The following is a 56,635-nucleotide window of genomic DNA, read 5'->3' as shown; positions in this document are numbered from 1 at the left end:
GACAATATCCTTGTGCCAGCAAGCCTGGACGAAAGCGATCCGTTCGTGGGTGTGGCTTTTGCTGTCAATTGCAGTGGGTTGCATCGGTTCACTCCTGTTCAAGAAAAAAACAGGGCATGTGGATCGAAGGGGATCTATGGGTACATGCGCATGGCACGGCCCTGCGTTGGCCTTTTGAAGGTGTCGCAATCCCGTTCTCTCTTCATCCGGACTATGACCGTCGGCCCCGGGATCACACCGGGTCTGCTGACCTTGCACGCCGTTGCCGGCTTGCAAGCGCTCGCGGGCTCGGCGCATTGCGCGCCATTACCGCCGGTGGGGAGTTGCACCCCGCCCTGAGAACGTTTGCCACCCCAGTGGGTGGCGCAACTTTTGTAACATATTTACGGGCGAGCTGAACAGCGCGTGAGCAAATGTTTCGACAAGGCTTGATTCATGGCCCTGCAATCCGCAGTAATAGAAGCTGACACGAACCCGAGGCCATCATGTCCATCATCGACCTGCGCAGCGATACCGTTACCCAGCCTACTCCCGCCATGCTGGCGGCCATGCACGCGGCGCCCACCGGCGATGATGTCTATGGCGAAGACCCGACCGTCAACCGACTCGAAGCCGAACTGGCAAAACGCCTGGGGTTCGCTGCCGGGCTGTTCGTGCCCAGTGGCACCATGAGCAACCTGCTCGGCCTGATGGCGCACTGCGAGCGTGGCGAGGAATACATCGTCGGCCAGCAGGCCCATACCTACAAGTACGAGGGCGGCGGTGCCGCTGTGCTGGGCTCGATCCAGCCACAACCGCTGGAGTTCCAGGCCGACGGCACGCTGGACCTGGATCAGGTCAGGGCGGCGATCAAGCCCGATGATTTCCACTTTGCCCGCACCCGACTGCTGGCGTTGGAAAACACCATGCAAGGCAAGGTGCTGCCGTTGAGTTACCTGGCCCAGGCCCGCGACTTCACTCGCGAGCATGGGCTGCAACTGCACCTCGATGGCGCCCGGCTATACAACGCGGCGGTCAAGCTTGGAGTCGAGGCCGAGCAGATCACCCGCTATTTCGATTCGGTCTCGGTCTGCCTGTCCAAGGGGCTCGGCGCCCCGGTCGGTTCGGTGCTGTGCGGCAGCCTGGACTTCATCGCCAAGGCACGACGATTGCGCAAGATGGTCGGCGGCGGCATGCGCCAGGCCGGAATCCTCGCCGCCGCCGGCCTGTACGCGCTGGATCATCAGGTGCAGCGCCTGGCCGAGGATCACGCCCACGCCGCGCGTCTGGCCGAGGGTCTGCTGGCGCTGGGTTACACCGTCGAGGCAGTGCAGACCAACATGGTCTATGTACACCTGGATGGCCGCGCCGGCGCGTTCAAGGACTTCGCGGCCACCCGCGGTGTCACCGTGAGTGCCGCGCCACGCCTGCGCATGGTCACTCATCTGGATGTGGATGCGGCGCAGATCGAGCAGGTCATCGACGTATTCGCCGATTTCGCCCGCACCTGAGCGTCCTGCTGTCCAATTGAGTGGGCCAATCGTATAAACACGCTGTACCCCGGCCGCAGGGCCTATATAATGCGGCCCTTTGCCGTCGCATCGCCTGCCGGGCGTGCGCACTGGCCTCTGGCCGCAGCCTGTCGTGGAAGAACCTATGAAAAGCGCAGAAATCCGTGAAGCCTTCCTTCGCTTCTTCGAGGAGCAAGGCCATACCCGAGTCGCCTCCAGCTCCCTGATCCCGGGCAACGACCCGACCCTGCTGTTCACCAACGCGGGGATGAACCAGTTCAAGGACTGCTTCCTGGGCCAGGAAAAGCGGGCCTACACCCGTGCCGTAAGCAGCCAGAAGTGCGTGCGTGCCGGTGGCAAGCACAACGACCTGGAAAACGTCGGCTACACCGCCCGCCACCACACCTTTTTCGAGATGCTCGGCAACTTCAGTTTCGGCGACTATTTCAAGCGCGACGCGATCACCTACGCCTGGACCTTCCTGACCTCCGAACTGTGGCTGAACCTGCCCAAGGAAAAACTCTGGGTCACGGTCTACGCCAGCGATGACGAAGCCTACGATATCTGGACCAAAGAGATCGGCGTGCCGGCCGAGCGCATGGTCCGCATCGGCGACAACAAGGGCGCGCCCTATGCGTCCGACAACTTCTGGACCATGGGCGACACCGGCCCGTGCGGCCCCTGCACCGAGATCTTCTACGATCACGGTGCCGACATCTGGGGTGGCCCACCCGGCTCGCCCGAGGAAGACGGCGACCGCTACATCGAGATCTGGAACAACGTGTTCATGCAGTTCAACCGCACCGCCGATGGGGTGTTGCATCCCTTGCCGGCGCCGTCGGTGGACACCGGCATGGGCCTGGAACGGGTCAGCGCGGTGCTGCAGCATGTCAATTCCAACTATGAAATCGACCTGTTCCAGAGTCTGCTCGACGCATCGGCCAGCGCCATCGGTTGCGCCAACCAGGGCCAGGCGTCACTCAAGGTCGTGGCCGACCATATCCGTTCCTGCGGCTTCCTGATCGCCGACGGCGTACTGCCGTCCAACGAAGGCCGTGGCTACGTGCTGCGCCGCATCATTCGCCGCGCCTGCCGTCACGGCAACAAGCTGGGTGCCCAGGGCAGCTTCTTCTACCAGATCGTCGCTGCACTGGTCGCCGAGATGGGCGATGCCTTCCCCGAACTCAAGGGCCAGCAGGCGCACATCGAACGCGTGCTCAAGGCCGAGGAAGAGCAGTTCGCCAAGACGTTGGAGCAGGGCCTGAAGATTCTCGAGCAGGATCTGGCCGAGCTCAAGGGCAGCGTGGTTCCAGGTGATGTGGTGTTCAAGCTGTACGACACCTACGGCTTCCCGATGGACCTGACCGGCGATATCGCCCGCGAGCGCGAGCTCACTCTGGACGAAGCCGGCTTCGAGCGCGAGATGAACGCCCAGCGCGAACGCGCCCGTTCCGCCAGCTCGTTCGGCATGGACTACAACAGCCTGATCAAGGTCGACGTTCCGACCGTGTTCCTGGGTTACGACGCCACCCACGGCAACGGCAAGGTGGTTGCGCTGTACAAGGACGGTGTCGCCGTCGACGTGCTCAAGGAGGGCGAGGAGGGCGTGGTGATCCTCGACCAGACGCCGTTCTACGGCGAGTCCGGTGGCCAGGTCGGTGACCGTGGCTACCTGCTGGCCGGCGGTTCGCGCTTCGATGTGCGCGACACCACCAAGACCAGCGGCGCCTTCCTGCACCATGGCGTGGCCGTATTGAGCGATCTGGCGGTCGGTGCCGAGGTCAGTGCCGTGGTCGACCAGACCCTGCAACAGGCCACCGGCCTGAACCACTCCGCCACCCACTTGCTGCACGCCGCCCTGCGCCAGGTGCTGGGCGATCACGTACAGCAGAAAGGCTCGCTGGTCGACAGTCAGCGCCTGCGCTTCGACTTCAGCCACTTCGAGTCGATCAAGCCCGAACAGATCAAGGCCCTGGAAGACATCGTCAACGCCGAGATTCGCAAGAACACCCCGGTGCAGACCGAAGAGATGCCGATCGACGAGGCGCGCAAGAAGGGCGCCATGGCCCTGTTCGGCGAGAAGTACGGCGACACCGTGCGCGTGCTGACCATGGGTGGCGACTTCTCGGTGGAGCTGTGCGGGGGCATCCATGCCAAGCGCACCGGTGACATCGGCCTGCTGAAAATCACCAGCGAAGGTGGCGTCGCCTCGGGCGTGCGCCGCATCGAAGCGGTAACCGGCGCGACCGCCTTGAACTACCTGAACCAGGCCGAAGAGCAGCTCAAGGAAGCCGCGCAACTGGTCAAGGGCAGCCGCGACAACCTGATCGACAAGCTGGCGGCCGTGATCGAACGCAACCGCGCCCTGGAAAAGCAGCTGGAACAGTTGCAGGCCAAGGCCGCCAGCGCCGCCGGCGACGACCTTTCTTACTCGGCGGTCGAGGTCAAGGGCGTGAAGGTGCTGGCCGCGCGCATCGACGGTCAGGACGGCAAGGCGCTGCTGGCGCTGGTCGACCAGTTGAAGAACAAGCTGGGCCAGGCCGTCATCCTGCTTGGCGGCGTGCACGACGACAAGGTCGTGCTGGTGTCCGGGGTGACCAAGGAGCTGACGGCCCGGCTCAAGGCCGGCGACCTGATGAAACAGGCCGCGACGGCCGTCGGTGGCAAGGGCGGTGGTCGCCCGGACATGGCTCAGGGTGGCGGCATCGATGCCAGCGCCCTGGACGCTGCGCTGGCCCTGGCCGTGCCTTTCGTCGAACACGCGATCTGATTCAACCCTCGCAGGGCTCGTGCTGTGCACGGCGAGCCCGGTGTTGTATTTAATGGGCGCCCTTCACGGGCTGAGGCGGCTTTGAAATGGCTTTGATCGTACAGAAATTTGGCGGCACCTCGGTTGGCACTGTCGAACGTATCGAACAGGTTGCCGACAAGGTGAAGAAATTCCACGATGCCGGCGATGACCTGGTGGTCGTGCTTTCGGCCATGAGTGGCGAGACTAATCGCCTGATTTCGCTGGCCAAGCAGATCAGCGACCAGCCGGTACCTCGCGAACTGGACGTGATCGTCTCGACCGGCGAGCAGGTGACCATCGCGCTGTTGGCCATGGCGCTGATCAAGCGCGGCGTGGATGCGGTGTCATACACCGGCAACCAGGTGCGCATTCTGACCGACAGCGCGCATAACAAGGCGCGCATCCTGCAGATCGACGACCAGAAGATCCGTGCCGACCTCAAGGCCGGCCGGGTGGTGGTGGTGGCAGGGTTTCAGGGGGTCGACGAAAGCGGCAACATCACCACCTTGGGTCGTGGTGGTTCGGACACCACCGGCGTCGCCCTGGCGGCCGCGCTGAAGGCCGACGAGTGCCAGATCTACACCGACGTCGATGGTGTCTACACCACCGACCCTCGCGTGGTTGCCCAGGCCCGGCGCCTGGACAAGATCACCTTCGAGGAAATGCTCGAAATGGCCAGTCTCGGTTCCAAGGTGCTGCAGATCCGTGCGGTGGAATTCGCCGGCAAGTACAACGTCCCGCTGCGCGTCCTGCACAGCTTCCAGGAGGGTCCGGGTACCCTCATTACCATTGATGAAGAGGAATCCATGGAACAGCCGATCATTTCCGGCATCGCCTTCAACCGCGATGAGGCCAAGCTGACCATCCGTGGCGTGCCAGACACCCCCGGCGTGGCCTTCAAGATCCTCGGCCCGATCAGCGCGGCCAACATCGAAGTCGACATGATCGTGCAGAATGTTTCTCACGATAACACCACCGACTTCACCTTCACCGTGCACCGCAACGACTATCAGGCGGCCCTGGCCGTGCTGGAACAGACCGCCAGCGAGATCGGTGCGCGGCAGGTGGTCGGCGATGCCAAGATCGCCAAGGTGTCGATCGTCGGTGTCGGCATGCGCTCGCACGCCGGCGTCGCCAGCCGCATGTTCGAAGCCCTGGCCAAGGAAAGCATCAACATCCAGATGATCTCCACTTCCGAGATCAAGGTCTCTGTGGTCATTGAGGAAAAGTACCTGGAGCTGGCCGTGCGCGCGCTGCACACGGCCTTCGAACTCGATGCCGCCCGACAGGGTGAGTAACAGGCAGTGAGAGAAGGGCGCGGCTAACCGCGCCCTTCTTTGTTTTCGGGCTATGTCCATGGCTTTCCCACCATGGGTTCGTGCCCTTGTTTGCAGACTGTGTTGTCCCTGAAATGAAAGCGTAAGGAGAAAGGTATGCTGATTCTGACTCGCCGGTGCGCGGAAAGCCTGATCATTGGCGACGGCGAAATCACCATCACGGTGCTTGGAGTGAAAGGTGGCCAGGTACGAATCGGGGTGAATGCACCCAAGGAAGTGGCCGTCCACCGCGAAGAAATCTACCTGCGGATCAAGAAAGAGAAGGACGACGAACCAAGCCATTAATTTTTATCGTTTTTTATGTTTGCAAACGGGGAAGAAGGTGGTTAATATACGCCCCGTGTTGCGGAGAGCTGGCCGAGTGGCCGAAGGCGCTCCCCTGCTAAGGGAGTACACCTCAAAAGGGTGTCGGGGGTTCGAATCCCCCGTTCTCCGCCATTATTTGCGTAGTACGTTGAACCTGGCTTTTTTCGTAAGTTGTTGAAATTACTGAAAAAAGTGCTTTACAAAAGAATTCGACGGCCTATAATGCGCGGCAACAAATGCACTCGTAGCTCAGCTGGATAGAGTACTCGGCTACGAACCGAGCGGTCACAGGTTCGAATCCTGTCGAGTGCACCAATCAAGAAGTTGTTTTCAGCAATGTCTGCAGCTTCTGTTTCAACCAGTGGTAGCCTGGTCCAACAAAATACCACCTGCACTCGTAGCTCAGCTGGATAGAGTACTCGGCTACGAACCGAGCGGTCACAGGTTCGAATCCTGTCGAGTGCACCATACAAGTGAAAAGCCCGCATTTATTGCGGGCTTTTTGCTTTCCGCGTTTTGCGTTTTTTGGACGGTGGCGTCTGCTCCCCGGCCAGATACCTGGGTTTTCGCTTTTTCTTCGAACGGCTGGCTTTTTTCGTTGCCGACTGCGGCGCCGCGGCTGGCGCAGCCAGGGGCGTGCGCGTTCCATCTTCGACGATGGTCACCGGCAGAGGGCGGGGCGCAGCCTTGCGCGCCATGGGTTTTCTTCCGGACGAGGGATTCAGCGCGCGCTGATAGGCCCAGGGCTGGGTTTCGGGGCAGTTCGAGTGGGTGAACGTGATGTGGCCCTGAGGGCCGTGGCAGCGCTGCACCACGGCAGCGTTGGCCGAGTGATGGGCCGCCAAGACCAGCAGCAGAAGAATGGAGGAGGGTATGCGCACCGGTGTTCGTCCTTGGTTGCGGTTCATGTCGTCCTGCAGCCTAGCCACGACTGTCGTTGCACGCATTGTGCTTTGTTTACCGAATGCGTCGTCCCACCCCCGTACTGCGCGAACATCGAGCGTCGCACGCAAGCAGTTGTTTCACCCAGTTTTTTTCACTATGAATCCGTACAAGTTGTGTATGATTGCGCCCGTCAGCCCCGCCGGGGCTTTGGAAAATTTCCATGGACTTACCCAGTAGTTACTCGCTGAAGCTGTATACCAATCAAGAATCGACTGATTGATTCTCCCGGCGTGCCCACTGCTGGGAGTGGAGTTCGCCTATGTCTGAAGTAGAAGCAAAGAAAACGCAAGAAAGCCTGCAGGATCGCCTGGCCCAGGTCGTCGACCTGTTGCAGCGCCAGCGTATCGTCGAAAGTCTGGCTCACCGCCAGGAAGGCCAGCACAACGAGCTGGTCGAGAATCTGGTTCACCGGCAGAACCTGGTCGAGTTGCAGCGCAAGCTCGATGATCTTCACTCCGCCGACGTCGCCTACATACTCGAAGCCTTGCCCCTGGAAGAACGTCTGACGGTCTGGCAGTTGGTCAAGGCCGAGCGTGATGGCGATATTCTTCTGGAAGTGTCCGACTCGGTGCGCGAGACGCTGCTCGCGGACATGGATGACCACGAGATTCTCGCTGCGGCCAAGGAAATGAACGCCGACGAGCTCGCCGACCTGGCCTCCGAACTGCCGCGCGACGTGGTTCACGAGCTCATGGAAACCCTCGACGCACAGCAGCGCGAGCGCGTGCGTTCGGCCCTCAGCTACGAGGACGAACAGGTCGGCGCGCTGATGGACTTCGAGATGGTCACCATCCGCGAAGACGTCAGCCTGGAAGTGGTGCTGCGCTACCTGCGCCGTCTCAAGGAGCTGCCGGGCCACACCGACAAACTGTTCGTGGTCGACTCCGACGGCATTCTCAAGGGCGTACTGCCGATCAAGCGCCTGCTGGTCAACGACCCGGACAAGCAAGTGGCCGATATCATGGCCAGCGACACCGTGAGTTTCCATCCCGATGAAGACGGCTACGAAGCGGCGCAGGCGTTCGAGCGTTACGACCTGATCTCTGCGCCGGTGGTGGACAAGCACGGCAAGCTCATCGGCCGCTTGACCATCGACGTGATGGTCGACCTGATTCGTGAAGAAAGCGAAAGCGAAGCGCTGCGCACCGCCGGTCTGCGCGAGGAAGAGGATATCTTTGCCTCGGTATGGCGTTCGCTGCGCAACCGCTGGTCATGGCTGGCGATCAACCTGATCACGGCGTTCATGGCGTCGCGGGTGATCGGCCTGTTCGAGGGCTCGATCGAGAAGCTGGTGGCCCTGGCGGCGCTGATGCCGATCGTGGCCGGTATCGGCGGCAACTCTGGCAACCAGACCATTACCATGATCGTGCGGGCCATGGCCCTCGACCAGGTCAGTCATGGCAACGGCAACACCAAGCGGCTGATGCGCAAGGAGCTGGGCGTGGCGCTGGTCAACGGCGTGGTCTGGGGCGGTGTGATCGGGGTGGTGGCGTATCTGCTGTATGGCAGCTGGTCGCTGGGCGTGGTGATGACCGCGGCGATGACCCTGAACCTGCTGCTCGCCGCGTTCATGGGGGTGTCTATTCCGATGGCCCTGGCCAGGTTCGGGCGCGATCCGGCGATGGGCGCCAGCGTGATGATCACCGCTGTCACCGACAGCGGCGGGTTCTTCATCTTCCTCGGCCTGGCCACTGTGTTCCTGATGTAGCGTGCTGCAGCGACGTGCCTCGAAAGCCGGTTTTCATTCGCCGCCGAGGGCGTCGCGCAGCGGTTCATGGCAGGCGGTTCACGCCTGCAATCCCCCGAAGAGTTTCACCGCCAGCGGCTTGCCGATGGGCCCGCGCCAGATGCGCTGTGCATCGCTGCCGTGGGCCTCTTGCCAGCGCAAGCCGAGCGTGCGTTGCTCGGCGCGCTTGATGTGCGCCTTGTCGAACTGCTCGAAGGCAGCCCGCTCCCGACGATAGTGAAAGTGCGCGTACCACAGGGGCACGGGCGGCTGGACGCCGATGTCGCGGATGACGTACTCCTGCAGGAAATCAGCCTCATCCCTCGCGCTCGCGATGTCGCGGCGCGTCCCCACCTGTACGATATCGACCTGGCGCTGTTCGACCAGATAGTCCAGATAACCCTCGGTCGGCGTTTGGCTGTTCATGGCCTGACGAATCCGCAATGCCCGGCCTTTGGCTCGGAGCTCTCTGGCGCGGGCGCGCAGGCGTTGAGCAAGTTCGTGCGCCGGTGCCTGCTGTTCGATCGCGTGGGCACGCAGTTCCAGCTGCCGGCCCTGATTGACCATGAGGTCTTCCAGATTCGCGGGCGCCTCCCCTGGCAGCGCATAACGCTGCACCCGCCGTTCATGGGCGGGGGTGGCGTCGAGCCAGGCCTGGCCCTCGGCGATCAGCGCGGGCAGGGGGCGCGATGGAGTGTGCGCCGAACCGTCTGACGGGGCATCTTGCAGGCGCCACTGGCCCGCCACGCGCCGATAGGTTTCGAGCCTGCCGCCCGCACCGGTCAGGGTGAAAATCTGCTCGCCGTCTGCCGCCTGGCCAGCGTCACCGATGAAGAAATCATGCTCGTGGGTTTCGAACACTCGCCGCGTGGCGCGAGTCGCGGGTTTCGCCCGCTGCGCCCCACTGCTCAGTTGCGGCATCGTCCGGTCGGCATGTTCGATCAAGCGATTCAGGGACTGGATCATGCCTTCGAACGAAGCAAGCTCGAAGCGATCCGGACGGTTGCGTACCCACGTGTTCAGCTGGTTGCGGTACTCGACGTAGATCTGCCGTGAACTGCGCAGCACGTTCTGCCTATCCCGCAGCCCGGCGGCGGTTTCCAGCAACTGGAAATGGCTTTCCAGGCCATGATGGAAGCGGTTTCTCATGGCGTGGGTGTCGAGCAGGTGGAACATCTGCGCAATATCACTGGCGTTGGCGGTCTTGTGCGCCAGTTGGGTCAGGTTGGAGGCCCGGGCAATCTCCAGGTCGACTTCGGCCGTGCCCTCGAGCACCTCACGCAGGGGCGCGCGTTGGCTGCGCTGGGTCACGCGTTCGGCCCAGCTGCGCGCCTGCTGCAGGCGCTGTTCCATGAGGCCGAATTGCTCGTCCAGGGCCAGGCGGCTGCGGCGCTGTTCGAGCATCTGCCGTTGTGGCAGATCGAACAGTTCGCCGGCAGGACGGGTTTGATTGAGGGTGTCGGTCAGTTCGGTGATCCAGCGCCTGGCCAGGTTCGCATGGTTGATCCTGCGCCCGGCAACGATATAGGCCACCTCGCTCTGGAACTGCCGGTTGCGCTTGAGAAAGTCGCGCGACACATAGCCCTCATGCTCCTGCAGCAGTCGGTACAGCGCCTCGCCCCGGGCGATGTCACTGGCGCAGGCGGCTTCGGCACTGGCCCGTTGGCGCGGGTCGGCGGCGTGTTCCATGATCAGCGCTTCATTGCGGTTCAGCTGCTCGCGCAGTAGCTTGTTGTGGTGGTCGATGCTGCTGGACAGTTCGAAGTGGCGACGGTACTGGCGATCCACCAGCCAGCGTGGCAGGCGTTCGCGGATGGCGACGGGCCAGAGCGGTTGCAGGCCATCCGCCGCGCGGTGGCCCAGGTAGCCGAGCACGCCACCGCCGCCGGCCAGACCGTTCTCCACCAGTGTGCCGTACAGCGCTCCGTGGGTTTGCCAGCGCCCGGTCGGGTCCAGTGCGATGGGCTGTCGGTAGGTCTTGCCCGTGGTGCCGTGCAGCCGCCAGGTCTGGGGGCTGGCGTGCAGCGTGACCTGGTAGGGCAGGCCGTCGCGCAGGATGAAATCGCCTTTGGCGTGGCGATAGATGCCTCGGTACAGGCCATGGCTGGCGGGCTGCAAGCCACTGAGGTCCAGCGGGAGGGTGTATTGGTAGCCGGCGAATGGGTTGGGCAGGCCGGTCGGGGCGTGCTGGGTCGGGCCGGGGGCGCCTGCACGCCGCGCCAGCATCGACCAGTGGCGATTGCGCGCGAGCATGCGGCCGCCACCAGGTACCGAAACGGCGCCCGGCAGGACGTCCATGGCCGCGTCGATCAGGGCGCAGAGCAAGGCCTCCAGCTGGTTGAGCGCTTCGCCGAACTGGCCGCCACGCAGCGCACCGACCGCTGCATTGGCGGCCGTCCAGGCGTCGAACAAGGCCACGGCAGTGCCTACGAACGGCAGCACGCCGATGGCCATTTTCAGGTAGTTGAAGACATTGCCATGGGCCAGCGCCGCTTGCTGCAAATACAAGGCGTCGTTGCTGCGCCCGCGTCGGCGCTGGGCTTCGACCAGCCGGCCCATGTGCGCGTCGAGCAGATGGCTGGCGAGCGAAGTCGTTGCCGGCCAGGGGCGACCGATGCCGATCAAGCGGTCGAAGCCGCGCAGGCCTGCCTGTTCGATCCGCGCCTTGTGGCTGGCGGTGTTGCCGACGATGGCCCGATCGGCCAGATAGTCGGCCATCTTGCCGTCGAACGTCAGGGCGAACAGGCGCAGACGCGCTTCTTCCAGGCTTGCGAACTCGCGCAGGCAGCGCTGGTCGGGGGCGTCGGGCAAGTACAGCAGGGTCTGGCCACCCTTGCGATCATGAATGAAGATGACCCCGGACAACGTGGTGGGGGAATCGTCGGTATCGCTGCCGCCGGCCATCAGCCGAGCCGGCAGCAGTTGCACGTCACGGCCACCTGCCTGATAGGCCAGAGCGCTGCCGGCGTCGGTGGCAAGCAATGCCAGGGCGATGCCGCTGCGGCTGATACTGCCTTGATGGCGCGCGTACTCGCTTTGCATGTGCAGCATCAGCCGCACCGGTTCGAGCAGGCACTCACGTTGATGGGCCAAGGCGTACGGGGCCTGGTCCGTGCGGCCGAGAAACGCTTGGCGGATCTTGTCTTCGCACGCTTGCGCCACATTCAGGTCGGTGATCGTTCGTCGCAGGTAGTTCAGGTCGATACCTGCCGCCACTCGCACGCATTGTTCGTTATCGGCACCGGTCACCTGCACGCGCATGAAGCCCAGGCGCTGCAACATGTCGGCATCGATATTGTGCTGCGCCAGACGGCCGAGCGGCCACGGTGTGCGCTTGGCATCGGGTGTGGGCACGCTGTGCTGGGGTGTGCCGGGCGCCCCGGAGCCGGCCACCGGGTGCCTGCGATGGACTACCCGGTCAGGGATATCGATCACCACCGCGACGTCCTCGGTCAGGTTGAAATCGCTGCGCAGTCGCTGCTGCAGCAACGCGTCGGCGTACTGGTCCAGGTCCGGCAGATCACGTTCCAATTGACGATTCGACGCGCGTGCGGCGCCGATGTAATCGCTGATCAGCGACTTGAGGCGCAGGCGATCATCGGCCTCCAGGGTTTTCAGCCAAGTGGGCAGGCCGCTTTCCAGGCGGTCACTGAAACCCTCCTGGGTCAGTTGAACATAGGCCCGGTCCCGCGCGGCGTGAGTGGGTACCAGCAGTTGCTCGCAGGTGTGTGTGGTGAGTCGCTGCAAGGCTTCCAGGCGCTGCGCCGAGTGGGTCGCGGCGGGCAGCTTTTCGATGAGCTCGCTGGCCTGCGCCTCGCAGGCGTGCAATTGACCTTGCAGGCCGTAGTCGAAGATATCGCCCGCGACCGGGGACAGCTTCAAGGTGATGGCGTCTGCGCTGCTGTCCAGGCGCAACAACGAACGCTTGAGCTGGGCCAGCGATTGGAAGGCCTGCAGCCCGCCGCCCAGCCCCGGCCAGTACAGCATTACAAAGCCTGTGCCTTCCAGGGCCTGCGGGTGCATGAATGCCGCCACGCCGTGCAGTTCATGGACATGGGTGGTGGTGCCGCTGCCCGTCACGTTCGACATGGACAGGGTCAGGGCGCAGGCAATACCGGCCTCGGCGCCGCGCTTGCTGGCTTGCGGATGCGACACCATGGTGCGCATCAGTTGTACCTGAGCTGTGGTCAACAGACCCAGCGCCTGTTGCACGGCCACTTCGGCGCGCAGACCGTCCAGACGGGCCTGGTAAAGCGCCGAATAGTGAACGTTGGGCAAGTAGCGCAGACGATAGAGGTCCTCCAGCCTTGCAGACTCGAGCAACCCTGCCGCGGCCTGGGCTGCGCGCTGCTGGGTGCCGGTCAGGGTCGTCAGCAATGCTTTCAAGCGCACCCACCCGGGACTGTCTGCGCCTGCGCGAAGCTCATCGCCGAGCAGGTCCAGCATTGCCTGGTGCTGGCGCTTGACCTCGGCCCATCGCTGGCTCTGGGGAATGTCCGGACTCAGGCTGCCGAAGGCTGCAAAATCGTCGCTCGGCTGCGCCGGTTCGGGTGCGTCGAACGAGGCCAGGCGGGCGAATGGCGGTTCGCTGGCCGACAGCATCGCGGCTTCGCCGGGGCTTGCGCTCGAGTTCCGTTCACGGGCGGCGAGGAAGGTGCGTGCCTCTTCCACATAGCGCCTGCCGCAGTCGTCCAGCCATTGCTCGCAGGCGCTGGCCAATTGTGCTGGCGGATAGCTCAGCTCGATCGCGGCATCGGTCTGCTCCGTTGCCCGAGTCCATATCTGCGAGCGGTGTTTCAGCAGATAGGTGTGCAACGCGGGCCGATCAGCGAATGCGATCAGCGCCGGGTCGCCGCAGGGCAGATAGAGCAGCTGCGCCGCAGGCTCGTCGCCGACCTGGGTCAGCAGCAGTGCGCCAGGCGCTTGCAGTCTCGTGCCCTCGGCCCTGTGCAGTGCAAGGGTGTGCACATGGATCGACGCTGTTGCGGCGGTGTTTGTGCCTTCCAGCAAGGTCAGCAGTGGCAGCAGTTGCGCGTTGCTCAGCTGTCCGTGGTAGTAGGCCAGGCCTGCGGCTGCCTGCAGATGGTCGAGGAAGGCCTGCTCGGCTGCAGCGCGGCGCGAGATGGCAGTATGCGCAGCGCGGCCGTTCCAGTAGTCGAGCCAGCGCTGCTGCAGCGCCTGCTCCCGCGCAGGCGCCGCGTTAGGCATCGAGCGGGCATCGCGGGCGCGCGGGGCGCTGCGCAAGAGTGCTTGCAAGCGTGCGCGCGCGCGTTCCCAAAGCAGGGAGCCTTCCTGCAACAGGTGGTCGTGGCGCATCGGATAGATGCGGTATGCGAGCGGGCGAATAGTGAAGGTGTGATTGGCGTCGCGCATGTAACCCGGTTCCTGAGGTCGAGGTGATGACCGGTGCGGTCATCGCGCTCGACATTACGAACCTTGCGCGCCAGGCCAGGGCGCTACTTAGATAGTCCATTGAGGGGATAGTCCACTGAGGGGATGGCCCGCTGAGGGCGTGTCCAGCAGCAGGCGATCAACGTACCGCGCTGACGCCGTCCAGGGTCGAGAACGAGGTGTCCTTGGCCGTGAGGAGAAAGTCGCGCATGTACGGAGCGTCGAGCATATCGGTACGCACGGCCGCGTACAGCGTGGCGAACAGGCCTTTGTCGCCCAGGCGCTTGGCCTTCACATAGCCCCGTGAACTGTACTCGTGCAACGCCCAGTGCGGCATGCCACACACGCCTCTGCCGCTGGCCACCAACTGCATCATCATCACCGTCAGTTCCGAGGTGCGCACTTGCGCCGGCTCGATATCGGCCGGCTCCAGGAAGCGGGTGAAGATGTCCAGTCGATCGCGCTCCACCGGGTAGGTGATGAGTGTTTCACTGGCCAGGTCTTCCGGCACGATGAAGGGCTTGCCCGCCAGCGCGTGCTGGTTGGCCACCGCCAGCATGGCTTCGTAGGTGAACAGCGGCACATAGGTAATGCCGGGCAGTTCCAGCGGGTCCGAGGTGACCACCAGGTCGAGGTCGCCGCGGGCCAGGGCTGGCAGTGGCGCGAAGGCGAAGCCGGAGGCCAGGTCCAGTTCCACTTCCGGCCAGGCATCGCGGAACTGGTCGATGGTCGGCATCAGCCATTGGAAGCAGCTGTGGCATTCGATGGCCATGTGCAGCCGACCCGCCGTGCCACCGGCCAGCCGGGCGATGTCGCGCTCGGCACCCCGTAGCAGTGGCAGCGTGGCATCGGCCAATTGCAGAAGGCGCAGCCCGGCGCTGGTGAAGCGGATCGGCTTGGTCTTGCGCACGAACAGCTGCAGGCCCAGGCGCTCTTCCAGTTCCTTGAATTGATGGGAGAGTGCCGATTGGGTCAGGTGCAGACGCTCGGCGGCTTCCACCAGGCTATCGGCCTCGCGCAGGGCATGCAGGGTTTTCAGGTGACGAATTTCGAGCACCGGGGTCTCCATGAGCAGAACTTGTGATCAACACGAAAAGATTGAGTTTGTCTCATGTTGCCCAGGTTGTCGACAATGGCGCCATCATTTACAAGGAGCTGCACCCATGGCACTGGCCCACACCCTCGGCTTTCCTCGCATCGGCGCCGACCGCGAACTGAAGAAGGCGCTCGAAGCGTATTGGAAAGGCGACATCGACCAGGCTGGGCTGCGCCTTGCAGGGCGCGAGCTGCGTGCCCGTCACTGGCAGCTGCAGGCGCAGGCCGGTGTCGAGTTGCTGCCGGTGGGCGACTTTGCCTGGTATGACCAGATGCTCGCCCATTCGCTGGCCTTCGGCGCGGTGCCCAGTCGATTCGCCAAGGCCCTGGGCAGCGACGGCCGGCCCACGCTCGATACCCTGTTCGCCATGGCCCGCGGTGCCCACACCTGCTGCAACGGCGAAGCAGGCCAGGCGCAGCACGCACTGGAGCTGACCAAGTGGTTCGATACCAATTATCACTACCTGGTGCCCGAGTTCAGCGCCGACCAGCGCTTCCTGCTCAGCTGGGAGCAATTGTTCGAGGAAGTCGACGAGGCCATCGCCCTGGGGCACAAGGTCAAGCCGGTGCTGATCGGGCCGCTCACCTACCTGTGGCTGGGCAAGACCAAGGGCCAGCCCTTCGACAAGCTCGATCTGCTCGAACGACTGCTGCCGGTGTACGGTGAAATCCTCTCGCGCCTGGCCAGGCAGGGCGTCGAGTGGGTGCAGATCGACGAACCGATCTTGTGTCTGGATCTGCCCCAGGAATGGAAGAACGCGTTCGAGCGCGCTTATTACATCCTTCAGTATTCGCCGCTCAAGAAGCTGCTGGCGACCTACTTTGGCGGCCTCGACGATAACCTTGGCCTGGCGGTGGGCCTGCCGGTGGACGGCCTGCACGTCGACCTAGTGCGTGCACCCGAACAGCTGCCTGCCGTGCTCGACCGTCTGCCGACCTACAAGGTGCTGTCGCTCGGAGTGGTCAACGGTCGCAACGTCTGGCGCTGCGATCTGGCGCAGGCACTGGCGTCGCTGCACCAGGCCCGCGAGCGCTTTGGTGCCAACCTGTGGGTCGCAAGCTCGTGCTCGCTGCTGCACAGCCCGGTCGATGTGCGCCGCGAGGACCGGCTCGATGCCGAACTCAAGGGCTGGCTGGCCTTCGCCGTGCAGAAGTGCGAGGAGATCGCCGTACTTGGCCAGGCGCTGAACACGCCCGATGCTGCGCAGGTACGCCAGGCCCTGGCACAGAGCCAGGCGGTTCAGGCCAGCCGGCTGCAGTCGCCGCGCATTCACAAGCCTGCCGTGCAAGCGCGTCTGGCTGCGGTCACGGCCGCCGACTGTCGGCGGCCGTCGGCCTTCGCCGCGCGCATCGAAGTCCAGCGCGCGCAATTGCGCCTGCCGGCGTTTCCCACCACCACCATCGGTTCCTTCCCGCAAACCGCGTCGATTCGTCTGGCCCGTCAGGCCTACAAGGCCGGCAAGCTCTCGGCCAACGACTACACCGATGCCATGCATTGCGAGATTCGTCATGCGATCCAGGTCCAGGAGCGCCTGGGCCTGGATGTGCTGGTGCACGGCGAGGCCGAGCGCAACGACATGGTGGAATACTTCGCCGAGCAACTGGACGGCTATCTGCTGACGCGGTTCGGCTGGGTGCAGAGCTATGGCTCGCGCTGCGTCAAGCCTGCGGTCATCTACGGCGACATCAGCCGCGACCACGCCATGACCGTGGACTGGATCACTTACGCCCAGCGGCAGACGGCCAAGTGGGTCAAGGGCATGCTGACCGGCCCGGTGACCTTGCTGGCATGGTCGTTCGCCCGCGAAGACCTGCCCCGGGAAGTCCAGGCGCGGCAGTTGGCCCTGGCGGTTCGCGACGAAGTGCAGGACCTGGAGCGCGCGGGGGTACGCATCATCCAGATCGACGAAGCGGCATTTCGCGAGGGCCTGCCTCTGCGCCGAGCGCAGTGGCCAGCCTATCTGGAGTGGGCCGTGCAGGCGTTCCGCCTGTGCTCCAGTGGCGTGGCCGATGCCACGCAGATTCATACGCACATGTGCTACAGCGAATTCAACGACGTGATCCAGGCCATCGCAGCCATGGATGCCGATGTGATTACCATCGAGACGTCGCGCTCGGACATGGAGCTGCTGGAGGCGTTCGAGGCCTTCGACTATCCCAACGACATGGGTCCGGGGGTATACGACATCCATTCACCGCACGTGCCTGACACCGAGCAGATGCTGCGCCTGTTGACCCTGGCCGCAGCACGGATCCCGGCCGAACGGCTGTGGGTCAACCCTGATTGCGGGTTGAAGACCCGTGCCTGGCCCGAAACCGAAGCGGCGCTGATCAACATGGTGGCGGCGGCGCGCCAGGCCCGTCAGCGGCTGGCCTGAGATCGGACGGAAGACCGTATGGCGGAGTTCATCAAACGGTCACAGAACTGTGGCAGCGCGCTGCATGAAAAGTCATCAGACTTGCGCCTCAATGGGGTTCTGCGTTCTGGTGTAAGTCATGCGTCTATTGGTGTTCCTGGCCGCGCTGCTGTGCGGGCAGTGGGTTTTTGCAGCTGCGCGCTGCGATGTCGATGTTCCGCTTCAACACGCTCCGCTGGCTCAGGTCAGCCTGGCCTATCAAAGTATCGGACGTGCGCAGGACCCTGCGCTGTTGCTGGTAATGGGGCTGGGTGGACAGTTGATCGACTGGCCCGACGAGGTGGTCAGTGCCCTCTGTGAGCAGGGCTTTCGAGTGATTCGCTTCGATAATCGCGATGTCGGCCTGTCCACCTGGTCACAGGCGCCGCCGTCGGCCAACCTCACATTCGAGGTGCTGCGCTACAAGCTGGGCTTGGCGGTGTCGGCCCCGTACAGCCTGACCGACATGGCCGACGACGCACTGGGGCTGATGGACGCCCTGCAGGTGCAGCGTTTTCACGTGCTGGGCGCCAGCATGGGTGGAATGATCGCTCAGCGTCTGGCCGATCGTGCGCCGCAGCGGGTGCAGAGCCTGACCTTGATCATGTCCAGCTCGGGTGCGCCGGGCCTGCCCGAGCCGCGCCCGGCGTTGCTGCAATTGCTGGCCAAGCGCAGCGCGCCGAACCGTGAACTGGCACTGGAGCAGCAGGCCGATTTGCTGGCGGCGCTGGGCAGCCCGCAGGTCGCCGACGACCGCGCCGAATTGCTGCATCAGGCACAGCTGTCATACGATCGGGCGTTCAATCCGCAAGGGGTGCAGCGGCAGATCCTGGCGATTCTTGCCGAGCCCAGCCGGGTGGCGCTGCTCAATCGCCTGCGGGTGCCGACACTGGTGGTGCACGGCACGGCCGATCCGTTGTTGCCGGTGATGCACGGGGTGCATCTGGCGGCGCATATCCAAGGCAGTCAGTTACGGCTCATACCGGGGTTGGCGCATCGTTTCCAGGAAGCCTTCAAGGCGCCGCTGCTGGGTGCGGTGCTGCCTTACCTGGCGCAGCAGCGCCAGCGCGAGGGGGTGTTGGCGGGGTTGTAGCTGACTGGGTGTCGGGGAGGGCCTCTTCGCGGGCAGAGCCCGCTCCTACAGGGGCTTCGTTTAGCCCAAACGCTTGTGGGACAGTGCAGCGCCCGCGAAGAGGCCCGCAAGCCAATCACCTATCTCAGTTCAGCCCGTATTTCTTGACCTTGTCGAACAGAGTGGTCTTGGCCATGCCCAGCTCCAGGCTGGCCTGGCTCAGATTGCCTGCCGTGCGCTGCAGGGCCTCGGTCAGCAGGTTGCGCTCGAACGCTTCCACCGCTTCGGAAAAGCCCAGGCTGACCACGGTGGCTGCACCGTTTTTCTTGAAGGCCGGCAAACCCAGTGCGTAGCGCTCGGCCACGTTGCGTAGCTCGCGGACGTTGCCGGGCCAGTCATGGCTCATCAGGCGCGACAAGGTTGGTGCATCGAGCTCGGGCGGCTCACGGTCGAAGCGCAGCGCGGCCATCTGCAGGAAATGCTCGAACAGCTCGAGAATGTCTTCACGGCGCTCGCGCAGCGGCGGCAGTTCCAGCGTCACCACGTTGAGGCGGTAATACAGGTCGCTGCGGAACTGGTTCTGTCGGCTCAACGCGTCCAGGTCGGCCTTGGTGGCGGCGATCAGGCGACAGTCGACGGCAATGCTCTGGTTCGACCCCAGGCGTTCCAGTGTGCGCTCCTGCAGTACCCGCAGCAGCTTGATCTGCAGCGGTATCGGCATGCTTTCCACTTCGTCGAGAAACAGCGTGCCCTGGTCGGCATGCTCGATCTTGCCGATGCGACGCTTGCCGGCGCCGGTGAAGGCATTGGCCTCATGGCCGAATATCTCGCTTTCGAACAGCTGTTCCGGCAGGCCGCCGCAATTGAGCGCCACGAATGGCTGTGGCTGGCGCCGGCTGAAATCGTGCAGGCAGCGGGCGACCAGTTCCTTGCCGGTCCCGGTTTCACCCTCGATCAACACGTTGGCCGAGGTGTCGGCGACGTTGGCGATCAGCTCGCGCAGATTGTGCATGGCGGGCGAGCGGCCAATGATGCGGCCTTCCAGCGAACTGCGTTCGGCCAATTGCCGGCGCAGCGAACTGACCTCGCGCGCCAGCCCGCGTCGCTCCAGCGCGCGGCGCACCACGTCCACCAGACGCTCGGGCGAGAAGGGCTTCTCCATGAAGTCATAGGCGCCGCTGCGCATGGCCCCCACGGCCATGGAAATATCGCCGTGGCCGGTGATCAGCACCACGGGCAGGCTGGGGTCACGCGCCTTCAGCTGGCTCAGCAGTTCCAGGCCGTCCATGCCGGGCAGGCGGATATCGCTGACCACGATGCCGGCAAAGTCGTCGCCGATGCAGGCCAGCGCGGCCTCGGCGCTGGCCACGCCCTGGCTGGGAATGTCTTCCAGCGCCAGGGCCTGCTGGCAGCCGAGCAGTACGTGGGGGTCGTCTTCGACGATCAGGACGGTCAGGGCGTTCATGGCGACTCGCTGGGCGACGCTGCCGCAAGCGGCAGGCTGAGAATGAAAGTGGTGCCACCGTCGGCGGGGTGCTCGACGGCCAGGTTGCCACCGGCGGCCGCCGCCAGGCTGGCCGACAGGGTCAGCCCCAGCCCCAGCCCGTGATCGCCGGGCTTGGTGGTGAAAAAGGGCTCGAACAGATGCTTGCGGGTCTCGACGTCGATGCCGTGGCCGTTGTCGCGCACCTGCACGGCGTAGCGCTCACCCTCCATGCGGCCGTCCAGCCAGAGCGTGGGCTGCGGCTGGCCGGCAGTGGCATCCAGGGCGTTGCCGATCAGGTTGACCAGAATCTGTTCCAGGCGGGTCTGGTCGATAGCCAGCTGCATTTCGCTGCAGTTGCGCTGCACGTTCAGGCCACTGGCCTCGATGCGACTGGCGAGCACCTGCAGCGCACCGTCCAGCGCCTTGCCCAGGCTGGCCTGGCCCTTGTCGTCGCCGCGGCGGGCGAAAGAGCGCAGGCTGGCGGTGATGCGCCCCATGCGGTCGATCAGTTCATTCATGGTGCTCAGATTGGTGCTGGCCGTGTCCAGCGCACCGCGTTCCAGAAAGCGCACGGTATTGCCCGACAGGGTGCGCAAGGCTGCCAGCGGTTGATTGAGTTCGTGGGCGATACTGGTGGACATCTGGCCGATGGCGGCCAGCTTGCCTGCCTGCACCAGCTCGTCCTGGGCCTTGCGCAGGGTTTCCTCGGCCTGGCGGCGTTCGCGAATCTGGCCCTTGAGGCGTTCGTTGCTGGCGCGCAGGTCCTGGGTACGTTCGGCGATGCGCCGCTCCAGATGGCTGTTGGCCTGCTCCAGCGCTTCACGGGCGGCAAGGCGGGTGGCCAGCACCTTGCGTCGCTCGTTCCAGGCAATCAGCAAGAACGCTAGCAGGGCAAAGGCCACGGCTACGAGCACGCCCTGCACGATGGCTTCGTGCCGCAGGTCCTGCATGGAGGTCAGCAGCGTGAACCGCCAGGGCGTGTCGGCCAGGCGCCGCGACTGCGACAGGTAGGTGACGTCGATGTCCTTGCCCGGCTTGTCGGTGTGGGTCGTGAAGGTGAGCAACTCCACCCCATCGGCCAGACGCTGGCGAGCGAGCGGTTCGAGCTCGTTGAGCGGCCACCAGTAGTACTGCAGGCTGCGCGCGAGGCGTTCCTTGATTTCCGGGGTCAACGGACGCACCGACTTCAGGCGCCGCGCCGGATCGCTGGAAAGAATGATGATGCCGTTCTCGTCGCTGACGAAGGCCTCCAGGCGAGCCTTCTGCCAGCGCTCTTCCAGTGCTTCCAGGCGCACCTTGATCACGGCCACGCCGATCAGCTTGCCGTGCTCCTCCAGGCCGTGGGCGAGGAAGTAGCCGGGCTCGCCGGTGGTGCTGCCGATGCCGTAGAAACGCCCGGGCTGGCCGCGAATGGCGGCCTGGAAATAACCGCGGAATGACAGGTCCTCACCGAGAAAACTGTCGGCATCGCGCCAGTTGCTGGTGGCCTGTACACGGCCGGTGGTGTCGAGCACGTAGATGGCGCGGCTGCGGCTGCGCCGATTGAGGCCTTCCAGGTAATCGTTGACCGCCTGGCGGTGCTCGCCGTCGGGCTCGTTGAGCAGGGTCGAGACACTGTCCTCGAGTTCCAGCAGGCTGGGCAGGTAGGTGTACTTGGTGATTTCGCTTTCGACGGCGCGCGCGTGCAGTTCAAGCTGCCGTTCGCCGTTTTCGCTCAGGGCGCGAATGCTGTTGTGCTCGCTGACCAGAAAACCCACGTAGCCCAGGCCCAGCGTCAACAGCAGGATCAGCGGCGGCAGGAACAATTGTCGAATCAGGCGGGGCTTCACGATCAGGTCAGGCTTTGTGGCGGGCAGGCATTTCATCACAGTCGCCTTCATGCAGCCAGCGTCCTGCGCCCGGCAGTGCGGGCGCAGGACGGCCGGTCATCAGTGCTGCAAGATCTTGGCGAGGAACTGCTGGGCGCGATCGGACCGCGCGCTGACATCGCCGAAGAATTCTTCCTTGGGGCAGTCTTCGACGATCTGTCCCTGGTCCATGAAGATCACCCGGTTGGCCACCTTGCGGGCAAAACCCATTTCGTGGGTCACGCACATCATGGTCATGCCTTCGTGGGCCAGCTGCACCATCACGTCGAGCACTTCGTTGACCATTTCCGGGTCGAGCGCCGAAGTCGGCTCGTCGAACAGCATGACCACAGGGTCCATGGCCAGGGCGCGGGCAATCGCCACGCGCTGCTGCTGGCCGCCGGACAACTGGCCGGGATGCTTGTGGGCGTGGGCGGAAAGGCCGACGCGTTCGAGCAACTGCAGGCCCTTTTTGGTGGCTTCTTCTTTGCTGCGGCCCAGCACCTTGATCTGCGCGATGGTCAGGTTTTCGGTGATGGTCAGGTGCGGAAACAGCTCGAAGTGCTGGAACACCATGCCCACGCGCGAACGCAGCTTGGGCAGATTGGTCTTGGGATCGGCGATGGACGTGCCGTCGACCACGATGTCGCCTTTCTGGAAAGGCTCCAGCGCATTCACGCACTTGATCAGGGTCGACTTGCCCGAACCCGAAGGCCCGCACACCACGACCACTTCACCTTTCTTGACGTCGGTGCTGCAATCGGTGAGCACCTGGAAGTCGCCATACCACTTGTTGATATTCTTGATGGAGATCATACGGCTAACCTTTTTTGCAGACGCTTGACCAGAAGGGAGGCGCTGAAGCTGATGAGGAAGTACACCACGCCGGCGAAGATCAGGAATTCGTTGGCCCGGCCAATGATGTCGCCGCTGGCGCGCGCCGAGTTGAGAAAGTCCACCAGGCCCACGGTGTAGACCAGCGAAGTGTCCTGGAACAGGATGATGCTCTGCTGCAGCAGCAGCGGGGTCATCTTGCGGAACGCCTGGGGCAGGATGATCAGGCGCATGGTCTGACCGTAGTTCATGCCCAGCGCTTGCGCGGCACCCATCTGGCCCTTGGAGATGGACTGCACGCCGGCCCGCACGATTTCACAGAAGTACGCGGCCTCGAACATCATGAACGCCACGAGGCACGAGGTGAAGGCACCGACCGGGGTGTCTTCGCCGGTGATCCAGCGCAGCACGAAAGGCACCGCCAGGTAGAACCAGGTGATGACCAGCAGCAACGGAATGGAGCGGAAGTAGTTGACGTAGGCACCGGCGAAGCGCGACAGCAGCTTGTTCGATGACAGGCGCATCAAGGCCAGTATCGTGCCCAGGGCAATGCCGCCGATGACGCCCAGCACCATCAGCTGCAAGGTCATGACCATGCCGTTCCACATGCCGGGCAGCGCCGGAATGATTCCACTGAAGTCCATCATTTACCTCCCAGGGAGATCAGCCCAGGCACGGCGAGTCTGCGCTCGAACACGCGCATCAACAGCATCAGGCTCATGTTCAGGGTGAAGTAGATCAGCGTGGCCAGGGTGAAGGCCTCGAACAGGTTGGCCGAGAACTCCGCGGTCTGCTTGGTTTGCGCCAGCAATTCCATCAGGCCGATCAACGATGCCACCGACGAGTTCTTGAACACGTTGAGGAATTCGGAGGTAAGCGGTGGAATGATGATGCGGTAGGCCTGCGGCAACAGCACGTTCCAGTAGATCTGCGGCAGGCGGAAGCCCATTGCCCTGGCGGCCGATTCCTGACCGTGGGGCAGCGCCTGAATACCGGTACGCACCTGCTCGCAGACACGCGCCGCGGTGAACAGGCCCAGGCACACCACTACGCTGAGGAATGCCGAGGTAGTCGGGTTGAGGTCCTGCTTGTACCACTCCTGCATGCCTTCGGGCAGCAGGTCGGGGACCAGGAAATACCAGATGAACAGCTGCACCAGCAACGGCACGTTGCGGAACAGTTCGACGTAGCAGGTCGCGATGCCCGAAACCCAGCGGCTCGGTACGGTGCGCATGACACCCAGCACGGAGCCCAGCAGCAGGGCGATGATCCAGGCGACCACGGCAATGGCGATGGTCCAGCCCAGGCCGGAGATGTACCAATCCAGGTAGATCTCGCTGCCGACGCCAGTGGACTTGAAGAAGACGCTCCAGTCCCAGTTGTAATTCATGGGGAATACCCCTCGGAAATTGATTCACGGGCACAGGCTTTCACTCGAACGCCGGGCGGCGCTCGAGTGAAGGCAGGGTGGTGCTTACGACTTCTTGTCGGGAGCCGGCTTGTCGTTGGGGTTGGCGATCAGCGCCTTGAGCTCGTCGCTCATGGGGAAGCCCAGGTTCAGGCCCTTTGGCGGAATCGGCTGGCTGAACCACTTGTCGTAGATGCCGTTGATGTCGCCGGAAGCGAAGGTGGCCTTGATCGCGTCGTCGACCGCTTTCTTGAACGGCTCGTCACCCTTGCGCACCATGCAGCCGTAGATCTCATAGGACTGCGGCGTGCCGGTGACTTCCCAGTCGGTGGGCTTCTTGGCCTTGGCCATTTCGCCGGCGAGCAGGGCGTCGTCCATCATGAAGGCGACGGCGCGGCCCGATTCGAGCATCTGGAAGGACTCGCCATGGTCTTTTGCCGAGACGATGTTCATGCCCATCTGCTTGTCGGCGTTCATGGACTTGAGGATGCGCTCGGAGGTGGTACCGGCGGTGGTGACGACGTTCTTGCCTTTCAGGTCGTCGAAATCCTTGTAGGAGGAATCCTTCTTGCTCAGCAGACGGGTGCCGATCTCGAAAATGCCTACGGAGAAATCGACCTGCTGGGCGCGTTCGGCGTTGTTGGTGGTGGAACCGCATTCCAGGTCGATGGTGCCGTTCTGGACCAGTGGGATACGGGTCTGCGACGTCACCAGGTTGTACTTGACCTTCAGGTCGGGCATGTCGAGGTCCTTTTTCAGGGCCTCGACTACCTTGAGCTGGATGTCGTGCGAGTAGCCGACCGGCTTGCCGGACGCATCGGCGATGTACGAGAAGGGGATGGATGCGTCGCGGTGACCGAGGGTGATGGTGCCCGAATCCTTGATTTTCTTCAGAGTGCCGGTGAGTTCGGCAGCCAATGCTGGAGTACTGATCAGCGCGGCGGCAATGGCGGCGCTCAGGAGTTTTGGAACGATACGCATCAATGAATCCTCGACTTTGTTTTTTTTATCGAGCCCGCAGGCCCTCGGGGTACGGCGAAATCCGGCGGCTGGGTAGTTACCGGCTTCGTTGAAGAGTGTAGAGCATGAGTCGTGCCAAAGGCAGGGATGTGGCTCGCAGCCAAGCCGGCTGGGGAGGTTGGGCATGTAGCAGGGGATGAGGAGCGAAAGCTTCGTTCGGAAATCCGAATATCGGCAGATGCAAAAGACGGGTTTCCGAGTGGCTGAAACATTCGCGGGCGAGCCATCTACCCGCGAAGAGGCCTTCGGATCACTCCCCCAAAACTCAAAACCGTGGCTTCACGGCCTTCCAGTCTGGCTTGTACTTGGCCATCTGCCGCACATCGTCGCGAGAACGAATCCCGCAGCGCAGAAACTGCTCATGCAGCATGCCCAGCTGATCGCGATCCAGTTCCAGCCCCAGCCCCGGTGTCTTGTTGATCTTCACACACCCGTCGACGATGGGCAGCTTGCCGCCCTTGATCACTTCTTCATCCGGCTCCTGCCACGGATAGTGCGTGTCACAGGCGTAATCCAGGTTCGGCACCGACGCCGCCACATGGGCCATGGCCATCAAGCTGATGCCCAGGTGAGAGTTCGAGTGCATGGACACGCCCAGGCCCCAGGTGTGACACATGCTCGCCAACACTTGGGTATCGCGCAAGCCACCCCAGTAGTGATGGTCGGCAAGCACGATCTGCACACTGTTGCGCTCGACGCTGCGGCGGAACTCGGCGAAGTCGGTCACCACCATGTTGGTCGCCAGGGGCAGCCCGGTGCGCTTGTGCAACTCGGCCATGCCGTCCAGCCCGGGGCAGGGGTCCTCATAGTATTGCAGGCTGTCGCCGAGCAGTTCGGCCATGCGGATCGACGTTTCCAGCGACCAGTTGCCGTTGGGGTCGATGCGCAGCGGGTGGTCGGGGAAGGCTTTCTTCAGGGCCAGAATGCACGCCACTTCACGCTCGGGTTCAAGGGTGCCGGCCTTGAGCTTGATGCTCTTGAAACCATACTGCTCGATCATGCGCCTGGCCTGGGCGACGATCTGCTCCTCGTTCAAGGCCTCGCCCCAATTGTCTGCAGGGTAGGGCGAGTCGACGTGCTCGGCGTACTTGAAAAACAGGTAGGCACTGAATGGCACTTCGTCACGCACCGCGCCACCGAGCAGATCCACCAGCGGGCGGTTCAGCGAATGCGCCTGCAGGTCGAGCAACGCCACCTCGAATGCCGAATAGGCATTGGTGACCGCCTTGCTGGCATGGGAGCCCGGTGCCAACTCGGCGCCGCTCACGCTGGCCGGCTTGTGCCTGGCGACAGTGCTTGCGACGATCTGGCGCAGACCGTTGAGGTTGAACGGGTCCAGGCCTGGCAGTTGGTCCTTGATGGCCATCTGAATGGCCAGCGCCGGTGCGTCGCCGTAGCTTTCGCCCAGCCCCACATAGCCGTTGTCGCTCTCCACCTCGATGATCGAGCGCAAGGCATAGGGTTCGTGGATGCCGCTGGCATTGAGCAGCGGCGGGTCGCGGAAAGCGATCGGGGTAACGGTTACGCGTTTGATCTTCACAGGCATTCTCCTCGGGATGCAGGCCCCGCCTGGCGGGGCGTTCCTTGTCAGTGCGCGGCGGCAGGTTGCAGCGGCTTGTCATCGGGCTTCTGCCCGCGGGGTCGGGTGCGGGCGAAAAACACCACGATCGCGGCCAGCACGGAGGTGGCGGCCAGGCCATACAGGCCGCCCTGGATCGACCCGGTCTTCTCTTCCAGAAAACCGAACACGGTCGGGGCGACGAAGCCGCCCAGGTTGCCCACCGAGTTGATCAGGGCCAGCACGGCGGCAGCGATGCGTGCGTCCAGATAGGCTTGCGGGATCGGCCAGAACAACGCCGAGGCGGCCTTGAAACCTACCGCTGCAAAACAGATGGCAACGAAGGCGAACACCGGGCCGCCGTAGGTCGACATGAACATGCCTGCGGCTGCGATCAGCAAGGTCGTTGCCACCCACGCCTGCTGATGCTTGAAGCGCGCAGCCAGGGCCGCGAAGCCGTACATGGCGGCAATCGAAATGATCCAGGGAATGGAGTTGAACAGGCCCACTTCGAAGTCGGACACGTTGCCCATCTTCTTGATCATGCTGGGCAGCCAGAACGTGGCGCCGTAGATGGTCAGGGCCACCGAAAAGAAGATGAAGCAGAACACCAGGATCTGGGTGTCGGCGAGCAACTTGAATATCGACGGCTTGACCACGTGCTCGGCTTCACGGGCACGTTGCTCGTCGGCGATGACGCGGCTCAGGGTCGTCTGCTCGGTAGCGGTGAGCCACTCGGCTTCGTGGATGTGCGACTGCAACCAGTAGTAGACGAACCCGCACAGCGCCACCGAAGCGCCGCCCTCGATCAGAAACATCCACTGCCAGCCATGCAGGCCCAGCCCGGTCACGCTCAACAGGGCGCCGGTGATGGGTCCGGAGATGATCGAAGCGATGGCCGAACCACTGAGGAAGATCGCCATGGCCTTGCCGCGCTCGCTGGCCGGCAGCCATTGGGTGAAGTAGTAGAGCACGCCGGGATAGAAGCCCGCTTCGGTGACACCGAGCAAAAAGCGCATGACGTAGAAGCTGGTTTCGCCCTGTACGAAGGCCATGCCCATGGCCACCAGGCCCCAGGTGAACATGATCCGCGTAAGCCAGGCGCGGGCACCGAAGCGTTGCAGGAGCATGTTGGAGGGCACTTCGAACAGTGCGTAGCCAACGAAGAACAGACCTGCACCCAGGCCATAGGCGGCGGCACCGATACCCAGATCGGTTTCCATGTGGGTGCGGACGAAACCGATGTTCACCCGGTCAATGTAATTGACGATGAACATTACGACGAACAGTGGCAGCACATGCCGCTTGACCTTGGCCACCGCGCTGGCGAGCACGCTGGGGTCGATGGCACCGGATTGAACGTTCAAGGGCGACTCCGATGGTTATTTTTTTCTTGGAGGGCTCGATCATGAACTTGGGGTATTGTTTCAGTCCAATTCAAGTTGGCACTTGATTGATACCGAGGTTGAATCAATGTTCGAACTCAGCCAGCTCCGTTGCTTCACCACCGTGGCCACGGAACTCAATTTCCGCCGCGCCGCCGAACGCCTCAACATGACCCAGCCGCCCTTGAGTCGGCAGATTCAACTGCTGGAGCATCACCTGGGCGTGGAACTGTTCACCCGCAGCACGCGCAGCGTGGCACTCACCGCGGCCGGCCGGGCTTTTTTCGTCGAGGCGCAAAACCTGCTGGAGCGAGCGCAGCAAGCGGCGGTGTCGGCCAGGCGTTTTGCCGAGGGCGATATCGGCTCGGTGAATATCGCCTTCGTCGGCAGCGCAGTGTACGAATTCCTGCCCAAGGTCATCGCCGAGGCGCGGCTCAAGCAGCCGCAAGTGAAGATCGACCTGTCGGAAATGAACACCTACCAGCAACACGAAGCCTTGCGTGCCCGGCGTATCGATCTGGGCATCGCGCGCGCACCGTTGCTCGACAGCGGCTACCTGACCGAATGCCTGGTGCGTGAGCCGTTCGTCCTGGCTACCCCGGCCGGGCACCCGCTGGCCGACGCAGGCGTGGTGCGCGTGCAGGATCTGGACGGCCAGCCGTTCCTGATGTACTCGCACTCGGCCTATCCGCCGTTCAACGAGCTGCTCACCGGAATGCTGCGTTCGGCTCAGGTGACCCCGCAATACGTGCAGTGGCTGGGTTCATCGCTGACCATTCTGGCGCTGGTCAATGCCGGCATGGGCGTTGCGCTGGTGCCACGTTGCGCCACCAGCGTGGTGTTCAAGAACGTGGTGTTTCGCGATATCGATCTGGGCGAGGGCGTGCAGAGCGAACTGCATCTCATCTGGCGCGAGAACAACGACAATCCGGCGTTCGCCATGCTGCTCGAGGCCATCAGGAGTGCGGCGCGTAATGGATGGGGCGGCGATATTCACTGATCATAAATTGATCAAGGTCGGCAAAGCCTTGCGGTACGTGGCCTGCGGCCTGTTCTCCCAAGCTTATCCACAGGCAGGTGCACGCCGAATGTGCATAAACCCTTGAAACAGCTCGTTTTTTGAGCAGGCCGTGAAAACGCTTGCGGGCCGTGGCCTGCAGGGCATTGCACCCAGGTTATGCACAGGCTCATGCATGTTTTCAGGGGATAAGCTTCGGCCTGCCGACAGAGCGTCCCAAGTGCCGGCGCACTCGGGACTTCACGCGTCTGTCAGCGGTTGCGTGCGTCCTTCGCATCCATTTCGGCGTTGCGTTCGTGCACTTTCTTGAGCTGCTCATCGGTCAATGGCAGCTTCTGGGCACTTTGCTTGAGCACCATCAAGCCACCGACGATCGAGCCGATGGCCACCAACAATATCAACCAGGCATACCAGGGCATGGGACACTCCTTGCGCGGTGCGCCGAGAATGCGCGGCGCTTGTGAAGGTTGGAGCGACAGTGGGTCGCAGTGGTTCCATCATAGCCCTTGGCGATCGCGCCGGGGCGTTGCTTCGAGCCGGTGGTGGTGGCTGTGCAGGGCGCCCGCGACCGGGCAAAATCCGCTACAATGCGCGCCGATTTCGACCTGCCTCCGAGAACCCGCCATGTCCGTCTGCCAGACTCCCATCATCGTCGCCCTGGATTACCCGACCCGCGAAGCGGCCCTGAAGCTGGCCGATCAACTGGATCCCAAGCTGTGCAGGGTCAAGGTGGGCAAGGAGCTGTTCACCAGCAGCGCCTCGGGCATCGTCGAAACCTTGAACGCCAAGGGCTTCGAGGTGTTCCTGGACTTGAAATTCCACGATATCCCGAACACCACCGCCATGGCCGTCAAGGCTGCTGCCGAAATGGGCGTGTGGATGGTCAACGTCCACTGTTCCGGTGGCCTGCGCATGATGACGGCTTGCCGCGAGGTGCTGGAACAGCGCTCTGGCGCCAAGCCATTGCTGATCGGCGTCACCGTGTTGACCAGCATGGAGCGTGAAGACCTTGCCGCCATTGGCCTGGACATCGAGCCGCAGGAGCAGGTATTGCGCCTGGCGGCGCTGGCGCAAAAAGCCGGCATGGATGGTCTGGTCTGTTCGGCGCTGGAAGCGCAGGCCTTGAAGGCAGCCCACCCGGCCCTGCAGCTGGTAACCCCAGGCATTCGCCCGGCCGGCAGTGCCCAGGATGACCAGCGGCGCATCCTCACACCCCGCCAGGCGCTGGATGCGGGTTCCGATTACCTGGTGATCGGGCGTCCGATCAGCCAGGCTGTCGATCCAGCCCAGGCGTTGGCCGATGTGGTTGCGCAGATCAACGGCTGAGCTTGCCCGCGTTGAGAATCAGCAACGTCAGTACGCCGGCAATGATCCCCCAGAACGCCGAGCCTACCGAAAACAGCGTCAGGCCCGAGGCGGTGACCATGAATGTCACCAAAGCGGCCTCGCGCTCCTTCGGCTCGCTCATGGCCTGGGTCAGGCCATTGATGATGGAGCCGAACAACGCCAGTGCGGCGATCGACAGCACCAGCTCTTTGGGCAGGGCGGCGAACAGCGCTGCCAGGGTGGCGCCGAACGTGCCGGCAATTGCATAGAACACGCCGCACCAGACCGCCGCGGTATAGCGTTTCGCAGGGTCTTCGTGGGCATGCGGGCCCGTGCAGATGGCCGCGCTGATGGCCGCCAGGTTGACCCCATGCGAGCCGAACGGCGCCATCAGCAACGAGGCGATACCTGTCACCGAAATCAGTGGCGAGGCCGCTACCTGATAGCCATCGGCGCGCAGTACGGCAATACCCGGCATGTTCTGCGAGGTCATGGCCACCACGAACAGGGGGATGCCGATGCTGATGGTCGCGGCCAGGGAAAAGGACGGCGTGGTCCACTGCGGCACGGCGACCTGCAGGCTGAAATGGCTGAAATCGAGCAGGCCGAGCGCGCCGGAAACCAGCGTGCCGATGACCAGCGCCGCCAGCACCGCATAGCGCGGCGACAGCCGTTTCACCATCAGGTAGGTGAAGAACATGCACAGCACCAGGGCTGTGCGATGCTGCGCGGCGACGAATATCTCGCTGCCGATCTTGAACAGGATACCGGCCAGCAGCGCTGCGGCCAGCGAAGCCGGCAGGCGCTTGAGCAGGCGGTCGAAACTGCCGGTCAGGCCGCAGATCGTGACCAGCACCGCGCAGGTGATGAACGCGCCGATGGCTTCGGGGTAACTCACGCCGCCCAGGCTGGTGATCAGCAGGGCCGCGCCCGGTGTCGACCAGGCGACCGTGATGGGGGTGCGGTAGCGCAGCGAGAGACCGATGCTGCACACCGCCATGCCGATCGACAGTGCCCAGATCCACGAGGATATCTGCGCGGTGGTCAGGCCGGCGGCCTGGCCGGCCTGGAACATCAGGACCAGCGAGCTGGTGTAGCCGGTCATCATGGCGATGAAACCGGCCACCACGGCAGATGGCGCCGTATCGGCCAGCGGACGCAGCGGGGCGACGGTGGTGGGGTTGGGCATGGCGGTCCGATCCTTGTCCTGAGCAGCGTCGGTCAAGGGTAAGCCAAGGTGTACAGGCGCATGCGGTACAGCGGCGCGATCAATCGGCGATACAGCTGGGCGACAGCACTCAGGCTGCCGCGAAGCGGGTGTTCAGGTAATCGATGATCACTTTGGAATCGTACATCCAGGTGACCTTGCCGGCCTCCTCGATACGCAGGCAGGGCACCTTGATCTTGCCACCCTCGGCCAGCAGGGTATCTCGCGCCACCGAGTCGTTCTTCGCGTCGCGCAGGGGTACCGGCACATTGAGCTTGTGCAGGGTGCGGCGGGTCTTCACGCAGAACGGGCAGGCGTGGAACTGATAGAGCGTCAGCCCGCTGGCGGCGCGGTCGACCTCGGCCTGTGCTTCGGGGCTGCGCTTGCGACGCGGTGGGCGGGTGAGCAGGTCGCCCGCCACGATCACCTGGCCCAGTCCGATACGCAACGCTTTCATCAACATGTGGCAGCCCTCGAGGTTGGGGTACGGCTTACTTGATCAGGCTGAGAAATTCGCTGCGGGTCGCCGCGTTGTCGCGGAACTCGCCCAGCATCACCGACGTGATCATCGAAGAATTCTGCTTCTCGACGCCACGCATCATCATGCACATGTGCTTGGCTTCGATGACCACGGCGACACCCAGTGCACCAGTGACCTGCTGCACCGCATCGGCGATCTGCCGGCCCAGGTTTTCCTGGATCTGCAGGCGGCGAGCGTACATGTCGACGATACGCGCCACCTTGGACAGCCCGAGCACCTTGCCGCTGGGAATGTAGGCGACGTGCGCACGCCCAATGAACGGCAGCAGATGATGCTCGCACAACGAATAGAGTTCGATATCCCTGACCAGGACCATTTCGCTCGCGTCGGAGCTGAACAGCGCACCGTTGGTGACTTCATCGAGAGTCTGCTCGTAGCCGCGGCACAAGTACTTCATGGCTTTGGCGGCGCGTTTGGGCGTGTCGAGCAGGCCTTCGCGGTTAACGTCCTCGCCGAGTTGGCCAAGGATCTCGGTGTAGTTCTGTTCCAGGGACATGATCAAACCTGTGGGGAATATTTCGCAGACGCGAAGGGTACGGCTCCGCTCGCACGGGTGCAAGCGAAGCGTTATTCGTCGCGGCCTTCGAGCATGGTGCGCTTGAGCATCACGTACACCGCGCCGGCGCCGCCATGGCGTGGCTGGCAGGAGGTGAAACCCAGCACCTGCGTGTGCTGACGCAGCCAGGTGTTGACGTGGCTCTTGATCATCGGCCGCTTGCCGTCCAGGCGCACCGCCTTGCCATGGGTCACGCGCACGCAGCGGATTTCGAAACGGATGGCTTCGGCGAGGAATGCCCAGAGCGTTTCGCGGGCTTTCTCCACCGTCATGCCGTGCAGGTCGAGGCTGCCTTCGAAGGGAATCTGGCCGACCTTGAGCTTGCGCATCTGGCTTTCCTGGACGCCGTCGCGCGCCCAGTGCAGGTCGTCCTCGGGGCCGACGTCGATGACGAACTGATCGGACAGCCCGTCGACCGTCGTGCCCTGGGTACCCACCGTGGCTGCCTGGCGCAGTGCCTGCAGCTTGAGCTTGTCGGCTTTCGGCCTGCCGGTGTCGGCGCGATCGTGCTGGATGCGCCGCACGCCGCGCATCTGGTCCTTGAACAGGGAAAATTCGTCGTCTTGCATGAAGGTCTCCACCACGGGAGCGCTAGTCTACGCGACTCAATCGTGCTTTTTCATCAGGTGCGGGGCCAGGCCGAGTTCACGGCTGCGGCGCATTCCACGGCGGCTGCGGCGCCAGAGCCACAGGCCAAGATAAAGCACCAGCAGCCCCATGCCAGCGAGTATGGCCGCGCCGCTGGTGGTGGTGTCCAGCCCGATTATCTGCGGCGGATGCCCCAGCAGGGTGGCGACGCCGGCCATCGCCAACAACAAGCCAAGGGTCAGCAGCACGGCGCCCAGCCCCGCGCCCAGCCGATAGCGCCAGCCACCGGTAGCACGTTTCCTGAGTCTGCGCGCATTGAAACCATGGGATGACTTCATTGATTCCTCGGTGGCGATCGGGCCGGCTGGGGGTCAGAGCAAGTCGCCGGTCATGGCAACCGCGGCGAAGTTGTCACGCATGATGGCCATTTCAGCTTCCTGGACCTTGGCCGCGGCAAGCACGCCATCGCCCTGGGGCAGATCGCGGGTCGCGCAGGCGTCGGCCACCAGGGTGCAGCGATAACCGTAGTCCTTGGATGCACGCACGGTGGTGCTGACGCTGGAGTGGCTCATGAATCCGCAGACGATCAGGTCCAAGTGGCCATAGCTCTGCAGGAGCTCGTGCAGCCCGGTGTTGTTGAAGGCATTGGGCATGCGCTTCTCGACCACGGCTTCGTCGCCCTGCGGTTCGAAACCTTCGATGAACTCGCCGCGCCGGCCCTGGGGGTCAAACAGCCCGCCAACGGTGCCCAGATGGCGGATATGCACCACCGGCCGCTTGGCCGCACGCGCCGCAGCTACCAGGCTGGCGATGTTGGCCAGCGCATCGTCCATGCCCGACAGGGCCAGGTCGCCACTGAGGTATTCCTTCTGCGCATCGATGATGATCAGGCTGGCGTTGGCGATCCGGGTGGGCGGGAAACCGCGGCCACTGAGTTGGAACATCGTCTTTGGAACGGACATCTGGGGCTCCTTTGGCTAGGGCTTTTGCCGCATTGTCCTCTGCTCGAGCCGTTCTGTGAATCGGATTGAGCGAACATCGCGAAAATCACCCACGGGCCTCTGTTAATATTCCGGCTTGATTCGACCGAGGAGCTTTTGTGATCACTTCCCGCTTGCGCACCGTGCGCGACCACATCCGTTGGGCCGTCAGCCGTTTTCATGGCGAAGAGCTGTTCTTCGGCCACGGTACCGACAACGCCTGGGACGAAGCCCGTCTGTTGGTGCTGGGGGCGTTGAACCTGCCCTATGAAATCGCCGACAGCTACCTGGATTGCCGCCTGGAAGACGACGAGATCGTGCGTGTGCAGCACCTGCTCAAGCGGCGCATGGAAGAGCGCGTGCCGGCCGCCTACCTGATCGGCGAGGCCTGGTTCTGCGGCATGTCTTTCATTGTCGATGCGCGGGTGCTGGTGCCACGTTCACCGATCGGCGAGCTGATCGAGAACAGCTTCGAGCCCTGGCTGAGCCAGCCGCCAGCGCGCATCCTCGACCTGTGTACCGGTTCGGGCTGCATCGGCATCGCCTGCGCCGACGTTTTCCAGGACGCCGAAGTAGTGCTGGCCGACCTGTCGTTCGAGGCGCTCGAGGTGGCCAACCAGAACATCGAGCGGCATGGCCAGGAAGAGCGTGTCTATACGGTGCAGGGCGATGGTTTCGAAGGGTTGCCGGGGCAGCGTTTCGACTTGATCGTGTGCAACCCGCCCTATGTCGATGCCGAGGACTTCGCCGACATGCCCGCCGAGTACCAGCACGAACCCGAACTGGGCCTGGCCTGTGGCGACGACGGCCTGAACCTGGTGCGGCGCATGCTGGCCGAGGCGGCTGATCACCTCAACGACAGAGGCCTGTTGATCATCGAGGTCGGCAACAGCCAGGTGCACGTCGAGGCGCTCTACCCGGAAGTGGACTTCAACTGGCTGGAGTTCCAGCGCGGCGGGCATGGCGTGTTCATGCTCAGCGCGGCACAGTGCCGTGAGCATCAGGCGTTGTTCGCTTCGCGTATCTGAAAACGCATGAACTGTAGAGCGGGTTGCGCTCGCGAACGTCTGCAGCGGTTTGGCTCGATACCGCAGTGACGCCTTCGCGGGCAGAGCCCGCTCCCACACAGTTTTTGCGAGTGCCGCTGTCAACGGTGGGTGGCGATCCAGATCAGCAGCGCGGCCTGGAACACGGCGAATGCAATCAGGCAGGCGATGGTGAAACGCAGGCCGCTTTCCTCGCGCGAGAATTTACCGATACGTTCCTGCTGGCCGTGCAACTTCAACTCCATCTCCTGCAACTGCTGCTCGGCCATCTGCAGCATCTCGCTGGCCGCCAGCACCTCGACCACCTGCACTTTCTCCACGTTCCAGGTACTCAGCAACTGGCTGACGGCAATCGGGTGGTACTGGCCCTTGAGGCGTTGCACGTCTGCGTATTCAACGTTCAAGCCTTGGGTGCGCAGCGCGTGATCACGACGATCCAGGCCGGCCGGCTGGAGCGCTTCCTTGCTCGACAACGCCGCGCCTTGCAACGTGTAGTGCGGCCAATGACGCTGCAGCCAGGCGGCGGCTTGGGCCATGACGAAGCGCCCCAGGCCACGGTTGACCGGTTCCAGTTGCAGGCCTGCGTCACTGCCCAGGCTGACTTGCCGTAGCTGATGATCGACCCAGACATCCAACCGGTTCTGCTCGCTGCGCACGCGCTGGCCGGGCAACTGGATGTCCAGGCGCATCAGGCTCAGGGCAGGGTCGTGGCGCTCGGCCATGCCGAACTGCACGAAGCGCAGGGGGCGCGGCCCACTGGCCCGGTCGGCGGGCAGGGGCGCCAGGCGCAGCATCCTGAACTGCTCGGGGGTCACCTCGGCCCACGGCCGCGGCGGCGCTGCAGGTTCTTCGACGATGGCTTCTGGCGGGGCTTGTTCGGTCATGGCGCGATCCTCTTCACGGACCTTGTATCGGCCATGCCTGCCCACTCTTGAACGCTGCCATGGGTCCCCTGGCGCGTTGGGTCAAAGCCCGTCGATGAATTTCACCACTGCCTGACCCAGTTCCGCCGCCAGCGGACGTTTGTGGTCACGATACGACTTGAGTTGCGAAGGCAGGTCCATCGGCACGATACGCAGCACGTGGTTCATGCCAGGAATCAGCGCCAGCTGCGCATCGGGCTTGGCGCGTTGCAGTGCCTGCGCATCGCCAATCCCGACCTGGATGTCGTTGCTGCCCTGCACGATGAGGGCTGGGATCTTCAAGGCGGCGAAGGCCTGCGCAGGGTCCTGGCGCAACAGCGAAATCAGGTAAGGCTGCACGCTGGGGCGAAACAACACCTGCAGGGGCTTGGGCACGTCCGGGTCATACTGCCCGGCTTCCAGCCGCTCGATCAGTTGGTAGCTGCGCGGTTGCAGTTCGGCTGGCAGGCGTTCGCCGATCTGCTCGCGCAACACTTCGCCCAGGGGACGACCGCTGCCCGACAGCGAAATCACCGCATCGGCATTGGCGCGCGGCGCTGCCAGGGTGGCGATCAGCGCACCTTCGCTGTGGCCCAGGATGATCAGCGGGCCGAAACGCGGGTCGCGCTTGAGCTGCGCGCTCCAGGCCACGGCATCGTCGACGTAGCCTGCCACGCTCAGATCACGCTCGTCGGGGGTAGCCTTGCGTCCGGTGGCCACGCCGCGTTTGTCATAGCGCACGCTGGCAATGTTGTTCTGCGCCAGTAGCAAGGCGAGCTTCTTCAGGCTGTCGTTGCGACCCGCCTCGGGATTGTTGCCGTCCCGGTCGGTCGGACCGGAGCCGGAAATCATCAGCACCACCGGCACCGGCCGATCCGCGCGGGGCACCAGCTGCGAGCCGTACAGCTTGCCCTGAGCGGTCTGCAGCTCGATCGGGCGCCTGGCAATATCAGGGGTGGCGGCCAGCGCAGCGGTGCTGCTGACGAACAGTATCAAGGCCACCAATCGGAACGTCATCTGCAACATCATCGAGCCACTATCGAGGGAAGTGCGCTTTGGACTGGGGCGTCCGGCTAAGGTTCAGGGATGAACTGGCCGTCGACCCTGCGTATACTGGCTCTCTGTCTGATTCGGTTGATTTCGCGGAGCGCCCTGCATGTCCGGCAATACCTTCGGCAAGCTGTTCACTGTCACCACCGCTGGCGAAAGCCATGGCCCGGCGCTGGTCGCCATCGTCGACGGCTGTCCGCCAGGGCTCGCAATTTCCGTGGACGACCTGCAGCGCGACCTCGATCGACGCAAGCCGGGCACCAGCCGGCACACGACCCAGCGTCAGGAGCCCGATGAAGTCGAGATTCTTTCCGGGGTGTTCGAAGGGCGTACCACCGGTACCTCCATTGGCCTGCTGATTCGCAATACCGATCAGAAATCCAAGGACTACTCGGCGATCAAGGATCTGTTTCGCCCGGCCCACGCGGACTACACCTACCATCACAAGTACGGCGAGCGTGACTACCGTGGCGGTGGCCGCAGCTCGGCGCGCGAAACGGCCATGCGCGTGGCCGCAGGCGCGATCGCCAAGAAGTACCTGGCCACCCAGGGTATCCAGATCCGCGGCTACATGAGCCAGCTGGGCCCGATCCCGATTGCTTTCAAAAGCTGGGACGGCGTGGAAGACAACGCCTTCTTCAGCCCCGATCCGGACAAGGTCCCGGAGCTGGAGGCCTACATGGACCAGCTGCGCCGCGACCAGGATTCGGTCGGCGCCAAGATCACCGTAGTGGCCGAAGGCGTCATGCCGGGGCTGGGCGAGCCGATCTTCGATCGCCTGGACGCCGAGCTGGCCCATGCCTTGATGAGCATCAACGCCGTCAAGGGCGTGGAAATCGGCGCCGGTTTTGCCTGCGTCGCCCAGCGCGGCACCGAGCACCGCGACGAGATGACGCCCGAAGGGTTCCTCAGCAACCATGCGGGGGGTGTGCTGGGTGGTATCTCCTCGGGCCAGCCGATCGTTGCCCACCTGGCCCTCAAGCCAACGTCCAGCATCACCACGCCGGGTCGCTCGATCGACGTCCACGGCCAGCCGGCGGACGTCATCACCAAGGGCCGCCATGACCCGTGCGTGGGCATCCGCGCCACGCCCATCGCCGAAGCCATGATGGCCATCGTGTTGATGGACCACCTGCTGCGCCATCGCGGGCAGAATGCCGAGGTCAAGGTCGACACTCCGGTACTGGGCCAGCTTTGAGCGCGATGTCGCCGCCTGCGGGCCATTCGGTTCCGTATTGGCGGCTGTCCACTTTCTACCTGTTCTACTTCGCCCTGCTCGGGTCGACGGCGCCGTTCCTGGCGCTGTACTTCCACCATCTGGGCTTCGACAGCGCGCGCATCGGCGAGCTGGTGGCAATTCCCATGCTCATGCGCTGCGTGGCGCCCAACCTGTGGGGCTGGCTGGGCGACCGCACCGGTCGACGCCTGGCCATCGTGCGCATCGGCGCGGTCTGCACCCTGGCCAGTTTTTCCCTGATCCTGGTGGACACCGGCTACGCCTGGCTGGCAATGGTCATGGCCCTGCATGCCTTCTTCTGGCACGCGGTACTGCCACAATTCGAAACCCTGACGCTGGCACACCTGCAGGGGCAAACCGCACGTTACAGCCAGGTCCGCCTGTGGGGCTCGATCGGCTTCATTCTGGCCGTGGTGGGCCTGGGCCGGGTATTCGAGAGCCTGAGCCTGGACACCTATCCCTACGCGTTGCTGTTGATCATGGCCGGTATCGTCGCGGCCAGCGCGTGGGTGCCGGACGTGCCCGCCGGCGATGGCCCTCGCCGCACGACCGGGGAGGGCTTCATGAAACAGCTGGTACGCCCCGGCGTATTGGCGTTCTATGGGTGTGTGGGCCTGATGCAGCTCAGCCACGGCCCGTACTACACGTTTCTTACCTTGCACCTGGAGCAGTTGGGCTACAGCCGTGCAGTGATCGGCATGCTGTGGGCCGTCGGAGTCGTGGCCGAGGTCTTGATGTTCCTGGCCATGAGCCGGATTCTGGCGCGCTTTTCCCTGCGTCATGTGCTCATCGCCAGCTTCCTTCTGGCGGCCGTGCGCTGGCTGCTGCTGGGCAGTTTCGCCGAACACCTGTGGCTGCTGGTGCTGGCGCAGCTGATGCACGCCGCCACCTTCGGCAGCTTCCACGCGGCGGCGATCCATTTCGTGCAGCGCAGTTTCGGCGCCCATCAGCAGGGTCAGGGGCAGGCCCTGTATGCCGCACTGGCTGGCGTCGGTGGCGCCTTGGGTGCGCTGTACTCCGGCTACCTGTGGCAATCACTGGGCGCCACCGGCACCTTTGCCCTGGCCAGCCTCGCCGCGTTCGCTGCCGCGTTGATCATGCTCAGACGCACACTCCATGATCTGCCACCTGTGGCCAGTCACTGAAACCATTCGAGGAATTTGCATGAGCCGCCTGAGCGTCTATCACCACAGCACTGCGAACATCCCCAACAAGGTGCTGAGCCATGCCGAAGACATTGCGGCCACTTTGGCGGAGCTTGGTGTGCGCTTCGAGCGCGCCGGATCGACGCTGCCCGTGTCGTTCGAGGCAAGCCCCGAAGAGATCGTCGCGACCTGCCGCGCCGAGGTCGACACCTGGATGGCCCAGGGTGGCTACATGAGCGTGGACGTGCTCAGCCTTGACGATAGCAACGTGCAGCACACCTCAACGCAGGCCGAACTGCTGCGCGAGCATCGTCTTGTCGGTGAATGGGTGCTGTGCGTGCTGGCGGGCCGCGCGCTGTTGAACCTGCACGTTGGGGGTTACGTGTACGCGCTGCTGTGCGAGCGCGATGATCGCGTCGTGGTTCCAGCGGGCATGGCCCACTGGCTGGACATGGGCGAGCGGGGGCGGTTGATTGCGTTGCGTGTGTTCACCGATTCATACGGCTGGTGCCCGGAGTACGTGGTGCAGCCAGCGAACGATCTGTTTCCAGGGTTGGACGACTGATCCGGCTTTTATCGAGGCGAAAAAAAACCCGATACCAGGATGCGCCAGGTATCGGGCTTTAGAAGAAACAGAGGTCAAGCAACAGCATTCAATCAAACAGCAGGGGTCAAACGAACAGCGGTTCAGCGAATACGTGCCAAGCAACGCTTGCCAGGCAGATCAGCTCGCGCTGATCTCGCGTTGATCAGGCCGAGTGGTAGGTCGGCAGGGCGAAGCGGTTCTGGCTTTGCAGCATATTGATCGCTGGCAGCTGGCTGGCTTCGCCGGCCAGGTCGCGACGAATCGCGCTGATGACCCAGGTCAGTTGCTCAGGGGTGTGCAGCTGAGCGTAGGAAATCGAGCGTTTGATCTGTTTGCCATCGGTATCACGCAGGGTCAGCAGGACAGCACCATCCGGACGCGGCTGGGTGGTCACTTCGTACTCGGAGAAAACGGAAACGAATTTTTCGTGGAGGAAGTTCATGTGCAGCTCCTAGCAAGTTGGCAGGCATGTCTAGGTAGTTGCAGCGAGTGTGCCAAGTTTCGTTAAATATAAAATCCTTGTAAATCAACAGCTTGTGAATATCGCAAAATTCGGGCTCCGTGCAATTTGCATGAATGGTCGTCGGGCATGCTGCATTTTGCGCGGCGTGGTGGGTCTGACGGTAAGTCGCCCGAAGGGAATGACAGGCACAGCACGGATTTTTTCCCGCGTCACTACTGTCTATGACCACAAATCGCCAATAAATTCCCGCTTCCAGGGGCGATAGCCAGGCTCTGTTGCAGGCTTGAAGCCCAGCGGGAACACTGCCTACCGTGAACCATTTGCCAGGAGGTTTTGCCATGACCCAACCCGACGCTCGCCAGATGAACGACGAAGAAGCGGCCGAGTTCGCTGAACAAGTGTTCGACGTCGCTCGCAACGGTGATGCACAGATGCTCGAGCGCCTGCTGGAGAAGGGCCTGCCGCCCAATCTGCGCAACCACAATGGCGATACCTTGTTGATGCTGGCGACCTATCACGGCCACCTCGATGCGGCACGCGCGCTGCTGCAATACAAGGCCGACCCGCTGATTGCCAACGACAAGAACCAGCTGCCCATGGCTGGCGCCGCCTTCAAGGGCAACCTGCCGATGGTGCAGTTGCTGATCGAGCAGGGGGCCCCGGTCGATGGTGCATCGGCCGATGGCCGGACCGCGCTGATGATGGCCGCGATGTTCAATCGCACGGAAATGGTCGAATACCTGCTGGCGCAAGGCGCCAACCCGAACGCGGTGGACGCCCAAGGCATCGATGCGCTGGGCGCCGCGCGTGCCATGGGGGCCACGCTGACCATCGAACAGCTGCAGAAGCTGGCGGCCTGATACCCGCCTGGCTGAATTGCGGCTATCCTTGCGGCCTTTTTCCAGCGCCGCAGGGGTTGCCTCATGAAACAGTCACTTGTCGAACTCATCGGTAAAATCGGTTCGGGCTGCATGCGCGATGAAGACATCGAACGCATTGCCGATGAGGCCGCCCAGGCCTACGCCGATCCCCAGGCCTTCCTGGCCGCCAACCCGGACATCAACTACGACGACAGCTTTGCCATCCCGCTGGGCGAATGGGTCGTAGTCGGCAGCCTGCCCGACACGGTCATTTTCCAGGCCGACACCTACCCCGAGCTGCTGCAGCAGATCATCGACTCGTTCGGGCCCGACGTGACCTTCAACATCAAGCCCAAGCAGCTGAGCAAGGTCGAGGCGCTGACCGCACTCAATCGTATCCAGGTGCAACTGGGAGCCATGAGCAAGGAGGAGGGCGGCTACGTGCTGTTCAACTTCAGCCAGCCGCTGGACGATGAACTGCAGATGGTGCTGGTGTACGGCAAGGATGTGGATCGGGTGATGGCGCTGGGTGCCGAATTGCACATCGTGGCAGTACCTGCCCTGGAGGCATTGCGCGTCGCACTGCACGTCTGAACGCCAGTTCCAGCTTTCGCTCGGTTGCCACGGAACCCCTGCGACACGCCGCTATCCTAGTTGATGCATGCCATCCACAAGGAGTATCACATGGGTTCCACTTTCAATAGCCTGATCGGCCTGATCATCCTCGCGCTGGACATCTGGGCGGTCATCAACGTCATCAAGAGTGGTGCCTCGACCGGGGCCAAGGTCCTGTGGGTACTGCTGATCATCCTGCTGCCGGTATTGGGCCTGATCATCTGGGCCATCGCCGGTCCACGCGGCAACGTACGGGTCTGAATACAACAGGTCGAACCTGCAACGGGTTCGACCTGCCAGCCCTACCGACGTATCATCCTCGGCCCGACCGCCGTTTCGCGGCCGCAGCAAAGAATCTGAACGGAATTTTCACCTGTCTTCACGGACAATCCGCGCCCAGATTTCACCTTCGCGTCACCCATAGACCCTAACCGACAGACCTCAACGGACCTTTCCCACACATGGCTACTCCGGACGCCTTGAGTCAAAAGCAGGCCGCGCGCGGCACCCTGCAACCGACCGTCAAATCGCACCTGGCTTATACCCTGCTCAGCGGCCTGGCAATCATGCTGATGCTCAGCGGATTGCGCCTGGCCTTGCTGATGTACAACCGCGAGATGATCGGTGATACGCCTGCCAGCACCTTCGTCGAAGCTTTCCTCAATGGCTTGCGCTTCGACCTGCGCCTGGTGGTGTACCTGCTGATTCCACTGCTGCTGGCGGTACTCAGCGCTCGCGCCATGCGCTGGCGCGGGCTGTTCCGCGCCTGGCTGACGGTAGTGTCCAGCGTGGTGCTGCTGTGCGGCCTGATGGAGATGGACTTCTACCGCGAGTTTCACCAGCGCCTCAACGGCCTGGTGTTCCAGTACGTGAAGGAAGACCCCAAGACCGTGCTGAGCATGATCTGGTATGGCTATCCCGTGGTGCGCTATCTGCTGGCGTGGGTCTTCGTGACCTGGCTGCTGAGCCTGGTGTTCAAGGGCTTCGACCGCCTGACCCGTCCGCGCTTCGCCACGGCGGCCAGCGTCGGCAAGCCGGTGGCGCCGTGGTATGCACGCGTCGGTGTGTTCGTGGTCATCCTGCTGATTGCCGTGGTGGCCGCGCGCGGCACCTTGCGCCAAGGTCCGCCGTTGCGCTGGGGCGACGCCTACACCACCGATTCGAACTTCGCCAATCAGCTGGGCCTCAACGGCTCGCTGACACTGATCGCCGCCGCGAAAAGCCGCATGTCCGAAGACCGCGACAATATCTGGAAAGCGACCCTGCCGCAGGACGAAGCGCAGAGCGCCGTCCGTGAAATGCTGCTGACGCCCCACGACACCCTGGTGGACAGCGACACCGCCGCGGTGCGCCGCAACTTCCAGCCGCCTCAGGCCAACACCCTGCCGATCAAGAACGTGGTGGTGATCCTGATGGAGAGCTTTGCCGGCCATTCGGTGGGCGCGTTGGGCGCCGAGGGTGGCATCACGCCGTACTTCGACAAGCTGGCCCAGGAAGGCCTGCTGTTCGATCGCTTCTTCTCCAGCGGTACCCATACCCATCAGGGCATGTTCGCTACCATGGGCTGTTTCCCCAACCTGCCGGGCTTCGAATACCTGATGCAGACTCCCGAGGGCAGCCACAAGCTCTCCGGCCTGCCGGAGATGCTCAGCGCCGCGCGTGGTTACGACGACGTGTATGTCTACAACGGCGACTTCGCCTGGGACAACCAGTCCGGGTTCTTCAGCAACCAGGGCATGACCACGTTCATCGGCCGCAACGACTTCGTCAATCCGGTGTTCTCCGATCCGACCTGGGGCGTGTCCGACCAGGACATGTTCGACCGCGGCAACGAAGAACTGGCCAAGCGCGGCGCCGCCGGCAAGCCGTTCTACGCACTGCTGCAGACCCTGTCCAACCACGTGCCCTACGCTCTGCCGGCAAATCTGCCAGTGGACAAGGTCACCGGGCGCGGCAGCCTGGACCTGCACCTGACCGCCATGCGCTACTCGGACTGGGCCTTGGGCCAGTTCTTCGAAAAGGCGCGCAAGGAGCCGTACTTCAAGGAAACCCTGTTCATCGTGCTGGGCGACCATGGCTTCGGTAACCAGAAGCAGATCACCGAGATGGATCTGGGCCGCTTCAACGTACCGCTGCTGCTGGTCGGGCCGGGCATCCAGGAGAAATTCGGCAAGGTCAACCACACCGTCGGCTCGCAGCCCGATGTGGTACCGACCATCATGGGCCGCCTGGGCGGCGCCAGCCAGCACCAGTGCTGGGGACGCGACCTGCTCAACCTGCCTGCCGGCGACCCCGGCTTCGCCGTGATCAAGCCTTCGGGCAGCGAGCAGACCGTGGCGATCATCAAGGGCGACCGCATTCTGGTCGAGCCCCGTGACATGGACACGCGGCTGTATCGCTATCAGCTGGGCCGTGAATTCGACGCCCAGCTGATCCCCGATGCCGACGATGTGCCGCAATTGCGGGCCAAGCTGGACTCGTTCATCCAGACCGCGACCAAGAGCCTGCTGGACAACACCGCAGGTGCGGTGGAGAGCAAGCAGGAGTAAGTACCTGGTGTACTGTAAAAGGCCCTTCGGGGCCTTTTTTCATGGCCGTGTCGGCGCTGCGTGGCACGCCTCCGGCAATCCGCTGGCCGGAACGAATCCCCGCCGCTGCGAGTCAACGTTGTGTGAGCGTATCAAGCAGATTCCTGCCTGAATTCCGTCGAGGAGATGTACACCGATGAAAGAGTGGAAAATCAGCTTCGTCAACAAGGATGGCGTGCTGGACAGCATGGCTATCCGTGCTGACACCTGCCCGTCGATCGAAGAGGCGGCAACGCTCGTTCGCTCCAAGCTGTACCCCGTCGCAGCCGGACTGGATGAAGTCAATCTTCCCGACAACGTTGCCTCGCCGGTTGCCAAGACCCTCAAGTCGCAGCACAGCGTGGAAATCACGGCCATCACCGAAGTCGCTTGAATTTCATCTGATCCGGGCCATTGGCACGGGCCCGGCCTTCGCGCTACTCTGCGGGCAGGGTCCCCACGGATCCTGCTGCTCGTTTTCGTACCATGCTTCTTGCAACAGGCTCGATTCCAGGCGCCGCGTCCTCGACGCTGCACCGCACCCATTCCTTGTTCCGAGGAGGTTCTGGAAGTACTGAAAGTCTATCCGTCGTTATTGCTGAGGGAGACGATTCATGAGCACAACCTATCAAGAAGACATCAGCAGCAATGTATTGCGCCGCATGAAAGAGGGCGGTTTCGATTTCGCACGCATTCATCCTATCGAGTTCTATGCGGTCTTTCCCGATGAAGACCGGGCGCGGACGGCTGCCGGCAAGTTTCGCGGCGAGTCGCTCAATGCCCAGATAAGCGAGCGCGACGACGGTGCCTGGCACCTGGAGTTGAGCAAGCTGATGTACGCGACCTACGGCGGCATCGGTGAATTCGAGCAGGATTTCGAAGCCGTGGTCGAGCCTCTGGGAGGTGAAATCGAGGGGTGGGGCGTGAAGCACGAGGTCCAACGCCCGCAGGCCTGAAACCAGGTGAACCACGGCAGCGCCGTGGTTCACCTGTTCAGCGAATCACAGGCAAAAAAAAGCCGCTCACAAGGTGGCGGCGAAAGGGAATTCGGTGACTCGCAATGGGGCGCCAAGCTTTTGCCGGTGCCGATGAATTAAATATGCACTAACGCTGCAAGCTATTGAATTCAACTCTGTCTATGCTGGTCATAGCCTCAAGCCGCTTGAAATATCCGCTTCGCAATGAAGCGTATGTCAGCGGCGTTCGGACGTTGCCGCACAATAACGGTGCACGGTTCCCGGCTGGGAATTCCAAGCGCTTGATTTAATGGCACATATGCCGATGGCACGGGCCTTGCGAAGGCTCTTGGGTCCGGGTGACAAGGAGTACGGCATGAGCCGCACCTATTATGATGAGATGTACGATGCCGATGGCCAAGTTCGCCCGCATTACCGGGAGTTCGCCCGTTGGTTGGCCGATACGCCGCAGGAACTGCTTGCCCAGCGTCGACGCGAGGCCGATTTGTTGTTTCATCGAGCCGGCATCACCTTCACCTTGTACGGCGACGAGCAGGGCACCGAACGGCTGATTCCCTTCGACACCATTCCACGCAGCATTCCTGCCAGCGAATGGCGCATCGTGGAGCGTGGCTGTATCCAGCGCGTCAAGGCGCTGAACATGTTCCTCGCCGACCTGTATCACGACCAGCGCATCATCAAGGCCGGGATCATCCCTGCCGAGCAGGTGCTGGCCAACGAGCAGTATCAGCTGGCGATGCAAGGACTGGACTTGCACCGCGATATCTATTCGCACATTTCCGGGGTCGACCTGGTGCGCGACGGTGACGGCTCCTACTACGTCCTGGAAGACAACCTGCGCACGCCCAGTGGCGTGAGCTACATGCTCGAAGACCGCAAGATGATGATGCGGCTGTTTCCCGAGTTGTTCGCCGCGCAGCGCATCGCTCCCGTGGATCACTACCCCAATCTGCTGCTCGATACCCTGAAAAGCTCCAGCGCGATCGACAATCCCAGCGTGGTGGTGCTGACCCCGGGCCGGTTCAACAGTGCGTTCTTCGAGCACGCCTTCCTGGCGCGCGAAATGGGCGTGGAACTGGTGGAAGGTGCGGACCTGTTCGTGCGTGACGACAAGGTGTTCATGCGCACCACCGACGGACCCAAGCCGGTGGACGTGATCTATCGACGCCTGGACGACGCCTTCCTCGATCCATTGGCTTTCAACCCCGACTCCATGCTCGGCGTACCCGGCCTGCTGGCCGCGTATCGCTCCGGAAATGTGGTATTGGCCAATGCCATCGGCACCGGCGTGGCCGACGACAAGTCGGTCTACCCCTTCGTCACCGACATGATCCGCTTCTACCTGGATGAAGAACCCATCCTCAAGAACGTGCCGACCTGGCAGTGCCGCAAGCCTTCGGAGCTGTCCCATGTGCTGGCCAACCTGCCCGATCTGGTGGTCAAGGAAACCCAGGGTTCGGGTGGCTACGGCATGCTGGTAGGCCCTTGCGCGAGTGCCGCCGAAATCGAAAACTTTCGGGCGCGCCTCAAGGCCCGACCCCATGCCTACATCGCCCAACCCACGTTGTCGCTGTCGACCTGCCCGACGTTCGTCGAGAACGGCATCGCACCGCGCCACATCGACCTTCGCCCCTTCGTTCTGGCCGGCCGTGAAACCCGCGTGGTGCCAGGCGGCCTGACCCGTGTGGCGTTGCGTGAAGGCTCGCTGGTGGTGAATTCGTCGCAGGGCGGCGGGACCAAAGACACCTGGGTGGTCGAGGATTAAGGATGCCTGCCAATGCTAAGTAGAACTGCCTCTGATCTGTATTGGATGTCGCGCTATCTGGAGCGCGTCGAAAACCTCGCGCGCATGCTCGATGTCAGCTATTCGCTGTCGTTGATGCCGCAGGATGGCCGTGGTGACGGCCTGGACGAAATCGCCATGCCGCTGTTGATCACCGGCACCCTGGAAGACTACCTGGAACGTCACGGCCAGCTGCATGCCGAGCGCCTGCTGCACTTCTTTGCTTTGGATCCGGCCAATCCGGCCAGCATCTACAGCTGCCTGGGGGCGGCACGGGCCAGCGCCCATGCGGTACGCGGGCGGATCACCGCCGACATGTGGGAGAACATCAACTCCACCTGGCTGGAGATCCGCGGGATTGCCGAGCAGGGCGTGGGTCGCTATGGCATGAGTCGGTTCTGCGACTGGGTCAAGGAGCGCGCCCACCTGTTTCGTGGAGCGACCTATGGCACGCTGATGCGCAACGATGCGTTTCGCTTCATTCGCCTGGGCACCTTCATCGAGCGCGCCGACAACACCCTGCGCCTGCTCGACGCGCGTTACGAAATGCTCGGCGACGATGCCTATTCGGTCGACGACAGCTCGGCCCGTGGTTACTACCAGTGGAGTGCGCTGCTGCGCGCGCTGTCGAGCTTCGAGGCTTACACCGAAATCTATCGCGATGCACCGGCCGCCAAGCCGGTGGCCGAACTGTTGCTGCTGCGCGCCGACGTGCCCCGTTCGCTGCGCGCGTGTACCGAGGAGATCAACCAGATTCTCGCCGACCTGCCCGGCGCCAATGGTCGCCCGGCGCAGCGCCTGGCCGCCGAACTGGATGCACGCCTGCGCTACACCGGTATCGATGAGATCCTCGACGAAGGCCTGCACGAGTGGTTGAACGAACAGATCCCGCTGGTGCGCCAGTTGGGCAATGCGATCCACAGTGCCTATCTGGAGGCTGTATGAGGCTTAACATCAGTCACGAAACCGCCTATCACTACGATGACGAGGTGCGCGCCAGCATCCAGTACCTGCGCCTTACGCCGCACGACAGCGAACGCCAGCGCATTCTCAGCTGGCAGCTTGACCTGCCGCGCCCGGTGCGCGCCCAGCTCGACCCGTTCGGCAACATCCTGCATGTGCTGACCCTGGACGAGCCGCACGACGCGATCATCATCGGCGCGCGTGGCCAGGTCGAGATCGACGAAACCCGCGAGGCCGAACACGAAACACAGTCACCGCTGCCGTTCCTGCGGTTCACCCGGCTGACCGAGGCCGACGACGCCTTGCGTGCCTTTGCCGCCGAACAATGCCACACGCGGCGCGACCGCAATGGCCTGATCGACCTGATGCAGGGCCTGCACCAGCACATCACCTACACCAGCGGTGCGACGGCCGTGGACACCTGTGCCGCGCAAGCCTTCGCCAGCGGTGCCGGGGTCTGTCAGGACCACACCCATGCCTTTCTTGCCTGTGCCCGCAGCCTGGGGGTCCCGGCACGCTATGTCTCTGGCTACCTGTTTACCGAGGACACCGAGCACATGGCCAGCCACGCCTGGGCCGAAGCCTGGCTCGACGATGCCTGGTACAGCTTCGATGTGACCAACCAATTGGCGCGCCCGGAACGCCACTTGAAACTGGCGATAGGCCTGGACTACCTGGATGCCTGCCCGGTGCGCGGCATGCGTCGCGGTGGCGGTTTCGAGCAGATGCACGCCAAGGTACTGGTCGCGCCGAGCGCACCTGTGGTCAGCGTGGCCACTGCGCCGCAGTCCCAGAGCCAGACTCAAGGCTAGATTTCGGACGTGCGCCTGCACAGGCGCCGCTGCGGCGAGAGCGCCCTGAGGTTTGGCCGCGAAACGTCAGCTGAACAGCCTGCCCAGATTGGGCAGGATCAGCACCAGCGTCATGGTGAACACGATGAGTCCGGCCTGGCGGATTTTTGGATGTTTGAACATGGCAGACTGCCTATGAGTTATGTTCTTCCTGGCGCCAACCCATGCTGCAACCGCGGTTGAGCTTGGCGAAAAGGTGCACCCCCCACGACTCGATGTACCCATACGGCTGCATCAATAGTCATGCTTTTACCTTAGAACCCTTGATTGACGGGCCTTAGAACGCTTTGCCACGGTAGGCAGGGTCGTTTCGATCAAATTCGACTAAGGAACTCTTTTGCCGATTTTGAACATGCCGTGCTAGACGCCCAAGAAGGCAAATGCAAGCTCTGCGATGTGAATTACCGTTCATCGGGCAAATCCGGCGCAGCTTCACTTGCCAGCCAGCGCCGATAACGGGCACGCTTGCTACCTGCGTTCCCTCTCCATCGAGTGACCTATGACCCTCAACATCTGCATCCTGGAAACCGACGTGCTGCGGCCCGAACTGGTCGAGCAATACCATGGCTACGGCCGCATGTTCGAAACGTTGTTCGCCAGCCAGCCCATTCCTGCCAAGTTCACCGTGTTCAACGTAATGAACGGTGAATACCCACCGGCCGATGCCCACTACGATGCTTATCTGGTCACCGGTAGCAAGGCTGACTCCTTTGCCACCGACCCGTGGATCGAAACGCTCAAGACGTTTCTGCTGAAGCGCTACCAGCGCGGCGACAAGCTGCTCGGCATCTGCTTTGGCCATCAGTTGCTGGCGCTGCTGCTGGGCGGCAAGGCAGAGCGCGCGACCCAAGGCTGGGGCGTGGGCACCCATGAATACAGCCTGGCCAACCGTGCGTCCTGGATGAGTCCGGAAGTCGAAACGTTGACCCTGCTGATCAGCCATCAAGACCAGGTGACGTCGCTGCCGCAGAACGCATCGGTCGTGGCGTCGAGCGAGTTCTGCCCATTCGCGGCCTATCGGATCGGTGATCAGGTCCTGTGTTTCCAGGGGCATCCGGAATTCATCCATGACTATTCCAGAGCGCTGCTCGACATTCGTCAGCAGCATCTGGGCGAGCCGGTGTATCAGAAAGCCATTGCCAGCCTGGACCGTGATCACCACGGCATCACCGTGGCTGAATGGATGATGCGTTTCGTCGCACAGGGCACCCCGCCCGCGGCGTGACGCTCGTGCCCTGTGGCAGGGTCGGACAGCGCGCGGCTACAGCCAGCCGGCGCGCTTGAAGCCGGCGAACAAGCCACTGCAGCCCGACGCGATGACCCCCAGCACGATGTAGTAGCCGTAGTGCCAGGTCAGCTCCGGCATGTTTTCGAAGTTCATCCCGTAGATACCGGCGACGGCCGTGGGAAACGCCAGGATCGCTGCCCACGCGGCAAACTTGCGCTGGGTCAGGCTTTGCCGCGACGACTCCAGCAGCAGGCCGATCTCGATGGTCTGCGTGGCGATGTCACTCATGGTCGCCAGGTCTTCCATCTGCCGATTCACATGAATCTGCACGTCGCGGAAATAGGGGCGCATGTTCTTGTCGATGAAGGGGAAATCCAGCCGCTGCAGCTCTTCGCTGATCTCGACCATGGGCGCCACGTAGCGGCGCATGCGCAGCAGTTCGCGACGCAGCCCATGCAGGTGCTGGATATCGGCTTCATTGAGCGAGCCACCGAGCACGCGGCGCTCCAGCGATTCGATTTCACAGTGGATGGTCTCACTGACCGGCTGGTAATTCTCGGTGACGAAATCGAGCAGTGCGTAGAGCACGAAATCTTCGCCGTGATCGAGCAGCAATGGCCGCGCTTCGCAACGCTTGCGCACCGAGGCGTAGGAAGCCGAGTGACCGTTGCGGCAAGTGATGATGTAGCCGCGCCCGGCGAAGATATGGGTCTCGACGAACTCGACTTTGCCGTCTCGGCGGATCGGCGAATAGGTCACGATGAACAGCGCATCGCCGAAGGTTTCGAGCTTGGGTCGGCTGTGCACCTCGAGAGCATCTTCGATGGCCAGCTCATGCAGGTCGAACTGTTTCTGCAGTTGACTCATCTGTTCGGCGTCGGGCTGTTCCAGGCCGATCCATACGAAATGCCCCGGACGCCGCGCCCATTGCGCGCCTTCGTCGAGGCTGATGTCGGTAATCTTCTTGCCCGCGCTGTATACCGCGGCGGCGACCACTCGGCCCATGATGCTCACTTCTTCGATTGGCAGGGACACCCGGTATGGGCCTGCTGTGGATAGGAGTGTTCCGGCGCGGCGCAGTTCGCGGTTCAGTTCATTGATCGCGCAGTGCACTGCGCAGCGGCCTGTTCACGCCCGCCACAGTGAAGGCCCAACGTGTGGGCAAGGGTCCCTACCGCTCGTACTGACGCGCCTTAGAAGCCTTGCTCCTGGTCAATCCGGATGGCTTCGTCCAAGGTCTCCAGGAACGCTTTGCGTGCCTTGAGCTTGGTCCTGGCGTGGGCTTTCATGTTGAGCTTCTGCAAGCGTTGCGCCGCATCGAGGGCAGCGGCCTGCAACTGCTCGGGCGGCACCACCTCATCGAGAAAACCGGCCTGCAACGCCCCGGCAGGATCGAACATTTCCGCACCGATCACCGAGCGCTGGAAGGCTGAACGGCGCAGGCGATCCCTGGCCAGCTCGATGCCGGCGTGGTGCATGGTCATGCCGATCTGCACCTCGTTCAGACCGATATGGAACGGGCCTTCCACGCCGATCCGGTAATCGGCCGACAGCAGCAGGAACGCACCCTTGGCAACGGCGTGTCCTGGGCAGGCCACGATGACCGGGAACGGATGGCTCAACAGCCGGCGGGCGAGGGTAGAGCCCAGGGTGACCAGACTGATCGCATTCTCCGGGCTCGAGGTCATGACCTTGAGGTCGTAGCCTGCCGAAAGGATGCCGGGTTGACCGGTGATGACCACCACGGCGCGCGCTTCTACGGCCTGATCCAGAGCCTCGTTGAACGCCGCGATGACGGCAGGCGAGATGGCGTTCACTTTGCCGTTGTTCAGGGTCAAGGTGACGATGCCGCCCTCGAGTTGGTAATCGATCAGCTCACTCATGCCGGTATTCCTTGTCGTGTTGTGGCACCGACGTTACCCAGCCTTGCCGGCCGGGTAAAGCGCCGTGACTGACTGGCCGGTCACGCTGACAGGCCCGAGGGAATTCAGTGCTGGGCTTAAGCGCATGAAAAACTTGCAGAAAAGCTTTGCCATCACGAACGCTATCGACTACATTAGCGCGCCTCGACACACCGAACAGGTGTGCCGAGAAACGGTGAAGTGTCCGAGTGGCTGAAGGAGCACGCCTGGAAAGTGTGTATACAGGAAACTGTATCAAGGGTTCGAATCCCTTCTTCACCGCCACTTTCTACTGAAAAGCCCCGTTTTGCGGGGCTTTTTTGTGTCTGGCTGTTTTTGTTCCCCCATCTGTTCCACCCATTCCCATGCGCACTGACAGCGCCGAGCGCCTTCTTTTTTGTCTTCAGACCAGGCGAACTCACGATCGAGTGCGACAGGTGACGTCGGTCACCTTTAGCCAGGTGCAGATGTAGACGTGCGCTGCGTGAAACAGCAGCCTTGCGTGGCGTGAAACATGAGGGGCCTTCTTTTACTGCAGCAGCATGAAGGCCACGTGTTCTGTGGGCAAAGCTAGGCAATCGAATCTATATCCAATTGGTAGGGCGCTCCTACGGTATGGCCTCCCGTAATGGCAGCTATCGCCCGCTCATCGTCGTTTGCGGTTAGCGGGGCCATTGCCATCTGCTCCTGCCTTCTGTTCTCTGCATGAGCTCTCCAACGAGGCAAATCGTCTTCAATCAGTTCGGGTAATCCCGCGAATAAACCATACACATCAGACTCACGAATACGGTCATTGCGTAATATGCTCAGTCGCGTCCGTGTGGTTTCTATGTTGTCGTATTCTCGTTGAAGAGCGGCCTTCTCCGCTGCTTTCGTACCTTTAAATCTTTCAGAGCTTGCTGCCAGGCGGCTCTCAAAGGTGAGCAATTGCCGCTTGGCGTCCTTTAATGCCTCATCCACCTGTTCAAACTCATCATCAGTCACCAGCGAGCAATTGGAATCCAAAGCCTCCTGCCAGCGGCGTAGGCTGGCCCAGCAGTTTGGAATGTAGCTGACGACCATCTTGTGGTTGGCATTATCAATTACTTGTCGCAAGAATGAGCCGCGGTCCGGCAGGCCGTTGGCTGCCTTCAACGCTTTGGCACAGCCGTGGTCGTTGATGGTGCTGCACCCTGGCTTCCAGAGGATCGAGGACTTCACGCCTGCATTGAAATACACCGGCATAAAGTGTCGCAGTGTGCCGTGGTGAGTGTAGGGCTCGCCAAGGATGTTTATCATGCCCAACACAAACCATGACACCCCGATAGCCGGGTTCAGTACCGTAACGACACCCTGTGCGGCGTACTCCCGCTTGGTGGACGTATTCATCCATGTCGATGGAACGCTTGGCACCGGGTCGTTGTGGTTGACTATGCGGTGGTGGGTCAGGGGCTCAGCGCCCTCAGCGAAGGCTTTGTCACCGGCCCGTGGAGCGCCATAGGTGTAAAGCAGAATGTCTGCTGCATACCGTTTATCACGTCGTAGCATTTCAGACATTATCAAGGCAATCGCCCCGCCCAGGCTGTGCCCGGTGATGACCAGCTTTTGCCCACTGTAAAATCTGTCCAGATAGCTGACTGCAAAATCATAGGCTACCTTGGCCGCGCCATAAAATCCGTTATGCACCTTGCCAGGCCCTTGCTCAAAGGGCACTTGAGTCGCATCCATGTCGCGCAGCGCATCCGCCCCACTGGCGGTGCCCCGTATCGAGATCAAAATCAGCGTCTCGTGGTGGGTGATGAAGGCTTGGGTATCAGTACGCTCTCCAGATGCGCTGTCGTCAAAAGCGTGAATGCTGGCCGGATTCTCCTGTTTTTCACCCAGGCTGGGGCTATTAACTTCCGAGTACAGCTCTGGGTCGAAGGGCACCACTTCCAGGCGCTTGGAGTACGGCACCTCCTCATACAACGGGTAATAGGCCTTTCCCCCCGCCTGGGCCGCGTCGACCTGCCAAAGCTCGTCAAATTTTGACAGGGCATCACCAAACCAATTACCGATGCTCGGCTGCAAGGGAAAGCTTACTGTGTCGGTTTCTACCGGATGAAAGGGGGGTTGCTGAGCAAAGTCGCTATAGCTCAGCGTCGACATCAGCGCCAGTTGGTAGAGGTTGAGCGCGCAGAAATCATTGCTTGGCGAGAGCATTGGGCGCAGGGCGCGCAGCGGGCGTACCTCCAGCACGGTGTGCCGGTTCGGCATCAGGGCGACACCTCGTGGCCTGCGTGCGGGCGGTGCAAACCCCAGCTCCGCCATGGCCAAATTATCTGGCGGGACGCCAGTGTTTTTCCCACCCTCTAAACAGCCGGTCTGCTGGACCTTAGAGCTTTTTACCTGCGCCTCCGGCTGAAATAACGAAAATACATAGATGTTGGGTGGAAACCGACGCTCCACTATAGGTGGCAGATGCGCCACATGGTCTACCAGTTCGCGTACTTCGACCTGGTAAAAGGTATTGGCTTCGTTCTTTGCCGGATTGGTATCTGTACGGGCGCCAGACTTATTGAAAAAACGGGTCTTTTCGGCGCGCACTTGCAGCTCAGTGATCGGCAGCGGGTAATGCTCTCGTTCTTTTAAACGCACATATGTCTTATCTTGTCCTTCATAGGGCTGATTCAGTTTCAGCACTACAGGGCCACAATAATGATTGTCCACCTGGCCGGAGCCGGTGTCGTCCAGCTTGCCGGTGTAGACCATATTTTCGTAGTCGGTGACCACATACGCCAAGCCGGCATAGGGCTTGCCATCCCCCAGTTCATCCACCAATTGAAAGCTGGTCGAGTGCCCGCGCAGCGGGCAGGTATGGATACGACCATCAAAAGACGGTTTGTCGCTCTCTTTTAGGGAAGCAAGGCTCATGGGGTCACTTCCTTATTTTCGGTGCAACTTGGATAAATGTTGCAGTTGCGACCATCAGGCATTTTGAAGGTGCTGAAATCAGTGTGATTACCAAAACAGAATGCGTCCTGGTCTTCAAAACTTTCGCCCATACAACGTTTCCAGCCTCCAGGTACCTTGACCCAGGTATCGCCCATGTAGGGTTTCTCCTCATCAGCCAGCTTGATCTTCAGTTTGATGGTTTTGCCTGGTAGCTGATCGAGGGTGTAGGCGGCAAACGGCTTGCCTCGCGTAACGTTGCCCTGGGCGTCGGTGTTCTTGCAGTAGAGAATTTTGGTTATGTAGCGCTTGGGGCCAATCGTGCGGAAAAACCACTGACACTGCCCGGAAAACTGACTTTCGCCAGCAGCGTCGAACGTGCCCTTGTCGTGAGCGTCGAGATAATCCCGTACTGCGATAAACCCGGAATCACGGCTGAAGTCGCCTCGGTCTTTCCCGTAGGACGCGTTGATCTGAAGCTCTATGCTGTACAGCATCAACTCGCAGCCTTTACGGGTGCGGTGTATTTCTATCTGTGCATCGGGTTTGTATTCAGTTCTCCACTCCCGGTTGAACTGTGATTTTAGGTTGTCACGTTTGTCTAGTTTGCAGGACTGCCCGGGTGCTGGAACGTAGGTCGCTAATGCCATATAAGCAAAGCCCGGAGGCAAGTCGGCGGTAAAGGTAAAGGTGTTGGACTTTCCAACGGCTGAGCAGCCGAGGGTCAGGACCAGGCAACTGCCAAGAATCAAACTGTGAATGACGCGTTTCATACCGGGGCATCTCCCTGCCAATACCGCGTTTCCTGATAAACCCGATCAAAGTGTATCGCCGGGGTTTCGTGTGGCTGGGATAGCCAAGATTTTGGTGGGGCGTAGTCCGACGCCTGCAAGCTATGCATCAGCAAAAACTCACTGCCTTTCAAGGTTGCAAGGCTCATGGGGTCACTTCCTTGTTTTCGGTGCAGCCGGGATAAATGGTGCAGACGCGTTCATCCACCATTTTGAAAGTGCTGAAGTCTTTGTAGTTGCCATAGCAAAAGGCATATTGATCTTCAAAGTTTTCGCCCATACAACGTTTCCAGCCTCCAGGTACCTTGACCCAGGTATCGCCCATGTAGGGTTTCTCCTCATCAGCCAGCTTGATCTTCAGTTTGATGGTTTTGCCTGGTAGTTGATCAAGGGTGTAGGCGGCAAACGGCTTGCCTCGCGTAACGTTGCCCTGGGCGTCGGTGTTTTTGCAGTAGAG

Annotated in this window: 50 protein-coding genes, 4 tRNA genes, 1 pseudogene and 1 riboswitch (1 of these 56 cut by a window edge); of the genes and pseudogenes, 27 read left to right on the top strand and 28 right to left on the bottom strand. The window is 62.4% G+C overall.

Annotated elements, in window-relative coordinates; all coding sequences use genetic code 11:
* Nucleotides 1-84, bottom strand: partial view of a 6,7-dimethyl-8-ribityllumazine synthase gene (locus IFT80_RS18585; protein WP_122476365.1) — the 5' end (the start) only. 420 nt of this gene lie to the left of the window's left edge; only the first 84 of its 504 coding nucleotides appear in the window; it begins with the start codon at nt 82-84; the stop codon falls past the left edge of the window.
* A 105-nt stretch (nt 85-189) separates the two neighbouring features.
* Nucleotides 190-347, bottom strand: a riboswitch (FMN riboswitch).
* Between the two features lie 138 nt (nt 348-485).
* Between IFT80_RS18585 and ltaE the strand changes: the two genes are divergently transcribed.
* The 7 genes from ltaE to IFT80_RS18550 all read left to right on the top strand — a co-directional run bounded on the left by ltaE (nt 486) and on the right by IFT80_RS18550 (nt 6,392).
* Nucleotides 486-1,490 carry a low-specificity L-threonine aldolase gene (ltaE, locus tag IFT80_RS18580; RefSeq protein ID WP_192052941.1) on the top strand — a complete coding sequence of 335 codons (1,005 nt, stop codon included), beginning with the start codon at nt 486-488 and terminating at the stop codon, nt 1,488-1,490.
* A 145-nt stretch (nt 1,491-1,635) separates the two neighbouring features.
* Nucleotides 1,636-4,260: an alanine--tRNA ligase gene (alaS, locus tag IFT80_RS18575; protein ID WP_192138066.1), complete on the top strand. Its 2,625-nt coding sequence runs from the start codon at nt 1,636-1,638 to the stop codon at nt 4,258-4,260.
* Between the two features lie 86 nt (nt 4,261-4,346).
* Nucleotides 4,347-5,579: an aspartate kinase gene (locus IFT80_RS18570; protein WP_122476359.1), complete on the top strand. Its 1,233-nt coding sequence runs from the start codon at nt 4,347-4,349 to the stop codon at nt 5,577-5,579.
* A gap of 135 nt (nt 5,580-5,714) precedes the next feature.
* Nucleotides 5,715-5,903, top strand: coding sequence for a carbon storage regulator CsrA (gene csrA / locus IFT80_RS18565; protein ID WP_122476357.1), 189 nt, complete (start codon nt 5,715-5,717; stop codon nt 5,901-5,903).
* 62 nt (nt 5,904-5,965) lie between these two features.
* Nucleotides 5,966-6,056 (top strand) — tRNA-Ser (locus tag IFT80_RS18560).
* Nucleotides 6,057-6,162: 106 nt separating this feature from the next.
* Nucleotides 6,163-6,239, top strand: a tRNA-Arg gene (locus IFT80_RS18555).
* Nucleotides 6,240-6,315: 76 nt separating this feature from the next.
* Nucleotides 6,316-6,392 (top strand) — tRNA-Arg (locus tag IFT80_RS18550).
* A 20-nt stretch (nt 6,393-6,412) separates the two neighbouring features.
* Here IFT80_RS18550 and IFT80_RS18545 read toward each other — a convergent pair.
* Nucleotides 6,413-6,832 carry a hypothetical protein gene (locus tag IFT80_RS18545; protein WP_192138065.1) on the bottom strand — a complete coding sequence of 140 codons (420 nt, stop codon included), beginning with the start codon at nt 6,830-6,832 and terminating at the stop codon, nt 6,413-6,415.
* A 296-nt stretch (nt 6,833-7,128) separates the two neighbouring features.
* Between IFT80_RS18545 and mgtE the strand changes: the two genes are divergently transcribed.
* Complete coding sequence (gene mgtE / locus IFT80_RS18540; protein WP_192138064.1) at nt 7,129-8,577, top strand: magnesium transporter; 1,449 nt, start codon at nt 7,129-7,131, stop codon at nt 8,575-8,577.
* 78 nt (nt 8,578-8,655) lie between these two features.
* Here mgtE and IFT80_RS18535 read toward each other — a convergent pair whose 3' ends face one another.
* Nucleotides 8,656-13,968 (bottom strand): dermonecrotic toxin domain-containing protein, encoded by a 5,313-nt coding sequence (locus IFT80_RS18535; protein WP_192138063.1) that lies wholly within the window; start codon nt 13,966-13,968, stop codon nt 8,656-8,658.
* A 157-nt stretch (nt 13,969-14,125) separates the two neighbouring features.
* Nucleotides 14,126-15,043 carry a transcriptional regulator MetR gene (gene metR / locus IFT80_RS18530; RefSeq protein ID WP_043193202.1) on the bottom strand — a complete coding sequence of 306 codons (918 nt, stop codon included), beginning with the start codon at nt 15,041-15,043 and terminating at the stop codon, nt 14,126-14,128.
* A gap of 106 nt (nt 15,044-15,149) precedes the next feature.
* Between metR and metE the strand changes: the two genes are divergently transcribed.
* Together metE and IFT80_RS18520 are read left to right on the top strand one after the other, a co-directional pair.
* The gene (metE, locus tag IFT80_RS18525) at nt 15,150-17,459 is read left to right on the top strand and encodes a 5-methyltetrahydropteroyltriglutamate--homocysteine S-methyltransferase (protein WP_192138062.1); all 2,310 of its coding nucleotides are present in this window, start codon (nt 15,150-15,152) and stop codon (nt 17,457-17,459) included.
* A gap of 118 nt (nt 17,460-17,577) precedes the next feature.
* Nucleotides 17,578-18,570, top strand: coding sequence for an alpha/beta fold hydrolase (locus IFT80_RS18520; protein ID WP_122476350.1), 993 nt, complete (start codon nt 17,578-17,580; stop codon nt 18,568-18,570).
* Between the two features lie 124 nt (nt 18,571-18,694).
* Here IFT80_RS18520 and IFT80_RS18515 read toward each other — a convergent pair whose 3' ends face one another.
* From IFT80_RS18515 to IFT80_RS18480, 8 genes are all read right to left on the bottom strand, one after another.
* Nucleotides 18,695-20,014, bottom strand: coding sequence for a sigma-54-dependent transcriptional regulator (locus IFT80_RS18515; RefSeq protein ID WP_122476348.1), 1,320 nt, complete (start codon nt 20,012-20,014; stop codon nt 18,695-18,697).
* The gene (locus IFT80_RS18510; RefSeq protein WP_192057902.1) at nt 20,011-21,900 is read right to left on the bottom strand and encodes a sensor histidine kinase; all 1,890 of its coding nucleotides are present in this window, start codon (nt 21,898-21,900) and stop codon (nt 20,011-20,013) included. The genes IFT80_RS18515 and IFT80_RS18510 overlap by 4 nt, the downstream gene beginning before the upstream one ends.
* 63 nt (nt 21,901-21,963) lie before the next feature.
* Entirely contained in the window at nt 21,964-22,698 is a 735-nt protein-coding gene (locus IFT80_RS18505) for an amino acid ABC transporter ATP-binding protein (protein ID WP_122476344.1), read from the bottom strand.
* Entirely contained in the window at nt 22,695-23,363 is a 669-nt protein-coding gene (locus IFT80_RS18500) for an amino acid ABC transporter permease (protein ID WP_192138061.1), read from the bottom strand. Before IFT80_RS18500 ends, IFT80_RS18505 begins: the two co-directional genes overlap by 4 nt.
* Nucleotides 23,360-24,106 carry an amino acid ABC transporter permease gene (locus tag IFT80_RS18495; RefSeq protein WP_122476340.1) on the bottom strand — a complete coding sequence of 249 codons (747 nt, stop codon included), beginning with the start codon at nt 24,104-24,106 and terminating at the stop codon, nt 23,360-23,362. The genes IFT80_RS18500 and IFT80_RS18495 overlap by 4 nt, the downstream gene beginning before the upstream one ends.
* A gap of 84 nt (nt 24,107-24,190) precedes the next feature.
* Entirely contained in the window at nt 24,191-25,105 is a 915-nt protein-coding gene (locus IFT80_RS18490) for a glutamate/aspartate ABC transporter substrate-binding protein (protein ID WP_122476338.1), read from the bottom strand.
* A gap of 304 nt (nt 25,106-25,409) precedes the next feature.
* A complete protein-coding gene (locus tag IFT80_RS18485) occupies nt 25,410-26,684 on the bottom strand; it encodes a glucarate dehydratase (RefSeq protein WP_192138060.1) in 1,275 nt (424 codons plus the stop codon).
* Nucleotides 26,685-26,731: 47 nt separating this feature from the next.
* Nucleotides 26,732-28,036, bottom strand: a complete 1,305-nt coding sequence (locus IFT80_RS18480; RefSeq protein ID WP_192138146.1) for an MFS transporter — start codon at nt 28,034-28,036, stop codon at nt 26,732-26,734.
* Nucleotides 28,037-28,175: 139 nt separating this feature from the next.
* On the opposite strand from IFT80_RS18480, the gene IFT80_RS18475 reads away from it, so the two are divergent.
* A complete protein-coding gene (locus IFT80_RS18475; protein WP_122476336.1) occupies nt 28,176-29,087 on the top strand; it encodes a LysR substrate-binding domain-containing protein in 912 nt (303 codons plus the stop codon).
* A 269-nt stretch (nt 29,088-29,356) separates the two neighbouring features.
* On the opposite strand, the gene IFT80_RS18470 is transcribed toward IFT80_RS18475, so the two are convergent.
* Complete coding sequence (locus IFT80_RS18470) at nt 29,357-29,524, bottom strand: DUF2897 family protein (protein ID WP_084139696.1); 168 nt, start codon at nt 29,522-29,524, stop codon at nt 29,357-29,359.
* Nucleotides 29,525-29,729: 205 nt separating this feature from the next.
* On the opposite strand from IFT80_RS18470, the gene pyrF reads away from it, so the two are divergent.
* Nucleotides 29,730-30,431 carry an orotidine-5'-phosphate decarboxylase gene (gene pyrF, locus IFT80_RS18465; protein ID WP_192138059.1) on the top strand — a complete coding sequence of 234 codons (702 nt, stop codon included), beginning with the start codon at nt 29,730-29,732 and terminating at the stop codon, nt 30,429-30,431.
* Here the strand turns inward: pyrF and IFT80_RS18460 are convergent.
* The 6 genes from IFT80_RS18460 to IFT80_RS18435 all read right to left on the bottom strand — a co-directional run bounded on the left by IFT80_RS18460 (nt 30,421) and on the right by IFT80_RS18435 (nt 34,285).
* Nucleotides 30,421-31,620: a benzoate/H(+) symporter BenE family transporter gene (locus IFT80_RS18460; RefSeq protein WP_192057908.1), complete on the bottom strand. Its 1,200-nt coding sequence runs from the start codon at nt 31,618-31,620 to the stop codon at nt 30,421-30,423. The two genes, pyrF and IFT80_RS18460, sit on opposite strands and share 11 nt — an antisense overlap.
* Nucleotides 31,621-31,729: 109 nt before the next feature.
* A complete protein-coding gene (locus IFT80_RS18455) occupies nt 31,730-32,101 on the bottom strand; it encodes a glutaredoxin family protein (protein WP_192138058.1) in 372 nt (123 codons plus the stop codon).
* Between the two features lie 28 nt (nt 32,102-32,129).
* A complete protein-coding gene (gene folE, locus IFT80_RS18450; protein WP_122476328.1) occupies nt 32,130-32,675 on the bottom strand; it encodes a GTP cyclohydrolase I FolE in 546 nt (181 codons plus the stop codon).
* 71 nt (nt 32,676-32,746) lie between these two features.
* The gene (locus tag IFT80_RS18445) at nt 32,747-33,304 is read right to left on the bottom strand and encodes a Smr/MutS family protein (protein ID WP_192138057.1); all 558 of its coding nucleotides are present in this window, start codon (nt 33,302-33,304) and stop codon (nt 32,747-32,749) included.
* 36 nt (nt 33,305-33,340) lie between these two features.
* Nucleotides 33,341-33,661: a hypothetical protein gene (locus tag IFT80_RS18440; protein ID WP_192138056.1), complete on the bottom strand. Its 321-nt coding sequence runs from the start codon at nt 33,659-33,661 to the stop codon at nt 33,341-33,343.
* Nucleotides 33,662-33,694: 33 nt separating this feature from the next.
* Entirely contained in the window at nt 33,695-34,285 is a 591-nt protein-coding gene (locus IFT80_RS18435; protein WP_122476322.1) for a cysteine hydrolase family protein, read from the bottom strand.
* A 137-nt stretch (nt 34,286-34,422) separates the two neighbouring features.
* Between IFT80_RS18435 and prmB the strand changes: the two genes are divergently transcribed.
* Nucleotides 34,423-35,331 (top strand): 50S ribosomal protein L3 N(5)-glutamine methyltransferase, encoded by a 909-nt coding sequence (prmB, locus tag IFT80_RS18430; protein ID WP_122476320.1) that lies wholly within the window; start codon nt 34,423-34,425, stop codon nt 35,329-35,331.
* 119 nt (nt 35,332-35,450) lie between these two features.
* Here the strand turns inward: prmB and IFT80_RS18425 are convergent, their stop codons facing one another.
* A complete protein-coding gene (locus IFT80_RS18425) occupies nt 35,451-36,233 on the bottom strand; it encodes a hypothetical protein (protein ID WP_192138055.1) in 783 nt (260 codons plus the stop codon).
* 81 nt (nt 36,234-36,314) lie between these two features.
* Complete coding sequence (locus tag IFT80_RS18420; RefSeq protein WP_244647019.1) at nt 36,315-37,268, bottom strand: alpha/beta hydrolase; 954 nt, start codon at nt 37,266-37,268, stop codon at nt 36,315-36,317.
* Between the two features lie 139 nt (nt 37,269-37,407).
* Between IFT80_RS18420 and aroC the strand changes: the two genes are divergently transcribed.
* Genes aroC through IFT80_RS18405 form a run of 3 tightly spaced genes read left to right on the top strand, consistent with a single transcriptional unit; the run spans nt 37,408 to nt 40,248 of the window.
* Entirely contained in the window at nt 37,408-38,499 is a 1,092-nt protein-coding gene (gene aroC, locus IFT80_RS18415) for a chorismate synthase (RefSeq protein ID WP_122476314.1), read from the top strand.
* A gap of 5 nt (nt 38,500-38,504) precedes the next feature.
* Nucleotides 38,505-39,683: an MFS transporter gene (locus tag IFT80_RS18410; protein ID WP_192138054.1), complete on the top strand. Its 1,179-nt coding sequence runs from the start codon at nt 38,505-38,507 to the stop codon at nt 39,681-39,683.
* A 19-nt stretch (nt 39,684-39,702) separates the two neighbouring features.
* Nucleotides 39,703-40,248: an acireductone dioxygenase gene (locus IFT80_RS18405; protein ID WP_192138053.1), complete on the top strand. Its 546-nt coding sequence runs from the start codon at nt 39,703-39,705 to the stop codon at nt 40,246-40,248.
* Nucleotides 40,249-40,432: 184 nt separating this feature from the next.
* Here the strand turns inward: IFT80_RS18405 and IFT80_RS18400 are convergent, their stop codons facing one another.
* A complete protein-coding gene (locus IFT80_RS18400; protein ID WP_043185483.1) occupies nt 40,433-40,711 on the bottom strand; it encodes a DUF3509 domain-containing protein in 279 nt (92 codons plus the stop codon).
* A gap of 359 nt (nt 40,712-41,070) precedes the next feature.
* Between IFT80_RS18400 and IFT80_RS18395 the strand changes: the two genes are divergently transcribed.
* The 10 genes from IFT80_RS18395 (at nt 41,071) to IFT80_RS18350 (ending at nt 50,573) form a co-directional block, all read left to right on the top strand.
* Complete coding sequence (locus tag IFT80_RS18395) at nt 41,071-41,592, top strand: ankyrin repeat domain-containing protein (RefSeq protein WP_122476308.1); 522 nt, start codon at nt 41,071-41,073, stop codon at nt 41,590-41,592.
* Between the two features lie 63 nt (nt 41,593-41,655).
* Nucleotides 41,656-42,186: a hypothetical protein gene (locus IFT80_RS18390; protein ID WP_122476306.1), complete on the top strand. Its 531-nt coding sequence runs from the start codon at nt 41,656-41,658 to the stop codon at nt 42,184-42,186.
* Nucleotides 42,187-42,276: 90 nt separating this feature from the next.
* Entirely contained in the window at nt 42,277-42,468 is a 192-nt protein-coding gene (locus IFT80_RS18385) for a PLDc N-terminal domain-containing protein (protein ID WP_043185491.1), read from the top strand.
* Between the two features lie 200 nt (nt 42,469-42,668).
* On the top strand, nt 42,669-44,756 hold the full coding sequence (locus IFT80_RS18380; protein WP_192138052.1) for an LTA synthase family protein: 2,088 nt from the start codon (nt 42,669-42,671) through the stop codon (nt 44,754-44,756).
* 175 nt (nt 44,757-44,931) lie between these two features.
* Nucleotides 44,932-45,168 (top strand): hypothetical protein, encoded by a 237-nt coding sequence (locus tag IFT80_RS18375; RefSeq protein ID WP_122476302.1) that lies wholly within the window; start codon nt 44,932-44,934, stop codon nt 45,166-45,168.
* Nucleotides 45,169-45,388: 220 nt separating this feature from the next.
* Nucleotides 45,389-45,730: a ribonuclease E inhibitor RraB gene (locus IFT80_RS18370; protein ID WP_122476300.1), complete on the top strand. Its 342-nt coding sequence runs from the start codon at nt 45,389-45,391 to the stop codon at nt 45,728-45,730.
* A gap of 376 nt (nt 45,731-46,106) precedes the next feature.
* Entirely contained in the window at nt 46,107-47,516 is a 1,410-nt protein-coding gene (locus IFT80_RS18365) for a circularly permuted type 2 ATP-grasp protein (protein ID WP_122476298.1), read from the top strand.
* Between the two features lie 12 nt (nt 47,517-47,528).
* Nucleotides 47,529-48,479, top strand: a complete 951-nt coding sequence (locus IFT80_RS18360) for an alpha-E domain-containing protein (RefSeq protein WP_122476296.1) — start codon at nt 47,529-47,531, stop codon at nt 48,477-48,479.
* Nucleotides 48,476-49,309 carry a transglutaminase family protein gene (locus IFT80_RS18355; protein ID WP_122476294.1) on the top strand — a complete coding sequence of 278 codons (834 nt, stop codon included), beginning with the start codon at nt 48,476-48,478 and terminating at the stop codon, nt 49,307-49,309. The genes IFT80_RS18360 and IFT80_RS18355 overlap by 4 nt, the downstream gene beginning before the upstream one ends.
* 538 nt (nt 49,310-49,847) lie before the next feature.
* Nucleotides 49,848-50,573 carry an amidotransferase gene (locus IFT80_RS18350; protein ID WP_192138051.1) on the top strand — a complete coding sequence of 242 codons (726 nt, stop codon included), beginning with the start codon at nt 49,848-49,850 and terminating at the stop codon, nt 50,571-50,573.
* Between the two features lie 36 nt (nt 50,574-50,609).
* Here IFT80_RS18350 and IFT80_RS18345 read toward each other — a convergent pair whose 3' ends face one another.
* A complete protein-coding gene (locus tag IFT80_RS18345; protein WP_122795187.1) occupies nt 50,610-51,581 on the bottom strand; it encodes a magnesium and cobalt transport protein CorA in 972 nt (323 codons plus the stop codon).
* Between the two features lie 188 nt (nt 51,582-51,769).
* Complete coding sequence (locus IFT80_RS18340) at nt 51,770-52,459, bottom strand: crotonase/enoyl-CoA hydratase family protein (RefSeq protein WP_192138050.1); 690 nt, start codon at nt 52,457-52,459, stop codon at nt 51,770-51,772.
* A gap of 213 nt (nt 52,460-52,672) precedes the next feature.
* Here IFT80_RS18340 and IFT80_RS18335 point away from each other — a divergent pair.
* Nucleotides 52,673-52,762, top strand: a tRNA-Ser gene (locus IFT80_RS18335).
* A gap of 285 nt (nt 52,763-53,047) precedes the next feature.
* On the opposite strand, the gene IFT80_RS18330 is transcribed toward IFT80_RS18335, so the two are convergent.
* The 4 genes and pseudogenes from IFT80_RS18330 to IFT80_RS18315 all read right to left on the bottom strand — a co-directional run.
* The gene (locus IFT80_RS18330) at nt 53,048-55,369 is read right to left on the bottom strand and encodes a lipase family protein (protein ID WP_192138049.1); all 2,322 of its coding nucleotides are present in this window, start codon (nt 55,367-55,369) and stop codon (nt 53,048-53,050) included.
* Complete coding sequence (locus IFT80_RS18325) at nt 55,366-56,160, bottom strand: hypothetical protein (RefSeq protein WP_192138048.1); 795 nt, start codon at nt 56,158-56,160, stop codon at nt 55,366-55,368. Before IFT80_RS18325 ends, IFT80_RS18330 begins: the two co-directional genes overlap by 4 nt.
* A complete protein-coding gene (locus IFT80_RS18320) occupies nt 56,157-56,327 on the bottom strand; it encodes a hypothetical protein (RefSeq protein WP_192138047.1) in 171 nt (56 codons plus the stop codon). Before IFT80_RS18320 ends, IFT80_RS18325 begins: the two co-directional genes overlap by 4 nt.
* Nucleotides 56,324-56,635: pseudogene (locus IFT80_RS18315) on the bottom strand (hypothetical protein); the annotation flags it as partial. The gene IFT80_RS18320 and the pseudogene IFT80_RS18315, both read right to left, overlap by 4 nt.

It is taken from the genome of Pseudomonas sp. CFBP 8771 (genome assembly GCF_014841695.1).
GTDB classification, from domain to species: domain Bacteria; phylum Pseudomonadota; class Gammaproteobacteria; order Pseudomonadales; family Pseudomonadaceae; genus Aquipseudomonas; species Aquipseudomonas baltica.
This window is presented reverse-complemented; position numbering and strand designations above follow the sequence as displayed.

Coding starts and splice junctions, on each gene's coding strand:
- ltaE (WP_192052941.1), top strand. CDS start 486: ATGTCCATCATCGACCTGCGCAGCGATACCGTTACCCAGCCTACTCCC.
- alaS (WP_192138066.1), top strand. CDS start 1,636: ATGAAAAGCGCAGAAATCCGTGAAGCCTTCCTTCGCTTCTTCGAGGAG.
- IFT80_RS18570 (WP_122476359.1), top strand. CDS start 4,347: ATGGCTTTGATCGTACAGAAATTTGGCGGCACCTCGGTTGGCACTGTC.
- csrA (WP_122476357.1), top strand. CDS start 5,715: ATGCTGATTCTGACTCGCCGGTGCGCGGAAAGCCTGATCATTGGCGAC.
- IFT80_RS18545 (WP_192138065.1), bottom strand. CDS start 6,832: ATGAACCGCAACCAAGGACGAACACCGGTGCGCATACCCTCCTCCATT.
- mgtE (WP_192138064.1), top strand. CDS start 7,129: ATGTCTGAAGTAGAAGCAAAGAAAACGCAAGAAAGCCTGCAGGATCGC.
- IFT80_RS18535 (WP_192138063.1), bottom strand. CDS start 13,968: ATGCGCGACGCCAATCACACCTTCACTATTCGCCCGCTCGCATACCGC.
- metE (WP_192138062.1), top strand. CDS start 15,150: ATGGCACTGGCCCACACCCTCGGCTTTCCTCGCATCGGCGCCGACCGC.
- IFT80_RS18520 (WP_122476350.1), top strand. CDS start 17,578: ATGCGTCTATTGGTGTTCCTGGCCGCGCTGCTGTGCGGGCAGTGGGTT.
- IFT80_RS18515 (WP_122476348.1), bottom strand. CDS start 20,014: ATGAACGCCCTGACCGTCCTGATCGTCGAAGACGACCCCCACGTACTG.
- IFT80_RS18510 (WP_192057902.1), bottom strand. CDS start 21,900: ATGAAATGCCTGCCCGCCACAAAGCCTGACCTGATCGTGAAGCCCCGC.
- IFT80_RS18505 (WP_122476344.1), bottom strand. CDS start 22,698: ATGATCTCCATCAAGAATATCAACAAGTGGTATGGCGACTTCCAGGTG.
- IFT80_RS18500 (WP_192138061.1), bottom strand. CDS start 23,363: ATGATGGACTTCAGTGGAATCATTCCGGCGCTGCCCGGCATGTGGAAC.
- IFT80_RS18495 (WP_122476340.1), bottom strand. CDS start 24,106: ATGAATTACAACTGGGACTGGAGCGTCTTCTTCAAGTCCACTGGCGTC.
- IFT80_RS18490 (WP_122476338.1), bottom strand. CDS start 25,105: ATGCGTATCGTTCCAAAACTCCTGAGCGCCGCCATTGCCGCCGCGCTG.
- IFT80_RS18475 (WP_122476336.1), top strand. CDS start 28,176: ATGTTCGAACTCAGCCAGCTCCGTTGCTTCACCACCGTGGCCACGGAA.
- IFT80_RS18470 (WP_084139696.1), bottom strand. CDS start 29,524: ATGCCCTGGTATGCCTGGTTGATATTGTTGGTGGCCATCGGCTCGATC.
- pyrF (WP_192138059.1), top strand. CDS start 29,730: ATGTCCGTCTGCCAGACTCCCATCATCGTCGCCCTGGATTACCCGACC.
- IFT80_RS18460 (WP_192057908.1), bottom strand. CDS start 31,620: ATGCCCAACCCCACCACCGTCGCCCCGCTGCGTCCGCTGGCCGATACG.
- IFT80_RS18455 (WP_192138058.1), bottom strand. CDS start 32,101: ATGTTGATGAAAGCGTTGCGTATCGGACTGGGCCAGGTGATCGTGGCG.
- folE (WP_122476328.1), bottom strand. CDS start 32,675: ATGTCCCTGGAACAGAACTACACCGAGATCCTTGGCCAACTCGGCGAG.
- IFT80_RS18445 (WP_192138057.1), bottom strand. CDS start 33,304: ATGCAAGACGACGAATTTTCCCTGTTCAAGGACCAGATGCGCGGCGTG.
- IFT80_RS18440 (WP_192138056.1), bottom strand. CDS start 33,661: ATGAAGTCATCCCATGGTTTCAATGCGCGCAGACTCAGGAAACGTGCT.
- IFT80_RS18435 (WP_122476322.1), bottom strand. CDS start 34,285: ATGTCCGTTCCAAAGACGATGTTCCAACTCAGTGGCCGCGGTTTCCCG.
- IFT80_RS18425 (WP_192138055.1), bottom strand. CDS start 36,233: ATGACCGAACAAGCCCCGCCAGAAGCCATCGTCGAAGAACCTGCAGCG.
- IFT80_RS18420 (WP_244647019.1), bottom strand. CDS start 37,268: ATGACGTTCCGATTGGTGGCCTTGATACTGTTCGTCAGCAGCACCGCT.
- aroC (WP_122476314.1), top strand. CDS start 37,408: ATGTCCGGCAATACCTTCGGCAAGCTGTTCACTGTCACCACCGCTGGC.
- IFT80_RS18410 (WP_192138054.1), top strand. CDS start 38,505: ATGTCGCCGCCTGCGGGCCATTCGGTTCCGTATTGGCGGCTGTCCACT.
- IFT80_RS18405 (WP_192138053.1), top strand. CDS start 39,703: ATGAGCCGCCTGAGCGTCTATCACCACAGCACTGCGAACATCCCCAAC.
- IFT80_RS18400 (WP_043185483.1), bottom strand. CDS start 40,711: ATGAACTTCCTCCACGAAAAATTCGTTTCCGTTTTCTCCGAGTACGAA.
- IFT80_RS18395 (WP_122476308.1), top strand. CDS start 41,071: ATGACCCAACCCGACGCTCGCCAGATGAACGACGAAGAAGCGGCCGAG.
- IFT80_RS18390 (WP_122476306.1), top strand. CDS start 41,656: ATGAAACAGTCACTTGTCGAACTCATCGGTAAAATCGGTTCGGGCTGC.
- IFT80_RS18385 (WP_043185491.1), top strand. CDS start 42,277: ATGGGTTCCACTTTCAATAGCCTGATCGGCCTGATCATCCTCGCGCTG.
- IFT80_RS18380 (WP_192138052.1), top strand. CDS start 42,669: ATGGCTACTCCGGACGCCTTGAGTCAAAAGCAGGCCGCGCGCGGCACC.
- IFT80_RS18375 (WP_122476302.1), top strand. CDS start 44,932: ATGAAAGAGTGGAAAATCAGCTTCGTCAACAAGGATGGCGTGCTGGAC.
- IFT80_RS18370 (WP_122476300.1), top strand. CDS start 45,389: ATGAGCACAACCTATCAAGAAGACATCAGCAGCAATGTATTGCGCCGC.
- IFT80_RS18365 (WP_122476298.1), top strand. CDS start 46,107: ATGAGCCGCACCTATTATGATGAGATGTACGATGCCGATGGCCAAGTT.
- IFT80_RS18360 (WP_122476296.1), top strand. CDS start 47,529: ATGCTAAGTAGAACTGCCTCTGATCTGTATTGGATGTCGCGCTATCTG.
- IFT80_RS18355 (WP_122476294.1), top strand. CDS start 48,476: ATGAGGCTTAACATCAGTCACGAAACCGCCTATCACTACGATGACGAG.
- IFT80_RS18350 (WP_192138051.1), top strand. CDS start 49,848: ATGACCCTCAACATCTGCATCCTGGAAACCGACGTGCTGCGGCCCGAA.
- IFT80_RS18345 (WP_122795187.1), bottom strand. CDS start 51,581: ATGGGCCGAGTGGTCGCCGCCGCGGTATACAGCGCGGGCAAGAAGATT.
- IFT80_RS18340 (WP_192138050.1), bottom strand. CDS start 52,459: ATGAGTGAGCTGATCGATTACCAACTCGAGGGCGGCATCGTCACCTTG.
- IFT80_RS18330 (WP_192138049.1), bottom strand. CDS start 55,369: ATGAGCCTTGCTTCCCTAAAAGAGAGCGACAAACCGTCTTTTGATGGT.
- IFT80_RS18325 (WP_192138048.1), bottom strand. CDS start 56,160: ATGAAACGCGTCATTCACAGTTTGATTCTTGGCAGTTGCCTGGTCCTG.
- IFT80_RS18320 (WP_192138047.1), bottom strand. CDS start 56,327: ATGAGCCTTGCAACCTTGAAAGGCAGTGAGTTTTTGCTGATGCATAGC.